This is a genomic window from Streptomyces liangshanensis, from assembly GCF_011694815.1.
GTDB classification, from domain to species: domain Bacteria; phylum Actinomycetota; class Actinomycetes; order Streptomycetales; family Streptomycetaceae; genus Streptomyces; species Streptomyces liangshanensis.
The window spans coordinates 3,930,238-3,987,908 of record NZ_CP050177.1; the positions used below are offsets into that span (position 1 = coordinate 3,930,238).

Sequence of the window (57,671 nt, forward strand, 5' to 3'; positions counted from 1 at the left end):
GCCAGAACCAGCCGTACATGCTGTCCCTTCCGTTCGGTACCGCACCGTCCGGTACAGCAACAGACTAGAGGGCGCCGGGGACACATGGGCGGCGCACCGGCGAGCCGTACGGAGGTTCGGGTTTGCCGTTCGTCACAGCGGCCGCCCCACGGCCTGTCCACCGGACAGGACCTAGCCGGTGGATCCGGCCGATCCTGCGGGCTTCGCGTAGTGGAGGTCCACCGTGCCGGTGTAGCCCGGGAGCGTCTGCCGCTTGTGCTCGTCGACCTGCCAGCCCAGGCCGTACGCCTTCACGTACAGCTGGTAGTTCTGGATGGCCGGGGAGTCCGCGAGCGCCTTGGACAGCTTCTCCCGGTCGCCCACGGCGGTGATCCGGTACGGCGGCGAGTAGACGCGTCCTTGGAGGATGAGCGTGTTGCCCACGCAGCGCACGGCGCTGGTGGAGATCAGCCGCTGGTCCATGACGCGGATGCCGCGCGCCCCGCCCTGCCACAGGGCGTTGACGACGGCCTGGAGGTCCTGCTGGTGGATGACCAGGTCGTTGGGCTGCGGCTCGGGGTAGCCGGGGTTGGCCCTGGCGTCCGGCGGGGCGTCGTCGAGCGTGACCGTGAGGGCGGCGCCGGTGAGCTCCTCGGTGCCCGCGGCCTTCTCCAGAGCGCGCAGCCGGGCGTCCTCGGCCTCGGTCGATCCGTCGTCGCGGCTGGCGAGGGCGTCGACCTCGCGGCGGACCCGCGCGGCGGACCTCCCCAGGTCCGCGTTCTTGCGGTCCCGCTCGTGGATCAGGTCGGAGAGCTTGAGCAGCGACGCGTCCGTACGGATGTTGGTGCCCTTGGCGGTGTTGAAGCTGGTCACGAAGATCAGGCCGGCGAGGGCGAAGACGGCGGCCGTGAGCAGCCTGACCGGCCGGGGGACCAGGCGGCGGCGCGGTCCTTCTGGCGCGCCCGGCGGGGTGCCCTCGGGGGCACCTGCCGGAGAGTCGGCGGAATTGCTCAACGTACCCTTATCTCCTTAGACGCCATGGAAGCACTACGCTAACGGACGCCTGGGGAGGCAGCGTTCCCCCTGTTCCCCGCCCGGCACCCCGTTTCAGTCCCCTGCGCGGTCACGCAGCGCATCGACAGGAGAGTTCCTCGTGCCGAAGTCACGTATCCGCAAGAAGGCCGACTTCACGCCGCCGCCGGTCGCGAATCAGGCGACCAACATAAGGCTGACGAACCGCAGCTGGGTGGCCCCGGTCATGCTGGCCATGTTCCTGATCGGCCTGGTCTGGATCGTCCTCTTCTATGTGACCGACGGCAGCCTGCCGCTGGAGAGCTTCCGGAACTGGAACATCGTGGTCGGCTTCGGCTTCATCGCCATCGGCTTCGGTGTCTCCACGCAGTGGAAGTAGCCGCTCGGCGGTCGGAGTAGCCGCTCCCCACCCCGGGCGTCAAGCTCTCCCCAGGCTTATCCACAGCGTTGTCCACAGCAGGGGAAAAGGTCAGAAGATCTGTGGATAACTCCACGGAATGTTGACGCCGGTGTGACTGCGTCCCCCGCTCCCGTTCCGCGGTTGCCCCTTGTCGTTGCTGGTCAGACCCACATCAGCGACAAGGGGCACTGGTGTTCCCCACGGCGTGCACAAGATCCGACACGTTCTGTGGACAACCCGACCGGGTGTGGCCTCAGGTGATCGCGGCCGTGCGGAGCACGACGACGGCGACCGTCGCCGCCAGCACGAGCGCCGCCGTCCCGTACTGCACGAGGGCCCGGCGTTCCCGGGGCGCGTGGACGAGGCCGACGGCCACGAGCGTGCCCGCCACGAGGCCGCCGATGTGGGCCTGCCAGGCGATGTCCGGGATGCTGAACGTGAAGATGAGGTTCACGACGAGCAGGCCGATGACCGGCCGCAGGTCGTACTTGAGCTTCCGCATCAGGACGGCCGTGGCGCCGAAGAGCCCGAAGATGGCGCCCGAGGCGCCCAGCGAGGGCGCGTTCTCCGCGGCGAGCAGGTAGGTGAGGGCGCTGCCCGCGAGTCCGGAGATCAGGTAGAGCGCGAGGTAGCGGGCGCGGCCGAGCGCGGCTTCGAGCGGTCCGCCGATCCACCAGAGGCTCAGCATGTTGAAGCCGATGTGCCAGATCTGCTCGTGCAGGAACATCGCGGTGACCAGCCGGTACCACTGCCCGTCCGCGACGCCGACCAGGTGGCCGAGCTCCGGGTCGAAGGCCTGCCCGACGAGGTCGAAGCGGTTGACGAAGGTCTCGCTCTGCGTGGCGATGACGAACACCACGACGTTGAGGGCGATCAGGATCTTGGTGAGCAGCCGGGGGTCGCGGGCGACGGTCCCGCCGACGATCGTCCGCGGCCGGTTCGCCGCCGGCGGATGCCCCGTACCGGAACCCTGTCGTACACAGTCCGGGCACTGGAATCCCACCGAGGCGCTGACCATGCACGCGGGGCAGATGGGCCGCTCGCAGCGGGTGCACCGTATGCCGGTCTCCCGTCCCGGGTGCTGGTAGCAGCTGGGCAGGCCTTCGGCCGGCTGGTCCATCTGTCCCTCCCGCCTGGTGGCGGCGGCCGGCGCGGGGTGCGCCGGCCGCCGGCCCGTCATGTAACCACTACGGACGAACAGGGCACGAAGGTTCCCGGCGCGGTCAGCGGGTCTCGATGACGACCGATTCGATGACGACGTCCTGCAACGGGCGGTTGGTCCGCGGATTCGTCTGCGTGCCGGCGATCGTGTCCACGACCTTCTTGCCCGCCTCGCCGGTGACCTCGCCGAAGATGGTGTGCTTGCGGTTCAGCCAGGTGGTCGGCGACACCGTGATGAAGAACTGCGAGCCGTTGGTGCCCGGGCCCGCGTTGGCCATGGCCAGGAGGTACGGCTTGTCGAAGGCCAGCTCCGGGTGGAACTCGTCGGCGAACTCGTACCCCGGTCCCCCGGTGCCGTTCCCCAGCGGGTCCCCGCCCTGGATCATGAATCCGCTCATGACGCGGTGGAAGACCGTGCCGTCGTACAGAGGGTCGGTCGACTTCTTGCCGGTCGCCGGATGGGTCCACTCGCGCCCGCCCTGGGCGAGCTCGACGAAGTTCTTGACCGTCTTGGGCGCGTGATGCGGCAGGAGCCGGATCTCGATGTCCCCCTGGCTGGTCCTCAAGGTGGCGTAAAGCTGCTCGGCCACGATCTGCCTTCCGTGTGTCTTCACTGACTCCCGCGATCCTCGCACGGAAGGCGCGGCGCGTACCCGACCACGGGTTCGGCTACGGACTCGACTGCGGACTCGGCTGCGGACCCAGGTGTACGGAGGGGGTTCGGCGGACAGGCGCGGAGAGGTACACGCGCAGTACACACGCCGAAAAAAGGCTCGTCCGGTCCCGCCGGGACAGGGGCGTGCCGAAGCGAAGCGTGGCATTGTCGTGCACGGGGTCCCAAAGGACCGCAATGCCCGAGCATCACCCAAGTCGCCTGCCATGACCCGGATGCCCGCATCACATGCCGAGACCGAGCCCAGCGGGCATGATCTCGAAAAGGGTGGACAGGCGATATACGGAACGCCACCGAGGAGGATGATCCTGTGACCCGCATGGACAGCGTGCGCGCCGCTACCGGTTCGGCGAAGGAGAGCGTGCAGCACGCCGCGGAAGCGGTGGCGCCTTACGCCGGTACGGCCAAGGAGCAGGCCGCTCTGTACGCGCACGAGGCGCGTGTACGACTGGCCCCGACCGTGTCGAAGGCCGCTCAGCAAGCTCGTATTCAGTACGGCGCCTATGTGGCGCCCCATGTGCCTCCGAAGTTCGACGACGCCGCTCACCAGGCCGCGGCGGCCACCAGGAAGGCCGCCCGTCAGGCGGCGGACTACACGGTGCCGCGGGTCGAGCAGGCGGTGGCCACCGCACAGCCCGTGGCCCAGGAGGCCGCGGCGCGTTCGGCGGCGGCGCTGGCCGCTCTGCGCGGACAGATCACCGCCAAGGAAGTACGGAAGCTGGTGAAGAAGCACCAGCGGCGGGCCAGGGCCGGACGTGCCGCCAAGGGCCTGTTGGTCCTGGGCGCGGTGGCCGGTGGGGCCTTCGCCGCCTGGAAGTGGTGGGACAAGCAGGCCAACCCGGACTGGCTGGTGGAACCGCCGGCCGCTACGGAGATGTCCGACCGCGCGCCGCTGACGTCCGTGGACGGCAGCCACCCGGTGGATCCGCTGGATCCCGAGGTCCAGGCGAAGCAGGCCGAGGCGGAGGCCGCTGACCGGGACAAGCGTGACGACCGGGACGACCGGCCCTGATCACGTGGTCCGACCTGATCACGTGCTCCGACCTGATCACATGGTCCGACCTGATCACGTGCTCCGACCGTAGCGGGAGTGGGCGCCGGACGGCCGAAAGGCTTCCGGCGCCTCACGCTGCGACGAGCGCCGCGTCGGCGGCGTGGGCGTCCGACTCCGCCTGCGGGCCGTCCGGCAGGTCGGCGGGCAGGTGACGGACCGACGGGGACGAACCGTGCGCCTCGGCGGTGATCCGCTGCTTGATCGTGGGCGGCAGGGCCCGTCCCCGCGGCGGTGCGAGCGACGGCACCGCCCTCGTGGGTGCGGGTTCGGTGAGCCGGTGCGGTGGGACGGCGGCGGGAGCCGGCGCGGGCGCGGGCTTCTCGGCCGGCTGCGCCGACACGGCGCTGCCGGCGGCCGTCGCGGGGGACGTGAGTCCCAGGGAGGCGAGCACCGCGAAGAACGCGGTGATGAAGACGGCCCACAACGTCTTGACCTTGATGGCGGCCATGACCCCTTCTTTCTGTTCTCTGATGGTGCGATGTCGGGTTGGTCGATCTACATACCTTCCTCATGATGTGTACGCATCTCGGGAATCCAGGGAGCGACGCCGCAGCTGCGCAGTTCTTCGGATGAACACCACTCGTACGGTCCAACCGGCCCGGGCGGCCCGGGACTCCGTACCCCTCCCCGTACGCCCGGAAGACCCGCTCCGACCTGCCACAACGCCCCGCAGCACCCTTCACCGCACCCGGCAAGTCGGGCGGCCCTGATCCGGGAGCCGGCAATTCGGCCGGGGGTTATCCGGCGGCCGTGAGCGGGTCGGGCGTGGGCGGGCCGGGCATGGGCGGGTGTGCCGGGACCCGTCCCACCGCGCGCAGCGCCGCCGTCACCAGCAGGGACAGCGCCGCCATGGTGGCCATCGCCCAGGCGACCTCGTGCGTCCCGTACAGCTGGGCGAGGCCGCCCGCCAGCACGGCGCCCAGTGCCTGGCCCACCATCAGGCCCGTGCCGGCCAGGCCGAACGCCTGGCCGCGTACGTCCTCGCGGGTCAGCAGGACCAGCCGCTCCTGGAGGGGCAGCGAGGCCGAGAAGCCGAAGGCGGAGAGCCCGGCCAGGGCCGCCGCGACCACTACCGGCGGCGACAGGGGGAAGGCGAGGAACGGCAGCGCGAGCAGGGCGCGCAGGGGCAGGACCAGCCGGTCGCGCAGGGCCTCGGGGACGAACCGGCCGACGACGATGTCCCCCAGGAGCATGCCGACCGCGCCGGCCGCCAGCAGGAACCCGGCCTCGCCCCCTGCGTACGGGATGAACAGCGCCTCGCACCCCACGACCAGGCCGTTGGGCACCCACATCATCAGGAGGAGCGGCCGTACGTCGCGAGAGGTGAGGAGTTCGTGGTTGACGCGGCGGCTGCGTTCGACGACGTTGCCCCGGGCCCGCGGCGGACGGTCCGACAGGCCGGTCCGCGCCAGGACCCCAGCGGTGACGCTGACGCACGCGGCGATCGCGAACAGCCAGGACGTCGACATCACGGCGAGCAGCAGGGCGCCGACGGCGTTGCCGATGATCTGCATGCCGCCGACGGTGATGTTCATGGTCGAGCGGGCCAGGACGTACGCGTCCTTCGGCACGATGTCCGACAGCAGGGCGATGACGGTGCCGGCGGTGGCGGCCAGGGCGACGTAGCCGCCGGCGAGGATCACGAAGCGCATCCACCAGGTGAGGCCGGGGAGCGCCTGGAGGGACGCGGTGAGGGTCGCGACGCACGCCATGAAGATCATCGCGGTGCGGGGGCGCAGCAGGTCCGAGGTCGCCGACAGGTAGCGCGCGGTGACGAGCTGGACGAGCGGTCCGCCGAACAGCGCGACGGAGGTGAGGAGGGGCGATCCTGTCTCGCCGTACATGACCGTGCCGAGGGCCAGCCCGGAGAGGACGACCGCCGTCATCGTGAACAGGCGGACCACGAACAGGGCTCGGAACTCCCGGACGGCGAAGAGCTCGCGGTAGGTGGTCATGTCGCCTGCAGGGCTTCCACGCGGGTCCGCCACTGCTCGACCTCGTGGGCGACGCGCTCCGGGGAGGTGCCGCCGAAGCTGCGGCGGGACCGGACCGAGTCCTCGACTCCGAGCACGGTGAACACGTCGGCGGTGATACGGGGATCGACGCCGCGCAGCTGGTCCAGCGTCAGCCGCGCCAGGGTGGTGCGGTGTTCGTCCGCCAGCCGCACGAGGCGGCCGGTGAGGTGGTGGGCCTCGCGGAACGGCATGCCGAGTTCCCGGGTCAGCCAGTCCGCGAGGTCGGTGGCCGTCGCGTGGGCGGAGCCGGCCGCCGCCGCCATCGCGGCGCCGCGCGCCTCCATGTCACCGATCATGCCGATCGTCGCCTTGAGGCACAGCTCCAGGGTGTCCGCCGCGTCGAACGTCGTCTCCTTGTCCTCCTGCATGTCCTTGGAGAACGTCAGCGGCAGCGCCTTCATCACCGTCAGAAGGCCCAGGAGAGCGCCGTGCACCCGGCCGGTCTTGCCCCGGACCAGCTCGGCGGCGTCGGGATTGCGCTTCTGCGGCATGATCGACGACCCGGTCGTCCAGGCGTCGGACAGCTCGACGAAGCCGAACTGCGGCGACATCCAGAGCACGATCTCCTCGGCCAGGCGCGACAGGTGCGTCATGCACAGGGAGGCCGAGGAGAGGTATTCCAGGGCGAAGTCCCGGTCCGACACCGCGTCCATGGAGTTGCGCATCGGGCGCTCGAAGCCCAGCAGTTCGGCGGTGCGGGCCCGGTCGATGGGGAACGAGGTGCCGGCCAGCGCCGCCGCGCCGAGCGGGGACTCGTTCATCCGCGCGCGGGCGTCCCGGAAGCGGCTGTGGTCGCGGCCGAACATCTCGACGTACGCCATCAGGTGGTGGCCGAACGAGACGGGCTGCGCGCTCTGGAGGTGCGTGAAGCCGGGCATGACGGTCGCCGTGTGCGCCGCGGCCTGCTCGACCAGGACGCCGACGAGCCGGGCGAGGAGGCGCAGCGTACGGTCGTGGGCGTCGCGGACCCAGAGCCGGAAGCCGGTGGCGACCTGGTCGTTGCGGCTGCGGGCGGTGTGCAGCCGGCCCGCCGCCTCGCCGATGAGCTCGCCGAGGCGGGCCTCGACGTTCATGTGGATGTCCTCCAGCTTCACCGAGTAGGCGAAGGTCCCGGACACGATCTCGCCGCGGATCACGTCGAGTCCCCCGGTGATGGCGGTGGCGTCCGCCCCGGAGATGATGCCCTGCTCGCGCAGCATCGTGACGTGGGCGACCGAGCCGTCGATGTCCTGCGTGGCCATGCGCCGGTCGAAGCCGATGGAGGCGTTGATCTGCTCCATCACCTCGTCCAGTTCCTCTCTGAAGCGGCCCCGGATCAGGCCGCCGTTCGTGTTCGTACCGACCTGCATGGGGTGCGCCGATCTCTGGGGAGGGGACGGGGGCTCGGGGGACGGGGGCTCGGGGGACGGGGTGTCAGGGGCTGACATGGATCCGGATCCCGGACGTGACGGTCTCGCAGATCCCGATCGCCTCCTGGGCGGTGGGGGCCGTGGCCAGTACGTATCCGACGCGGGTACGGGAGTTCCGGACGGCCCCGACGGTGTCCCCGGCCCGCAGGGGGAGGTGGAGCTTCAGGACCCCGGGGAGTCCTTGCCATCGCTGCACCCCGGTGATGTCGGTGACCCGGCCGGGCGGGGGTGTGAAGAAGCGGATGGCGGCGGCGCCGGCGGCCCCGGGCGCCGGTTCCTGGGGTGCCTCGCGACCGACGGCCCACCGGGCCGCGAGGTCGAGCAGGTCGTGGCCGGTGGCCTGCCGTACCAGCGTGGCGATCTGGTCGCCGCCGACCCGGGTGTGGGTCTCGATGACCTCGGGACCCGAGGGGGTCACCCGCACCTCCGTGTGGGTGACGCCCTCGGTGATGCCCATGACGTCGAGGAAGGCGGCGACGTACGCCCTGACGGCCGACGCGACCTCCGGCCCGATCGGGGCCGGGACGACGTGCCCCACCTCGACGAAGGGATGGTCCGGGTCGTCGTCCTGGGTGAACTTGCCGGTGATCGCGACGATCAGGTGCTCGCCCGCGTGGCTGAACGCCTCGACGGAGAACTCCGGTCCCGGCAGGAAGGGCTCGGCGATGTACTCGTCGGCGCCCGCCGGGGGCATCACCACGTCGTCGGCCCGCCGGAAGCAGGCGACGTTCTCGCTGCCCTGCCCGTGCCGCGGCTTCACGATCACCGGGTAGCCGTGTTCCGCGGCGAAGGCCCGGATGCCGGCGGCGTCGCGCACGACCGCGCCGCCGACCGCGGAGAATCCCTTGTCCCGCAGCCAGGCACGCATCGCGAACTTGTCCCGCGTGCGCTCGACCACGTCCGGCGGCAGGCCGGGGATCGCGAGATCCGCGGCGATGCGCGCCGCGGGCAGCAGTCCCTGTTCCGTCAGGGAGACCACCGCGGCGAACGGGCTCTCCCGGTGGAGCGCCCGCAGGAGCGGTGGCAGCGACGGGTCGTCGTACTCGGTCAGCACCGTGCGCCGGGCGACCGGTACGAGCGCCGGCTCGTACCGCGCCGGGGTGTCGATCAGGGTGATCTCCGCACCGGCCTGACGCAGCCGGTCGCAGAGCCCCGGGCCGCCGCCCACGACGATGATCTGCTGGGGGGTGTCCATGTTCCGTACCTCTTCTCTCCGCTTCACGCCGCTTCGGCCGCTTCAGCCGCGTCCCGCCGCTTCTCGCCGCTTCTCGCCGGTCAGAGCGCCCCGATGTAGGTGGCGAGATCGTCCGCCGATTCACCGCGGAGCACGGAGTGCCCCAGCCGCCGGTTCACGGAGAAGGGCTCCGCGCCCGGCACGGTGTTGCCGTCGTCGTGGACGGCGTGGACGACCTCGACGCTCTCGGGGCTCGCCGTCTCCGTGCGTTCGGCGAAGTGGAAGCGGATGCCGTGCCGGGTGGGCCCCTGCGCGGGCTCGGGGGCCTTCCAGCCGAGGCCGAGGCGGGCGTGGAGGAACGCCTCCTCCAGGTGCAGGCCGTGCTGGAGCTCGACGATCTCCGGTACGTGGCCGCCGACGGGCCGGGCGGCGGCCTCGATCACGCTGATCCGTTCCGCGTCCATCTTGAACTCGACGTGCATGACGCCCTGCGCCATCCCCCAGGCCGAGGCGATGCGCTCGGCCGCGTCCAGCAGGTCCCGCCGGTGCCGTACCGGTATCTCGTCGCCGGAGACGTGCCCCACCTCGTGGCAGGCCGGCGGCGCCGACAGGAACTTCCTGGTCAGGGCGTGGGCGACGATCCTCTCGTCCCGTACGACACATTCGAGGCTGAACTCCGGCCCGTCCGCGAACTCCTCGACCAGTGCCCCCGCGGTGTAGGCGAGGTTGGTGAGCCGCGACTTCTTGAAGTCCAGCATCTTCGCCAGGGTGGCCTCGACCTCCGCCTGCGTGTGGCACTTGCGGACGAAGAGGCTCATGGCCATGTCGATCGGCTTCACGATCACCGGGAAGGACACGGTCTCCCAGGGGAAGGCCCGGCTCTCCTCGACCGAGCCGAGCCGGGTGATCACCCGGGGCTGCGGGATGTCGTGGCACGCGAAGGCCTCGCGCATCAGCGACTTGTCCCGCGAGGCCCGGATCCGGGTGACGTCGTTGTGGTACAGCCCCAGTTCCCGGGCCAGTACGTCCGCCGCGATCACCGCGAACTCATTGCCGGCGACCACCGCGTCGTAGCGGCGGGCCCCGATCTGCGCGAGCAGGTCCCGCGGGGAGTTCGTCAGCTCCGGCACTCTGATCCACTCGTGCAGCCCGGGGGTGCCGTCCCCGACCGTCGAACTCCCGATCGTCACGATCGTCAGCTGCCAGTCCTCGCGGGCGCAGACCGCGGCGACGCGGTCCAGCGACCAGGAGGAGACGGGGTGGAGCAGGAGAATACGCATGTCGGGCAACCTTTGGACGCGTCAGGCAGGAGGAAGAGGGGGTCAGATGGCGGCGTTGCGCTCGAAGTAGCGCTCGAAGCCGACCATTTCCTTGCAGCGCCGTACGACTTCACGCTGGTAGTACTTCCGGTACAGCCCGGAGTCGTCGGTGGCGCAGTACGAGGGCAGGAGCACGGTCCGCGGGACCTCGCCGGCGTTGCGGCCGCTGAAGTGCACGGCGAGCGAGTGGAAGACCAGGACGTCACCGGGCTCCAGCGCGGGCATGTCGATGCTCGCGGCGTCGAGTGCGGTCGGGTCGCAGTCCGCCTGGGGATCGCTCGCCGGGCCGGGCAGCAGCGCGTGGTGGGTGCCCCGGTAGAAGCCGAGCCCGCCGTTGCGCGCGTCGCTCGGGTACAGGTTGATCACCGCGGTGCACAGCTTGTCCGGGCTCTCGTCGAGCCACCGCCAGTAGAGGAAGTCCTGGTGCGGGATGTAGCCGTTGGTGCCCGGCTCCTTGCGGATCAGCTTGCACTTGAGGACCTCGGGGGAGCCGTCGAGGATGGTCCGCAGGGCACCGAGCAGCGCCGGGTGCTTCGCGGCGTCCGTCATCCCCGGCGATATGTCGAGGACGGGGTCGAGGCGGTCGAAGGCGTACCGGCCGTCGGGCCCGCGCCGGAACTCGGTGCGCAGATTGAGATCGTCGTCCAGACCGTCGAGGTGGAAGAGCCGCTCGACCTCCCTGCGGTACGACTCGGTCTCGGCCGGGGTGTACAGACCGCGCAGGACGGTGTAGCCGTCCTTCCAGTACTGCTTCTTGTACGTGTCCAGATCGTCGTCGGAAAGGAGCCGCGCCGACTTCTCCATCAGAGTGCTGGTCATGACGTCATCATTCCTACTCGCTTGATTGTTTCCTGGTCGGAGAAGTCGGCCTCGAATTCGATGAATTCGACGAGGCGCGACCGGAGCCGGGCGGCCGATTCGAGGACCCGCCGGGGCGCCGTACCGCCCTGGCTCGCCCGCGATTCCACGGATGTCTCGACGGTGATGTCCGGCCATTCCTCGAATGCCAGGCGTTCGTCGACGCCGCGTCGCGCTTCGAGCGGCAACGCGCCGAGGGAGCAGTTCTGCTCCTGGGACAGGCGTACGAGCGCCGTCACCAGGTGGTGGGCCTCACGGAAGGGGATGCCGCGTTCCCGGGTCAGCCAGTCCGCCAGGTCGCCCGAGGTCACGAAGGCGATGTCGGCGGCCCGGCGCATCGCGTCCGGGTTCGGCTCCATCAGGGTCGCGATCATGACGGCGGCGTCCAGGGAGAGTTCCAGGGTCCGCGCGGTGTCGAACAGCGGCTCCTTGTCCTCCTGGAGATCCCTGAAGTAGCTCAGGGGCAGCCCCTTGACCACGGTCTGGAGGGCGTGGAGATTGCCCAGGACCCGGCCGGTCTTGCCGCGGATGAGCTCCGCCGCGTCGGGGTTGCGCTTGTGCGGCATGGCCGAGGAGGCGCTGACCAGTTCGTCGGGGAGGGTGATCAGCCCGACGGGCTGCGACGACCAGAAGACGATCTCCGCGCCGAACCGGGAGAGGTTGAGGGCCACCGAGGCGCCCGCGCTCAGGAAGTCCAGGGCGAACGCCCGGTCCCCGACGCTCTCCAGGGAGTTCGCCGTCGGCTGCCGGAAGCCCAGGTTCCGCGCGACGGCGGAGCGGTCGACCGGGAAGCCGGTGCCGGCCAGGGCTGCGGACCCCATGGGGCACTCGTCCTGGAGGGCGAGGACGAAGGAGATCCGCTCGGCATCGCGCAGGAACGCCTCGGCGTACGCGAGACAGACGTGACCGAAGGTCATCGGCTGGGCGACCTGGAGGTGCGAGAAGCCGGGCATGACGGTCGCCGCGTGCCGCTCGGCCTGGGTGAGCATCGCCTTCGTCAGCGCGAGGATCCTCGACCGGAGCGCGATGACCTGGTCGCGGATCCACAGCCGCAGGGCCGTCACCGCCAGGTCGTTGCGGGCCCGCGCGGTGCCCAGCCACCCGGCGTCCACGCCGATCCGCGTCTCCAGGTACTGCTCGATCGCCGTGTGGACGTCCTCGGCCTCGGGGTCGAGCGGTTCGTCCCCGGCGAGGAGCCGCCGCTCCAGGTCGTCCAGCTCGCGCAGCACCCGCGCGGCCGCGTCCGGCGGGACGACCCCCTGGTCCAGCAGCATCGCGACGTGCGCCCGCGAGACGGTGATGTCGTACGGCGCGAGAATTCCGTCGTAATGCCCGCTGGAGCCGATGGCCGCCATGATTCTCGCGGCATCGGACTTCTCATAGGTCTTCATGTGGAAACCCGTGTGCTCATTGTTCGAAAGCCTCCTTGGTTCTCCCGCCGCGCTATCGGGAATTCATTTCCCGGACCGCGGCTGTGCCCATCGTGCCGTACGTTTCCGGGGCGCCACAGGGATCTGCGACCAACGGCCCAAGGAGGGTGCAGAGGAGGCGTACACCCGTACACCGATGGTTGTATAGAAGCGCGCCCGACAGCGCTCCTAAGCTGCGGCCATGAGCAATTCCGGTGCTTTTCCGAGGGTTTTCGGTCCGGTTCGCGCACCGGACGTTCGGTGGCACACCGTGACGGAGACGGCGCGCCTTTGCTGGGCGGAGGCACGCCCGCTGGTGCAGACGATGTTCGTGCTGCGGTTCGCGGTGGGCGCGTTGTCGGTCGTACGGCTGCCGCAGCCCGGGTGGCGGACCCTGCTCGGCATGACGGCGTGGTGGTGCGCCGTGTCCTGCGCGTATCTGCTCAACGGCGTGACGGACGTGCGCGAGGACCGGGCCAACGGCTCGATGCGCCCGATCGCCCGGGGGGCTCTGCCGGTCCGCCGGGCCGCGGCCGTCACGGTCCTGCTCGCCGGCGCCGCCCTGGCGCTCGGCGCGGCGGCCGGCGGTGGCGTGCTCGGGTGGGTCGTGGTGTTCCTGCTGCTCGGCTGGGCCTACTCGGCCGCCCCGGTGCGGGCGAAGGAGTCGAGCGGGCGCTGCGCGGCCGTCGTCTTCGCCATGGGGATGGCCTCGTACGCGGCGGGTGCGGCGGCGGCCGGTTCGGCCCTGTCCACGACGGGCCTGGTCTTCGGCTGCGTCATGTCCGCCTGGATGGCCGTGGTCGGCGCCGTGGTCAAGGACCTGGGGGACGCGGGCGGCGACGCGGCCGGCGGCCGCCGTACCGTCGCGGTCGTCCACGGCATGGCGGCGGCGCGCGCGCTCGCGGTGGCCGGCGCCGTCCTGGTCGGGGTGGCCGGTCCGGTGGCGGCGCTGCTGTGGGCCCCGCTCGACCTCGTGGGTACGGTGCCGGTGGCGGCCGGAGCGGTGTGGGTCGTCACCCGGGTGGTGCGCGACGCCCGGCGGACGCACGCCGACCGGCGGCAACGGCGGCTCGCCTACCGGGCCTTCATGGTCACGCAGTACGCGGCGAACCTGCTCGTACTGGCCGCACTGGCCGCACTCGCCGCCCTGTGACCCGGCCCCTGATATGTCGACACCGGGCAGGCCCCGGCAATCAGAGGGCCCGACGGCACGTCAGCTCGGCAAGAGAAAAGCCCTGTTGACCGCCTGCACGCGGGAGTTCGCCCCGAGCTTGCGGTAGGCGTTGTGCAGATGCCGCTTCACGGTCGCCTCGCTGATGTCGAGCCGGCGGGCTATCAGCCGGTTCGTCAGCCCGTCGCGCACCGCTTCCAGGATCTGCCGCTCGCGCAGCGTCAGCAGGTCGAGCACCGGCTCTTCCGCCGGCGCCTCCGCGGAGGCCGCCGCGGAGACCTCCTCCCGCACCTCGGCCCCGAGCGGCAGCCGCGCCTCCTCGCTCCCCCGGATCCCCTGGTAGAGACGGCTGCCGGTGGACGTCCGGAACGCGGTGCTCACCATCTGCGCCGCCGCGAGGCGCTCCTCCGGCCCCACCCGCCCGACGGCCTCCTCGACCACCAGGTGCATGGCCTGCCAGAGCACCTCCACCGCACGCACCGACTCGGACACCGGAACCTGCTGCACCACCCGGTGCGCGCCGAGCAGCCGGGTGTACTCCCCGACGCCCGGCGACTCCGCGTACGTATCGGTCTCCAGGGCCTGCGCGCACTCGGCCACGATGTTCTGTGCCTGGTGACGGCACTGCCGCCAGATGTCCTCGCGGGACACCAGGGGGCTGCCGAGGCGCCCCAACGCCACCCGGTACGCCTCGATGATGTCCGGAGTGGCATCACGGAGCTGCTGAGCTGCCGCCTTACGACTCACTGGTGTCCCCCTCCGAGCGCGGAGCCACGCCGCCGCTCCCGCCGGACGGCACTCCGTGCAGATCGCCGGGGAGGCTAACACCCAGCCCGCGCCCCGGAAAGGAAGATCCACTGGGTGGGACGGCGCGGGCACGCAGAAATGCCCTCCTGAACTGCGTTTCCGCAGTTCAGGAGGGCATTTCGGAAGTGGAGCCTAGGGGAGTCGAACCCCTGACATCTGCCATGCAAAGACAGCGCTCTACCAACTGAGCTAAGGCCCCGCGAACGGGTCGGTCACGACCGAGCCGCACAGAAGCCGTCGGCCGTCACCGGGGAACAGCGTACCGGGTGTACCCCGTGATCCTCCAAAATAATGGGGGCTCCCCGCGCCCGACCACGCTCCGTAAGATGCCCCACGAGGTTCGCAGCAGCGAAGCTGCCGCGTTTGGGGAAGCGATGGGGAGACGCGCATGGATGCCGCACAGCAGGAATCGACGGCCAGAGCCAGAGAACTCCAACGAAGCTGGTACGGGGAGCCTCTGGGAGCGCTCTTCCGCCGGCTCATCGACGACCTCGGCCTGAACCAGGCCAGGCTCGCCGCCGTTCTCGGCCTGTCGGCGCCGATGCTCTCCCAGCTGATGAGCGGCCAGCGCGCGAAGATCGGCAACCCCGCCGTCGTCCAGCGCGTCCAGTCCCTCCAGGACCTGGCGGCGCAGGTCTGCGACGGCAGCGTCAGCGCCGGGGAGGCCACGGACCGTATGGACGAGATCAAGAAGTCGCAGGGCGGCTCCGTCCTCACCGGCACCGGCCAGACGACCAACTCCTCGGGCGCCCCCACGGTCCGCCGGGTCGTCCGCGAGATCCAGTCGCTGCTGCGGTCCGTCGCCGCGGCCGGCGACATCATCGACGCGGCCGCCGCCCTCGCCCCGACCCAGCCCGAACTGGCAGAGTTCCTCCGGGTGTACGGCGCCGGGCGCACCTCCGAGGCGGTCGCCCACTACGAGGCGCACCAGAACTGACGACGGGCCCGGCCGCGCCAGGGGGGGCGAGGCGGCCGGGCGGACGGCGGATCAGCAGACCGGCAGACGGGGAGCGGACGCGGCGCCATGGGTGAGGTCTTCGCGGGGCGGTACGAACTGGTCGACCCGATCGGGCGCGGGGGCGCCGGAGCCGTCTGGCGCGCCTGGGACCACCGGCGCCGCCGCTACGTGGCGGCGAAGGTCCTCCAGCAGAGCGACGCGCACGCGCTGCTGCGGTTCGTCAGGGAACAGGCCCTCAGGATCGACCACCCGCACGTCCTCGCCCCGGCCAGCTGGTCCGCGGACGACGACAAGGTGCTGTTCACCATGGCCCTGGTCAGCGGTGGTTCGCTGGCACACGTCATAGGGGACTACGGCCCCCTCCCTCCCCCCTTCGTCTGCACCCTCCTCGACCAGCTGCTGTCCGGTCTCGCCGCGGTGCACGCGGAAGGCGTCGTCCACCGCGACATCAAGCCGGCGAACATCCTGATGGAGGCGACCGGCAAGGCCCGGCCCCACCTGCGCCTCTCCGACTTCGGCATCGCCATGCGCAAGGGCGAGCCGCGCCTGACCGAGACGGACTACGTGCTCGGCACCCCCGGCTACTTCGCCCCCGAGCAGATGATGGGCGCCGAACCCGACTTCCCCGCCGACCTGTTCGCGGCCGGCCTGGTCGCGCTCTACCTGTTGCAGGGGCGGAAGCCGGACGCCAGGGCGCTGATCGAGTACTTCGCCGCCCACGGCACCCCCGGGGCGCCGCAGGGCATTCCCGAGCCGTTGTGGCAGGTGCTGGCGGGGCTGCTCCAGCCCGATCCGCGGGCCCGGTTCCGTACGGCCACGGGCGCGCGCAAGGCGCTGGCGGCGGCGCTGGAACTGCTGCCCGAGCCCGACACCGACGACGAGCCCGTCGAGATCTTCGACCAGATCGGGCCGCTCCCGGTCGGCTTCGGCCCCTCGGGCCCGCTCCCGGCCCCGCCCCCGGAGCCCGCGCCGACCACAGGGGGCGGCGGGCGGCGGGCAGACTACGGCCCGGGGCACGACTCCGGCCACGGCTCGGGTCACGACCCCGGCCACGGCTCGATGTCGGACACCGGCAGCTTCCACCTCCCGCCTCCGCCGGTACGGGCCGAGCCGCAGCAGTCACCCACGCCCCTCCCGCCACCCCATCAGCCCCAGCCCCAGCCCCAGCCCCGGCCCGAGGGGCAACCCCTCCCTCCCCCTCCCCTCCAGCCCTACGGCCCGGCGCCCGCCCCCTCCCACGCCCCGACCGTCGCCGTACAGCCGTACGAACCGGCCCCCACAGCCCCGTACACCACCCGCACACCGGAGGTCCCGCCGCCTCACACCCCTCCGGGACACACCCGTCCGGGACCGCCCCCGAAGGTGACGATCCCGGTCCTGCTGCTCGCGCTGGCCTGCTTCGCCGTGGGCATCTGGGCCCTGACCCACGGCTGAGCCGCCCGCAACAGCCCGCCCCGCCACAGCCGGCTACCGCCCGGCCGGCATCCGCGCCGCACGCCGCCGCGCGAGCAGCGTCCACGCCCCCAGCCAGAGCACCAGCAGCGTGCCCGTCCCGATCCCGGCCGCGGCCACCAGCGCCATCGTGCCGCTGTCCGCCGCGCCGCCCGGCCCGCCGGCCGCCTCGTCCCGCTTCCCCTCGTCCACGGCGAAGTCGCCCGCGGGACCGGCGTACCGCGGCCCGCTCTTCGCCGCGCCCTCCACGTTCACCCGCAGCGTCAGTCCGTACGGCTTCGCGCCGAACGTCCTGCCGACCTCCGGATTCAGGCTGACCCGCAGGTAGTACCAGCCCGCGAAGCGCATCTCCTTGGCACCGGAGCGCGAGCCGAAGCGGTTCTCGTACGCGACCGGCGGCAGCGGGTCGAGCGCGGTTGTCTTCTGTCTCCCGTCGTACGACACCGAGCCGGAGTCACCGACGAGCCCGCGCGCCGGGTTGTAGAGGGACATCGCCAGCGCGCCGCTCACGAAGCCCGTGCCGGGGGAGCTGCCGAGGTCGGCGCTGACGAAGAGCTGCTGGCCCCAGTCGACCGGCACCCGGTAGAAGAGGGAGGCGCCCGGCTCGATCCTCGCCGTCCACTCGCCGCGCGTGAGCCCCTCGGCGTCGTAGAAGCCCGCGCCGCCCGCCCGCGCCCTCGGCCCTTCCTCGGCGGGTACGGGGGAGGCGCTGGGCCACACGGACGGCGCCGTGGTGGGACCGCCGGGCGCCGTGACGGCCGGCTCCCGGACGTGCCGGATCTCCAGGTCCCACGGGGTGGCCGTGGTGGCGTCGTCGCTGACGCGCTCGACGACGACGAAGTAGGGGCCGGCCTCCTGGCAGGCGTACGCGCCCTTCTCGATCGTCCGGTAGGCGTAGGCGGCGAGGGGGCGGGGGAATCGCGCCGAGGCCCCGAACCGCGCGTCGTTGGAACTGCAGTCGTTGCCCTGGCGGTTCTGCAACGACACCTTGATCCTGTCGCCGTAGGCCACCTCCGAGGTGGCGGGCGGGACGGCGACGGCGGAGACGTACGCGTCGCTCGTCGCGTCCAGGTCCACGCGGTACGTGAGCCGGTCACCGGGCCGTATGGAGTCCCGGTAGGTGGCCCCGGCGTCGAGCCGCCGCGCGTCGCTGGTCGTGGCGGCGCCGGTGACCGCCCGGGCGCCGGGCTGGAAGGTGTACGGCGCGGGCCCTCCGACCAGGGAGGTCTCCCGTACGGACCCCACCGCGGCGCCCGCGGACACCCCCGCCCGAGCCTGCCCGGCCAAGGCCACCACCAGCACGCCCGCCAGCGCGCCCGCCGAAGCTCCGCGGCCGCCCGCGCCACCCCACCACTTCACGCGCGCTCCCCCCGCCACCCGTACCGCACCCCGCACCACCCACGCACCCGGCTCACTCACTCGCCGGACCATCCTGCCCCGCGCCCCTCACCGCTGTCCGCCCACCGCCCGAATCACCGGCCGGGCCGCGCTTTGCCATGGCAACCGGGCGGCGGAGCGGCCGGGCAGCACGAAGCCCCGGCCGCTCGGCGACCGGGGCTCGCATTCAGGACTGCTGCCTGCGTTCAGGACTGCTCAGTTCAGAACTGCTGCGTTCAGGACTGCTGCGTCTCACACACCCGAACCTGCGGGCACGGAGTCGGTCGCCTCCGTCCACAGATCCTGCTCGGCGCGGTCCGCCTGGATCTGGCGGTACACGAGGAGCCCGCCGATGGCAGCCAGTGCGACCAAGAGAAGCTTCTTCACCGCGCGACCTCGTCTTTCCTTGACGTAGGGGACTTCTGGCGCCCGACTATACACACCGACCGATACCGATCGGTGACCTCCCCGCACGCCAACTCCCCCCTACCGAACGACGAACAACCCCACCCAAAAGTGCCCCGGCGGCGCCGTTCCTCCCCCCGGCCGCGCCGTCAGGGTTTACGGCCCCACGCCTGCACCAGCAGGCTTTCGCGGACGGTCGTGCCGGGCCGGGCGAGGTGGTCGCCGAGCGCGCCCGTGAGGGCGTCCAGCTCCCGCGGGGTGAGCGGGGTGTGCTCCAGGAGGCGTTCGCGGAAGAGACCGGCGAAGGAGAGGAGCAGCGTCTGGTACCGGTCGCCCGGCTGCCAGTAGTACGCGTGGGCGGCGGCCCGTACGTCGGTGAGACCCGCCTCGGCCAGCAGGCCGGGCAGCCGGGCGCCGATGTGGACGTCGCCGCCGAAGATCCCGGTGAGGAGGGTCTTGAGGCGGCTCCACGCGGGGTGGGGCGGGTCGCACTGCCAGGTCGCCCAGTCGAACTCCTGGACCGCGACCCACCCGCCGGGCCGGACGGCGGCGGCCATCGCGCCCAGGATCAGGCGGGGGTGGGTCGTGTTGATCAGCAGGAGCCGGCAGTGGGCGAGGTCGTACGTTTCGCCGGCGGCCGTGTCCGGCGACAGCGCCTCGTGGCGGACCTCGACGTTGCCGAGGGCGAGTGCGGCGGCGGACTCCCGGGCCCAGCCGATCATCCGGTCATCGGTGTCGAGGCCGGTGACCGATCCGGCGGGGCCGACCCGTTCGCTGAGGAGGTCGAGGACGCCCAGCGGCCCGCACCCCAGGTCCAGCGCGTTCGCGCCCGGGGGCAGGGGGATCGTGTCCAGCAGGGCGACGGCGGCCGGCCGCAGCAGCTCGCACTGCGCGAGGAGACGTTCCTGCTCGGCACCCGAGGACCCGAGCCGGTAGTCGACAACCGTCGAAGCGCCCGCTTCGCGCACGGGGGCCGGGGCGTTGCTCACTTGGTCCTCGATTCGACTCGTACGGCCGGAACACGTCGCGACACAAAGCGACATCATCATCACGCACAGTAGTACCCCACCGCCGCACACCCCGGCAAACCCACCCACCTCACCCCGCGCACCCCCGCCCAACGACCTCGAACACCCTTCTCCCACCGGGCACTTTCGAGTGAGCGCGAGCGGGAACGCCGACCGCCCCCGCGACCCCCGCCGCCCCGCTCCACCGCGGGAACAGGCCCCGAACGGCGAACGACCGCACCGGCCGCACCTCGGCGGGCGCCCGCGGCAGCCCGCGACAGATCCATCCCTACCGCCCCAAAACGTCTAACCTGTCACAGGCGCCACAACAGGGGGCTTGCAGGATCGTTGCTGCTGCCTTCTTTGGGCTGCCGATGTACGGCTGTCGACCAGACCGAGGATGTCGTGTCCCCCCATACTCTTCAGCCTGGCCCGGACCCCGCCCTGCGCGGCCTGGATCCGGCCGCGATGGCCTTCTCCTCCGCCGCGACCCGCATACTCCTGAACAGCGACGGCCTGACCACCCCGCTCCTCCAGGCCCTCGTACGCGGCCCCCTGCGGGCCCGGGCCCGTGACGTACGCACCGTCAGCCCGCAGGCCCTCCCGCCCGACATCCGCGAAGCCCTGCGCCCCGGCAGCACCGACCACTGCCTGCTCCGCCGGGCCCGCCTGCTGACCGTCACCGGACGCGCGGTCTCGGACAACACGGTCGCGGCGCTCTCCGGAGTGGACCCCCGGGTCGACCAGGCGGTCGCCGACCCCGCGCACCCGGTCGGCTTCGCCCTCGCCGAGGCCGGCGTCACCCTCCGCCGCCGCATCGTCCACGTCGGCCGCGCCACCTGGCCGGACGGCGCCACCTGCGCGGTCAAGACGTACACCCTGGACACCAAGGACCGCCCCCTCCTCTGCATCCGGGAACTGTTCAACCCGTACATCGTCGAAGCAGCCGTCCACCCGGAGCCCTGAACCACCCCAAGTCCCTTTGCCCGCAAGGAAGTCACCGGGGAATGCAGAAGACCCCCAGGCACGAATGCCTGGGGGTCTTCACGCGGGTGGGGCTAACAGGATTTGAACCTGTGGCCTCATCCTTATCAGGGATGCGCTCTAACCAACTGAGCTATAGCCCCGCGCTGCCCCTGAAGATTAGCGCACTCCGGGGCCAGCCCCAAAATCGATAGCCGCTGCTCACTCGTCCTCGGCGAGCGTGAGCTCGACACCGCCCACGAAGCCCGCCGACAGGTTGTAGATGAAGGCGCCCAGCGTCGACAGCGCGGTGGCCAGCACCACGTCGATCACCGCGATGACCGACGTGAAGACGAGCACCCGCGGCAGCGACAGGAACGACTGGAGATCGAAGCCGTTGGACTCGTTGGAGCCCGTGGCCTCACTGATCGTGCCGCCCACCGTCGTGAAGACGCCCATGGCGTCCATGACCATCCACAGCACCGCCGCCGCGACGACCGTGCACACGCCCAGCGCGATGGAGAGCAGGAAGCTGACCTTCATCACCGACCACGGATCGGCCTTGGCCACCCGCAGTCGCGCCTTGCGTGTACGAGGGGTCGTACGGGCCCCTGTCCTCGGCAGACGCACCGCCGAGGCCGGCGCCCCGGCGGAAGCCCCCGCGACGCCCTGGGAGGCGCCCGCGAGGCCCTGCTGCCCGCCCTGCGTCCCACCCGCAGGCGAGGGATACGCCTGCGGCGGGTGATAAGGCTGCGCGGCCGACTTCGACTGCTCAGCGCCGTACGTATCGAACGGGGGCTGCTGCCCCCGGGTGTCCGTCACCGCAACCCCCTGGGAGTCCGTGGCAGGGCCACGAGCACCGTTCCCTCCGGAAGCGGCCGATCCGGCGCCCGTGGCTCCACTCACGCTTTACTCCTCGTGCTCCCCTGCCGAAGGCTGAGTGCCCTCGGCGACCTCGGCCGTACGCGGCACCTCGCCCGTACCGGCCTCTGCCGTGCCCGCCTCGGCGGCCTCCGGGTCACCCACCCCGTCGACCTCCTCGGCCTCACGGCCCGCCTCGGCGTTGCGGGCGACGCCGACGACGGCGTCCCGCTTGCCCAGGTTGATCAGTTGAACGCCCATGGTGTCACGGCCGGTCTCCCTGACTTCGTTGACTCGCGTGCGAATCACACCGCCGCCCAGGGTGATGGCAAGGATCTCATCCGTCTCCTCGACCACCAACGCGCCCACCAGGGAACCTCGGTCCTCGACAATCTTGGCAGCCTTGATGCCGAGACCACCACGTCCTTGGACGCGATATTCACCCACCGCGGTTCGCTTCGCGTACCCACCATCTGTGGCGGTGAAGACGAACGTACCCGGCCTGACGACATTCATCGACAGCAGTTCGTCGCCTTCGCGGAAGCTCATCCCCTTAACTCCCGATGTGGCGCGCCCCATCGGCCGCAACGCCTCGTCGGTCGCCGTGAACCGGATCGACTGCGCCTTCCTACTGATGAGCAGCAGATCGTCCTCCGCCGACACCAGCTCCGCGCCGATCAGTTCGTCGTCCGCGCCCGACTCCGTCTCCCGGAGGTTGATCGCGATGACACCGCCCGACCGCGGGGAGTCGTAGTCCTTGAGCGGCGTCTTCTTCACCAGGCCGCCCTTGGTCGCCAGGACCAGGTACGGCACCGCGTCGTAGTCGCGGATCGCCAGGATCTCCGCGATCTGCTCGTCCGGCTGGAACGCCAGCAGGTTCGCCACGTGCTGGCCGCGCGCGTCCCGCCCGGCGTCCGGCAGTTCGTACGCCTTGGCCCGGTACACCCGGCCCTTGTTGGTGAAGAACAGCAGCCAGTGGTGCGTCGTCGAGACGAAGAAGTGGTCGACGATGTCGTCTTCCTTGAGCTTCGTCCCCCGCACGCCCTTCCCGCCGCGCCGCTGCGAGCGGTAGTCGTCCGTCTTCGTGCGCTTCACATAGCCGCCGCGGGAGATCGTGACGACGATGTCCTCCTCGGCGATGAGGTCCTCGATGGACATGTCACCGTCGAAGGGCACCAGCTTGGAGCGCCGGTCGTCGCCGAACTTCTCGACGATGACGGCCAGTTCCTCACTGACGATCTGGCGCTGCTTCTGCGGCGACGCCAGGATCGCGTTGTACTCGTTGATCTTCAGCTGGAGTTCGTCGTGCTCCGCGACGATCTTCTGCCGCTCCAGGGCCGCCAGGCGGCGCAGCTGCATCTCCAGGATCGCGTTCGCCTGGATCTCGTCGATCTCCAGCAGGCCCATCAGGCCCGTACGCGCGATCTCGACCGTGTCACTGCGCCGGATCAGGGCGATCACGTCGTCGATCGCGTCCAGCGCCTTGAGCAGGCCGCGCAGGATGTGCGCCCGCTCCTCGGCCTTGCGCAGCCGGTACTTCGTGCGCCGGACGATGACCTCGATCTGGTGCGTCACCCAGTGGCGGATGAACGCGTCCAGGGACAGCGTGCGCGGCACCCCGTCGACCAGGGCCAGCATGTTCGCGCCGAAGTTGTTCTGCAACTCGGTGTGCTTGTACAGGTTGTTCAGTACGACCTTGGCGACCGCGTCCCGCTTGAGGACGATCACCAGGCGTTGGCCCGTACGCGAGGACGTCTCGTCACGGACATCGGCGATCCCGCCGACCTTGCCGTCCTTGACCAGGTCCGCGATCTTCTGCGCGAGGTTGTCCGGGTTGGTCTGGTACGGAAGCTCCGTGACGACCAGGCACTGGCGGTTCTGGATCTCCTCGACCGCCACCACCGCGCGCATCGTGATCGAGCCACGACCCGTGCGGTACGCCTCCTCGATGCCCTTGCGGCCCACCACCAGCGCGCCCGACGGGAAGTCGGGGCCCTTGATGCGCTCGATCAGCGCGTCGAGCAGCTCTTCGTGCGAGGCGTCCGGGTGCTCCAGCGCCCACTGCGCGCCGGCCGCGACCTCCCGCAGGTTGTGCGGCGGGATGTTGGTGGCCATGCCGACCGCGATCCCGGCGGAGCCGTTGATCAGCAGGTTCGGGAACCGCGCCGGCAGGACCGTCGGCTCCTGGTTGCGGCCGTCGTAGTTGTCCTTGAAGTCGACGGTCTCCTCGTCGATGTCGCGGAGCATCTCCATGGACAGCGGCATCAGCTTGCACTCGGTGTACCGCATCGCGGCCGCCGGGTCGTTGCCGGGAGAACCGAAGTTGCCGTTCGAGTCCACCAGCGGCATCCGCATCGACCACGGCTGCGCGAGGCGGACCAGCGCGTCGTAGATCGAGGAGTCGCCGTGCGGGTGGTACGTACCCATGACGTCACCGACGACGCGGGCGCACTTGTAGAAGCCCTTCTCGGGCCGGTAGCCGCCGTCGTACATCGCGTACAGCACCCGGCGGTGCACGGGCTTCAGACCGTCCCGTACGTCCGGCAGCGCGCGCGACACGATGACGGACATCGCGTAGTCGAGGTACGAGCGCTGCATCTCCGTCTCGAGCCCGACCGGCTCGACGCGCATCGCCAGGCCCTCCACCGGGGTGACGGACTCGACGATGAGGGGGGCGTCGGGGGCGCCCGCTCCGTCCCCGTTCTCGGGGGTGTCGGCGTTCTGGGGGGTGTTCTCGTCGGCCATTGCTGGTCAGTGTTCCTTTCGGCCTTTTCGAATCCGTCAGCTGAGACCGACTCAGATGTCGAGGAAGCGGACGTCCTTGGCGTTGCGCTGGATGAAGGAGCGCCGGGCCTCGACGTCCTCGCCCATCAGGACCGAGAACAGGTCGTCGGCCTGGGCCGCGTCGTCCAGGGTGACCTGGCCGAGGACGCGGTGGTCCTGGTCCATGGTCGTGATGCGCAGCTCTTCGGCGTTCATCTCGCCCAGCCCCTTGAAGCGCTGGATCGAGTCCTCGCGGGCCCGCTTGCCGTTCTGCTTGCCCAGTTCCACCAGGGCGTCGCGCTCACGGTCGGAGTACGCGTACTCGAAGTCGTCCTTGCCCCACTTGATCTTGTAGAGGGGCGGGCGGGAGAGGTACACGTGCCCGGCCTCGACCAGCGGCCGCATGAAGCGGAACAGGAAGGTCAGCAGCAGCGTGTTGATGTGCTGTCCGTCGACGTCGGCGTCCGCCATCAGAATGATCTTGTGATAGCGGAGCTTCTCGATGTCGAAGTCCTCGTGCACACCCGTGCCGAACGCCGAGATCAGCGCCTGCACCTCGGTGTTCTGGAGGATCTTGTCGATCCGCGCCTTCTCGACGTTCAGGATCTTGCCGCGGATCGGCAGGATCGCCTGGTACATCGGGTTACGGCCCGACTTCGCCGAACCGCCGGCGGAGTCACCCTCGACGATGAAGATCTCGCACTTCGACGGGTCGTTCGACTGGCAGTCGGACAGCTTGCCCGGCAGGGACGCCGACTCCAGCAGGCCCTTGCGGCGGGTCAGGTCACGCGCCTTGCGGGCCGCGACCCGGGCCGTGGCGGCCTGGATCGACTTGCGGATGATGTCCGCGGCCTCGGTCGGGTTACGGTCGAACCAGTCCGTCAGGTGCTCGTGCACGATCTTCTGCACGAACGTCTTCGCCTCGGTGTTGCCCAGCTTCGTCTTCGTCTGGCCCTCGAACTGCGGCTCGCCCAGCTTCACCGAGATGATCGCCGTCAAGCCCTCGCGGATGTCCTCGCCGGCGAGGTTGTCGTCCTTCTCGCGCAGGAACTTCTTCTCCCGCGCGTACCGGTTGACCAGGCCCGTCATGGCCGCACGGAAACCCTCCTCGTGCGTACCGCCCTCGTGCGTGTGGATCGTGTTCGCGAAGGAGTACACACCCTCGCTGTACTGCGCGTTCCACTGCATCGCGATCTCGACCGACAGCAGCCGTTCCTTGTCCTCGGCCTCGATGTCGATGACCGTGGGGTGGATCAGCTCGCCCTTGCGCGAGTTCAGGTACTTCACGAAGTCGACGATGCCGCCCTCGTAGAAGTACGTGACCGTACGGACCTTCTCTTCCTCGGTCTTCTCCGCGGCGTCCGTACCCGCCACGTCCGCGCCCGCGACGGCCTTCGCCGACTCGCGCTCGTCCGTCAGCGTCAGGGTGAGCCCCTTGTTCAGGAACGCCATCTCCTGGAACCGCCGCGACAGCGTCTCGAACGAGTACTCGGTCGTCTCGAAGATGTCCGGGTCGGCCCAGAACGTCACCGACGTACCGGTCTCGGCCGTCTCCTCGTTCTGCGCCAGCGGGGCGGTCGGCACACCGAGCTTGTAGTCCTGCGTCCAGCGATGACCGTCGGTCCTGACCTCCACGGCGACCTTCGTCGACAGGGCGTTCACGACCGAGACGCCGACGCCGTGCAGACCGCCGGAGACGGCGTAACCGCCACCGCCGAACTTGCCGCCCGCGTGCAGCACCGTCAGCACGACCTCGACGGCCGGCTTGCCCTCGGACGGGACGATGCCCACCGGGATACCGCGCCCGTTGTCGATCACACGCACCCCGCCGTCGGCGAGGATCGTGACGTCGATGGTGTCCGCGTGACCCGCCAGGGCCTCGTCGACGGAGTTGTCGACGACCTCGTACACCAAGTGATGCAGACCACGCTCGCCGGTCGACCCGATGTACATCCCGGGGCGCTTGCGGACCGCGTCGAGGCCCTCCAGCACGGTGATGGCACTGGCGTTGTACGAGGAGGTCACCTCACCGTGCTCGCCAGTGGTCGAGGCGGACGGAGTCTTCTCTTTGGGGTTGCCGGAATCGGCCACGAAGCGCCCTTTCTGGCACAGCACAGGCCGTTCACCGGCACGCGGGAGCGGCTGCGTCGTTCGGCTTGTAGCGACGTCTCCCGCAAGCACAGCGGGATTTTCCATCAGTCTACCGGTAGCGCCGACCCGAATGGGGGTTTGCCGGTACCTGAGTCCGCATGTGCCGCCCTGAATGAGCGCCGACCGACTCCCCATATTCGGGAAGGGGCTCCAAGAGGCTCACACGGGCATTGAGCGCTTCTGCCTGTCAACCTTCCGCTACGGTGAGGGACGCCTCACTCTCCCCGCACGCTTTCCCAGGTCACAGCGCTGCCGGAGCCGAACGTGAGGACGAACGGAGAGAAACGCGCGGAGGAACGCACCACACCGCGCACCCGGCGCCGCACGGCGACCGCCCCCGTACCCCCTCGGGACCGCCCCGGCGCACGCGCACACCGCTGACCTGCGCGGATCAGGAATGGCCGGGAATCGGACGCGGACCGGCTCAATCAGACACGTACGAGGGGCTCCCGGGGCGCGCACCGAACCGCCACGGACCCCACACCTCATCCGTACGTGTCGCCGGGACCCTTGCTCCCCGGCGCCCGCAGCCGGCCGTACCGCTGCGGCGGACCCGTCGGCCCCAACACCTTGATCACCCGTACGGTGCCGTGCCCCAGGTCCTCGTTCAACCGCGCCACCAGACGCGGCGCCAGCAACCGCAGCTGCGTCGCCCACGCCGTCGAGTCGCACTGCACCGTGAGGACCCGCTCGTCCTCCTCGTACTTCTGCGGCACACAGTGCTTCGCCACGTCGTCCCCGACGATCTGCGGCCACCGGCCCATCACCCCGCCCACGGCCGCCGGCGCCTCCCAGCCCCGCTCCGTGATCAGCCGGCTGATCGCCGCGCCCAGCGGCAACGGATCACGCCCGTCCGCCCGCGCCCCCGACCGCAGCCCCCCACCCCGCCTGGCCTGCTTCTTCTGCTGCGCGGCATCCCCACGCGCCCGCGCCTGCTCCTTCGCCGCCCGCAACGCCACCCGCGCCAGGTCCACCCCCGACGACTCCGGCGGCGCCGGCACACCCGCCGCCCCGCCCCCGTCGGCCACCGGCAGCTCAGGAGGCCTCTCCGACCCCCCGGCCCCGCCACCCCGCCGCACGCCGCTCACGCCCGCTCCACCGCGCCGCCGGCCACCACGAACCGCGTCCCCGCCAGCACCCCCGGAACGTCGTCGCCCACCGCCGCCGTCACCAGCACCTGCTCACCCGGCGCCACCAGCTCCGCCAGCCGCTCCCGCCGCCGCGCGTCCAACTCCGCGAACACGTCGTCCAGCACCAGCACCGGCTCGTTGCCCTCGGCCCTCAGCAAGTCGTACGAAGCCAGCCGCAGCGCCAACGCGAACGACCACGACTCCCCATGACTGGCGTACCCCTTCGCGGGCAACTGGCCCAGCTTCAGCACCAGATCGTCACGGTGCGGCCCGACCAGCGTCACCCCGCGCTCGATCTCCTGCTTCCGCACCTCCGCCAGCGCCGCGAGCAACCGCTCGTACAGCGCCTCACGCCCGTGACCCAGCCCCGCGCCACCCCCGCCGTCCGCTCCGTCTGCGGACCCATCCGCCTCGACGGCCGACGAGCGGTACTCCAGCCCCACCGGACCGCCCCCGGGCGCCACCTGCTCGTACGCCTTGTCCGTCAGCGGACGCAACGTCTCCACCAGGTCCACCCGCTGCGCCAGCAACTCCGCGCCCACCCGCGCCAGATGCTGGTCCCACACGTCCAGCGTCGACAGGTCCATGCCCCGCCCGCCGTGCCGCCGCGCCATCGCCGCCGACTTCAACAACGTGTTGCGCTGCCTCAGCACCCGGTCGTAGTCCGACCGCACCCCCGCCATCCGCGGCGACCGCGCCGTCACCAGCTCGTCGAGGAACCGCCGGCGCTCACCCGGATCGCCCTTCACCAGCGCCAGATCCTCCGGCGCGAACAGGACCGTCCGTACGATCCCCAGCACATCCCGCGGCCTGACCTGCGACGACCGGTTGATCCGCGCCCGGTTCGCCCGGCCCGGATTCAGCTCCAGCTCCACCAGCTGCGACCGCTCGCCCTGCGTCACCGCCGCCCGGATCACCGCCCGCTCCGCGCCCGCCCGCACCAACGGCGCGTCGGACGACACCCGGTGACTGCCGAGCGAGGCCAGATACCCGACCGCCTCGACCAGATTCGTCTTCCCCTGCCCGTTCGCCCCCACGAACACGGTGACGCCCGGGTCGAGCGGAACCTCGACCCGGGCGTACGACCGGAAGTCGGCCAGCGACAGATGCGTGACGTGCATGGATGTGCGCCGGCCTCCCCGGTGGAGCTACTGCGGTGGAGCTACTTCGCCTGCTTCGACTCGACGGAGTGCCCGCCGAACTGGTTACGCAGCGCCGCGACCATCTTCATCTGCGGCGAATCGTCCTGACGCGACGCGAACCGCGCGAACAGCGACGCCGTGATCGCGGGCAGCGGCACCGCGTGGTCGATGGCCGCCTCGACCGTCCACCGGCCCTCGCCCGAGTCCTCCGCGAAGCCCTTCAGCTGGTCCAGGTGCTCGTCGTCGTCCAGCGCCTTGACCGCTAGGTCCAGCAGCCAGGAACGGATGACCGTGCCCTCCTGCCACGACCGGAAGACCTCACGGACGTCCGTGACCGAGCCGACCTTCTCCAGCAGCTCCCAGCCCTCGGCGTAGGCCTGCATCATCGCGTACTCGATGCCGTTGTGAACCATCTTCGCGAAGTGGCCCGCCCCGACCTTGCCCGCGTGCACCGAGCCGAAGTCACCCTCCGGCTTGAGCGCGTCGAAGATCGGCTGCGCCTTCGCGACGTCCTCCGGCTTGCCGCCGTACATCAGCGCGTAGCCGTTCTCCAGGCCCCAGACCCCGCCCGAGACACCGCAGTCGACGAAGCCGACGCCCTTGATGCCCAGCTCCACGGCGTGCTTCTCATCGTCCGTCCAGCGGGAGTTCCCGCCGTCCACCACGACGTCGCCGGGCGACAGCAGGCCGGCCAGCTCGTCGATCGTGGACTGCGTCGCCGCACCGGACGGGACCATCACCCACACGACCCGGGGGCCCTTGAGCGTGCTGACCAGCTCTTCGATGCTGTGTACATCGGAGACGTCCGGGTTGCGGTCATATCCGACGACGGTGTGGCCCGCGCGGCGAATGCGCTCGCGCATGTTGCCGCCCATCTTGCCGAGACCGATGAGACCGAGCTCCATCAGTGGTTCCTTAAGCGTCGAGGCGATTCGTACCCGCGCCCGAGCCTACGCCCGGACGCCTCCACTCACCTGTGGGGTCAGCCGCTCAGGCGAACCGGCATGATGAGGTACTTGTACGCTTCGTCCGCCTCGGCCTTGACATCCGCCTTGCCGCTGAGCAGCGCCGGCTTCGTGGACGTCGTGAAGGACAGCTGCGCCACCGGCGAGTCGATCGCGCTCAGGCCGTCCAGCAGGAACGTCGGGTTGAAGGCGATCGAGATGTCGTCGCCGTCCAGCTGCGCGTCCACCCTTTCCACAGCCTGTGCGTCGTCGCTGGAGCCCGCCTCCAGGATCAGCACGCCCTGCTCGAAGCTCAGCCGCACCGGCGTGTTCCGCTCGGCGACCAGGGCCACGCGCTTGACGGCCTCCACGAACGGGGCCGTCTCGATCACCGCGATGGAGTTGAACTCCGTCGGGAACAGCGTCCGGTACTTCGGCAGGTCGCCTTCGAGCAGCCGGGTCGTCGTCCGCCGTCCCGCGCCCTCGAAACCGATCAGCCCCTCGCCCGCGCCCGCCCCGGAGAGCGCCAGGGTGACCGTGTCACCGCTGGTGAGCGCCTTGGCGGTGTCCAGGAGCGTCTTGGCGGGCACCAGCGCGACCGCGGAGATGTCCGCCGCCTCCGGCTTCCACAGGAACTCCCGGACCGCGAAGCGGTAGCGGTCCGTCGAGGCCAGCGTGACCGTGTCGCCCTCGATCTCGATCCGCACACCGGTCAGCACCGGGAGCGTGTCGTCGCGGCCCGCGGCGATGGCGACCTGGGAGGCGGCCGAGGCGAAGATCTCGCCGGGGACGGTGCCGGTGGCCGTCGGCATCTGCGGCAGCGCCGGGTACTCGTCCACCGGCAGGGTGTGGAGGGTGAACCGGGACGAGCCGCAGACCACGGTGGCCCGTACGCCGTCCGTGGAGATCTCCACGGGGCGGTTGGGCAGGGCGCGGCAGATGTCCGCGAGCAGCCGGCCCGAGACGAGGACCGTGCCGTCCTCCTCGACCTCGGCGTCCACCGAGACGCGGGCCGAGACCTCGTAGTCGAAGCTGGAGAAGCTGAGGGCGCCTTCCTCGGCCTTCAGCAGCAGGCCTGCGAGTACCGGCGCCGGGGGCCGTGCCGGGAGGCTCCGGGCCACCCAGGCCACCGCCTCGGCGAGTACGTCGCGCTCCACCCGGATCTTCACCGGAACCGCCTCCTGCTGTTGCTCGCTCGTCCTGCCGGCCTTCGTCGTCGGCCCTGATGCCGGGGACCAGTCTGACGTACGGCACCGACAGTCCGTGCTGCTGCGGGTCAAGTCGGGGCGAGGGCGGCGGAGAGCTTCCTCGCCGACTTGTGCACAGGCCCCACTTCGAACCGGATCCCTCGAGAACTCTTAGTGGGAGTAGTAGTAGGGCCTGTGGAAACCGTGGATAACGTCGTTTGCGCAGGTCAGCCCCGCTTTTTTGTCCACCGACCCTGTGGGCGGTATCCGTGGACAACCGGGTCTCTCTGTGGACGGGCGAAAGTTGTGCACACCCCATGCACAGGACAGGGGGACTTCTCCCCAGCGCCGTCCCCAGCTTTACCCACGTTCCCCACAGCCCAACCGACCTCCTCGGTGTGACGCCTTTCACTCGACTCAGCGATCCCGGGCGTTTTGTTGCCGAACAGTGGACAGGCCTGTGGGGAAGTTGTGGGTAAGAGGGCCTGCCCTGTGGGCCGCCGGTGGACAACGTCTTCCCGCCCCTGTGGACAGAAATTTCGTCCACAGGCTGTGGAGAACTGTCACGCACAATTCCACAGGCGCCTGACCAGCCACGATAATCCCGCACCCGCCTTGCCTGTGGAAGCGTTCTGGACAACTTCCGGGGTCCCCAGGCTGTGGACGGAAGATCACCCCCAGGTCTGTGGAGAAGTCGCCCGAAGCGCCCGGTGTTCGAACAGCGGGCCCCGGCGGCGACGCGCCGGGAACGGCGAAGGGCGTCCGGGAAGTGCTCCCCGGACGCCCTCGGAGGGGGTCTGGCCGCCCCTGTCAGCCGTTCTTGATGCGGTTCGTGAGCTCCGTGACCTGGTTGTAGATGGACCGCCGCTCGGCCATCAGCGCCCGGATCTTCCGGTCCGCGTGCATCACGGTCGTATGGTCCCGCCCGCCGAACTGCGCCCCGATCTTCGGCAGCGAGAGATCCGTCAGCTCCCGGCAGAGGTACATCGCGATCTGGCGGGCCGTCACCAGGACCCGGCTGCGGGACGACCCGCAGAGGTCCTCCACGGTCAGCCCGAAGTAGTCCGCGGTCGCCGCCATGATGGCGCTCGCCGTGATCTCCGGGGCCGCGTCCTCGCCCCCCGGGATCAGGTCCTTGAGGACGATCTCCGTCAGGCCGAGGTCCACCGGCTGCCGGTTGAGCGAGGCGAACGCGGTCACCCGGATCAGCGCGCCCTCCAGCTCCCGGATGTTGCGCGAGATCCGGGACGCGATGAACTCCAGCACCTCCGGCGGCGCGTTCAGCTGCTCCTGCACCGCCTTCTTACGGAGGATCGCGATACGCGTCTCCAGCTCGGGCGGCTGCACATCGGTGGTCAGCCCCCACTCGAAGCGGTTGCGCAGCCGGTCCTCCAGGGTGATCAGCTGCTTGGGCGGCCGGTCCGAGGACAGCACGATCTGCTTGTTCGCGTTGTGGAGCGTGTTGAACGTGTGGAAGAACTCCTCCTGCGTCGACTCCTTGCTCGCCAGGAACTGGATGTCGTCGACCAGGAGGATGTCGACATCCCGGTACCGCTTCCGGAAGGTGTCGCCCTTGCCGTCCCGGATCGAGTTGATGAACTCGTTCGTGAACTCCTCCGAGCTCACGTACCGCACCCGCGTCCCCGGATAGAGGCTGCGCGCGTAGTGCCCGATCGCGTGGAGCAGGTGGGTCTTGCCGAGCCCGGACTCCCCGTAGATGAAGAGGGGGTTGTACGCCTTCGCGGGCGCCTCGGCCACCGCGACCGCCGCCGCGTGCGCGAACCGGTTGGAGGCGCCGATGACGAAGGTGTCGAAGAGGTACTTCGGGTTGAGCCGGGCATGCGGCTCCCCGGGCCGCGGCGCCGGCGCGGACTGCGGGCCCACCGGTCCCGGCGCCCCCCGGTGCCGGCCCCCGCTCGGCCCGCCGCCGTGCTGGGGCGACTGCGGGTCCTGGAGGTCGTGCCGCTCGTGCTGCTGCTCGTACTGCGAGCGGTCGGGGCCCTGCGGCTGCCGGTAGTCGTGCTGCGGCTGCTGGGGGTGGGTGGTGGCGTACGGATCGCGGTCCTGGTAGCCGCCGAGCCGGGGCTGCCAGGACAGGTCGTCCTGGGTCTGCGGCCAGACACCGGGATCGGGGCGCTGGCGCTGCTGGTAGTCCGGGTAGGCCGGGCGCGCCGACGGCATCCCGTCGTCCGGCGGGCGGTGACCGTAGTTGTCGTATGTATCTGTCTGCCGCTGCTCGTCGTGGAGCGAGGACTGGTAGCGGTGCTGCTGCGGTACGGCGGGGGCGGGCGCGGGCTCGCCGGCCGTCTCGTCCACGGTGATCGCGATCCGGATGGGCCGGCCGCACTCGTGGCTCAGGGTCTCGCTGATCAACGGGGCGAGGCGGCCCTCCAGGACCCGCTTGCCCCATTCGTTGGGGACGGCGAGCAGCGCCGTGTCGGCGACCAGCGCGAGGGGCTGGCAGCGCTCGATCCACTGCTTGTCCTTGGGCTCCACCCCCTGCTGGCCCTCCCTGAGGAGCTGCTCCAGCACTCGTGGCCACACTGCGGCAAGATCGGCAGGTACATCAGCCACAAGGCACGCTCTCTCACAGGTCCCACGAAGACGGGGCTCTCGGGACGGGGTGGGAAGACCGGCGGAAACGAAACCGGAGTTCAGCCACGGTAGTCAGGCCGGGGTCCGACGTTCAAGTTGTTGTCCACAGGCTGTGCACAATGGGAGGTGGCAGCTCACTGGTTTGACCGGATGGCGTAGCCGCGCGTACCGTGACCAGGTCGAGTTGTCGATGGCTGCTGCCGCCTGCCTCCGATGGGCAAAGATCACGATCTGTGGTTGTGAAGCGGTGCACTCGGGCGTGGACGCGAGCTTCTCGTGGGCGCACGGTGACAGCCAGGCGACGCCCCGCCATCACCTTTCACTTTCTGGAGCCCTCGAGTGAGCAAGCGCACCTTCCAGCCGAACAACCGTCGTCGTGCGAAGACCCACGGCTTCCGTCTGCGCATGCGTACCCGTGCCGGTCGTGCGATCCTCGCGACCCGCCGTGGCAAGGGTCGCGCCCGTCTGTCCGCCTGATCACCTACAGGTCATGACGTGCTGCCTACCGAGAATCGGCTGAGGCGGCGCGAGGACTTCGCGACCGCGGTACGCCGGGGACGCCGGGCCGGACGCCCGCTTCTTGTCGTCCATCTACACAGCGGTGCAACGGACCCGCACGCGCCTGGGGAGAGCGCTTCCCCGGCACGTGCGGGTTTCGTCGTGAGCAAAGCTGTGGGCGGCGCGGTGGTACGGACCCGGGTGAAGCGAAGACTTCGCCATCTCATACGCGACCGACTGCTTGAGCTGCCCCCCGGTAGCCTGGTTGTCGTACGGGCGCTACCCGAAGCGGGTGGCGCCGAATATGAACGACTGGCCCGAGACCTGGACGCCGCTCTTCAGCGGCTGCTGGGAGGGGGCACGCGATGAAGTACCCGCTGCTGGCTCTGATCAAGCTGTACCAGTGGACGATCAGCCCGCTTCTGGGCCCTGTCTGCCGGTACTACCCGTCGTGTTCGCACTACGGGTACACGGCCATCGACCGGCATGGCGCGGTGAAAGGCACGGCGCTGACCGCCTGGCGCATTCTGCGGTGCAATCCGTGGTCGCCGGGTGGTGTGGACCATGTCCCACCGCGCAAGCGCCCGCGTTGGCACGAGCTGCTGCGCACCGCGTGGCGCGGCGACAAGGGCGGGCACTCCGTCGCCGGCGTGCCTTCCGGGGCGTCGGCCCCCGAACCTCCCAGTCCGGCCGCAGAGACCTCGCCCAAAGCTCAAGGAGCCTGATTAGTGGACACGATTGCCGGATTCTTCAGTTTCATCACCACGCCAGTCTCGTGGGTCATTGTCCAGTTCCACAGTCTGTACGGCGCGATCTTCGGGCCCGACACGGGCTGGGCCTGGGGCCTGTCCATCGTGTCCCTGGTGGTACTGATCCGGATCTGTCTGATCCCGCTTTTCGTGAAGCAGATCAAGTCGACCCGGAACATGCAGGTCCTTCAGCCCAAGATGAAGGCGATCCAGGAGCGCTACAAGAACGACAAGCAGCGCCAGTCCGAGGAAATGATGAAGCTGTACAAGGAGACGGGTACCAACCCGCTCTCCTCGTGTCTTCCGATCCTGGCGCAGTCCCCGTTCTTCTTCGCGCTCTACCACGTGCTGTCGAGCATCGCCAACGGCAAGACGATGGGCGTGATCGACCAGGGCTTGCTGGACAGTGCCCGTAAGGCGCACATCTTCGGCGCCCCGCTGGCGTCGAAGTTCCTGGAGAGCAGCGCGAAGGTCGACGCGCTGGGCGCTTCGCTGACCAACGTGCGGATCGTCACAGCGATCATGATCCTTCTGATGTCGGCGTCGCAGTTCTACACGCAGCGCCAGCTGATGACGAAGAACGTCGACCTGACGGTCAAGACGCCGTACATGCAGCAGCAGAAGATGTTGATGTACATCTTCCCGGTCATCTTCGCCGTCACGGGCATCAACTTCCCCGTCGGTGTCCTCGTCTACTGGCTGACCACCAACGTGTGGACCATGGGCCAGCAGATGTACGTGATCAACCAGAACCCGACACCGGGCAGCAAGGCGCAGGACGCGTACCTCGGGCGTCTGCTGAAGAACATCACGACGCACGAGCAGGTCACGTCCAAGCGGAAGCGCACCATCGTCGGGGCGATCGTGGCCAAGGGGCCCGACCGCAACGACAACGAGCGTAAGTTCTTCCTGAACCTCGCGAAGGCGGGTCTGGTGCCCCAGGCCGACGGCACGGTCGCCAAGAGCGACACGGTGGCTGCCGAGGCCGAGGTGGGTGCCGCGGCGGCCAGGCGGCAGCAGCCGAAGCGTCTGACCAAGGCGCAGCGCCAGGCGGCGGCCGCCCAGGCGACGGCGGACCAGAAGCCTGCCGGTTCCGCGCCGGAGCACAAGGCGGCGGACGACGCCGCTCCCGCGGCGAAGACCTCGCTGGAGAAGCAGGACGAGCCGCGGGACTCCACGTCCAAGCCGTCGGGCAAGCCCGCCGCCGGTTCCTCCCCACGCCAAGCCAAGGCGGGACAGCGCAAGGGCCAGCAGCGGCCCAAGCACCCCTCCAAGAAGTAACGAAGGAGTCCATCCGTGACGGAAGGCACCATCTCCGCCGCCGCCGAGGGGGGCGACACCCTGACCCGCCTGGAGCAGGAAGGGGAGATCGCGGCCGACTACCTCGAAGGCCTGCTCGACATCGCCGACCTCGACGGTGACATCGACATGGACGTCGAGGCCGACCGGGCCGCGGTTTCGATCATCAGCGACAGCGGCCGGGACCTCCAGAAGCTCGTGGGGCGTGACGGCGAGGTCCTGGAGGCGCTCCAGGAGCTGACGCGGCTCGCGGTGCACCGGGAGACCGGGGACCGCAGCCGGCTGATGCTCGACATCGCCGGTTTCCGGGCGAAGAAGCGCACCGAGCTCGCCGAGCTGGGTGCGAAGGCCGCGGACGAGGTCAAGTCCACCGGTGCCCCGGTGAAGCTCGATCCCATGACGCCTTTCGAGCGCAAGGTCGTGCACGACGCGGTCGCGGCCGCGGGTCTGCGCAGTGAGTCCGAGGGCGAGGAGCCGCAGCGCTTCGTCGTGGTCCTCCCTGCCTGATCGCCCCTCTCTTTTCGGCCCCGCCCTGTTCGCAGGCGGGGCCGAATTTTGTCAGCCTGTTAGTCAGCCGCCCTCGGGGTGGTTCGGTACGGAAGGACGGTCCCCGTGACAGAGGCAGCAGAGCTTTCCCCTCCGCCGGACGAGGCGCGGACGCTTTTCGGCGCGTCCTTCGCCTCGGCGGTCCGCTACGCGGAGCTGCTGGCGGACGCGGGGGTCAAGCGCGGCCTGATCGGCCCCCGGGAGGTCCCGCGCCTCTGGGAGCGGCATCTGCTGAACTGCGCGGTGCTGTCCGAGGTCGTTCCCGAAGGCGTGACGGTCTGCGACGTCGGCTCGGGCGCGGGGCTGCCGGGCATACCGCTGGCGCTGGTACGGCCCGATCTCAAGATCACGCTCCTGGAGCCGCTGCTGCGGCGCACCAACTTTCTCCAGGAGGTGGTGGAGCTGCTGGGGCTGGACCACGTCACGGTGGTGCGTGGGCGGGCCGAGGAGGTCCTGGGCACCCTCCCGCCGGTCCACGTGGTGACGGCGCGCGCGGTGGCCCCGCTGGACCGCCTGGCGGGCTGGGGAGTGCCGCTGCTGCGTCCCTACGGGGAGATGCTGCTCCTGAAGGGCGACACCGCCGAGGAGGAGGTCAAGGGGGCCAGGGCCGCGCTCAGCAAGCTCGGTGTGCTGGAGGCCTCGGTGCTGCGGGTCGGGGAAGGGGTGGTCGATCCGCTGGCCACGGTGGTGCGGGTGGAGGTCGGGGAGAGCCCCGGTGGCGTACGGTTCGCAGCGAAGCGGGCCAAGGCCGCGCGGACCAGCCGTACGCGACGGCGCCGCTGAGCCGTACAGTCCGTAGTGCCTATCAGTGATCTGCCTATCAGTGATGCTCCATACAAGCTGCCATACCTACGCATTGCGGAGTGTCGTGACGGCGTGACCCTGCGGCGGATGCATCGTGTTTCACGTGAAACACCGTTCATTGCTTCAGGGAATCATCGGCCGTGGCCGCGCGGCAGCGACGCCGCGTGGTCGAAAGTCCCTCGTTCGAGGCATGGGGTTGTCCACACAGGTGGATTCATCCACAGAACCACCGGCCTCACTGGTTCACGACCCCGAAAGCATGGCAGGCTCTATTCATTGCGAGTCTGAAGTCGAGGAGAGTGAATCCTTGCGGTCCGACGCCAACATCGCGGGACCGATGACCGATCCGGTCCCCGGTCCCCGCACTGAGTCGGCGGGGGAGGATGTTTCACGTGAAACACCGCCCCCGATGGACGACACCCCCATTGGCCGTGCCGCTCAGCTGGCGGTGGAGGCTCTCGGCCGCGCCGGCGAGGGCTTGCCCCGCCCGGAGCAGACGCGTGTCATGGTCGTCGCCAATCAGAAGGGCGGAGTAGGGAAGACCACCACCACGGTCAACCTGGCCGCCTCGCTCGCGCTGCACGGCGCGCGCGTTCTGGTGATCGACCTCGATCCACAGGGCAACGCCTCCACGGCGCTCGGGATCGACCATCACGCCGAAGTCCCCTCGATCTATGACGTCCTGGTGGAGAGCAGGCCACTGTCCGAAGTGGTCCAGCCCGTGCCTGACGTCGAAGGCCTCTTCTGTGCCCCGGCCACCATCGATCTCGCCGGTGCGGAGATCGAACTGGTATCGCTGGTGGCGCGGGAGAGTCGGCTCCAGCGGGCGATCGACGCGTACGAGCAGCCGTTGGACTACATCCTCATCGACTGCCCGCCCTCGCTCGGCCTGCTGACCGTCAACGCGATGGTCGCCGGTGCGGAGGTGCTGATCCCCATCCAGTGCGAGTACTACGCGCTGGAGGGGCTGGGACAGCTCCTCCGCAACGTCGATCTGGTCCGTGGGCATCTCAACCCGACCCTGCATGTGTCCACGATCCTGCTCACCATGTATGACGGCAGGACGCGTCTTGCCTCGCAGGTGGCGGAGGAAGTACGCAGTCACTTCGGGAAGGAGGTGCTGCGGACGAGCATCCCTCGGTCCGTACGCATCTCCGAGGCGCCCAGTTACGGCCAGACGGTGTTGACCTACGATCCGGGATCCAGTGGGTCCCTGTCCTACCTCGAAGCCGCCCGTGAGATCGCTCTCCGGGGGGTCGGGGTGCACTATGACGCCCAGCAGGTCCATGTGGGCAGCCAGAACAACCAGCAGATGTCGGAGGGGATCCAGTGAGTGAGCGACGTAGAGGGTTGGGGCGTGGGCTTGGTGCGCTGATCCCTGCCGCTCCCCCGGAGAAGCAGGTGCCCTCCACCGGAGTGGCCACGGCGTCCCCGGGAGCAACACCGGTGTTGACCGCGGATCGGGGTGTGGCCGCCGCGAAGGTGACCTCCCTTCCCTCGGCGGCATCGGTGCCGGACGCGGAGAGGATCACCCCGGAGTACGAGGAGACGCCCGAGCCCGCCCCGGCGGCCGGTGCGCACTTCGCCGAGCTGCCGATCGACTCCATCACCCCGAACCCGCGGCAGCCCCGCGAGGTGTTCGACGAGGACGCCCTCGCCGAACTGGTCACCTCCATCAAGGAGGTGGGGCTCCTCCAGCCCGTCGTCGTACGGCAGGTGGGGCCGGAGCGCTACGAGCTCATCATGGGCGAGCGGCGCTGGCGGGCCTGCCGGGAGGCCGGCGTGGAGCGCATCCCCTCGATCGTCCGCGCCACGGACGACGAGAAGCTCCTGCTCGACGCGCTGCTGGAGAACCTGCACCGCGCCCAGCTGAACCCGCTGGAAGAGGCCGCTGCCTACGACCAGTTGCTCAAGGACTTCAACTGCACGCACGACCAGCTGGCGGACCGGATCGGACGCTCCCGTCCGCAGGTCTCCAACACGCTGCGGCTGCTGCGGTTGTCTCCTTCGGTCCAACGCCGTGTCGCCGCCGGGGTGCTGTCGGCGGGTCACGCCCGTGCCCTCCTCGCCGTGGAGGACTCGGGGGAGCAGGACCGGCTGGCCCGCCGCATCGTGGCGGAGGGGCTTTCGGTGCGGTCCATCGAGGAGATCGTGAAGCTCATGGAATCGGGCCCGCAGCCCGGTCCCAAGGCCAAGGGACCGCGGGCCGGCGCCCGGCTGTCCCCGGCGCTGGGCGACCTCGCCTCGCGTCTGTCGGACCGCTTCGAGACCCGGGTGAAGGTCGACCTGGGGCAGAAGAAGGGGAAGATCGTCGTCGAGTTCGCCTCGATGGACGACCTGGACCGGATCCTCGGCACGCTGGCCCCCGGCGAGGGCCGGATCCTGGACCAGGTCCTCACCGAGGACGACGGGGAGGACAACGAGAGCTGACGCTCTCGAACTGCCCGAAGGGCGGGCTGTGTTCCCCGGTTACCGGAACACAGCCCGCCCTTTGCTGTCTCTCGGTGTGCGAAGAACCCTGAGGTGGATACGATTCGTTAGCCTGCTCAGGGAACGGGGTGCGCGGACGGACGCCCGTGTCGCGACGGGCGAGGGAAGTGAGGAACAGCCTCTATGGGGCGTCGGCTTGTACCGCTCACGCTGGACAACCTTCCGGACATTCCCCCACGCTGCCGTGCGTGTGTCTTCTGGGAGCTCGATCCGGTCAGCGGAGAAGCCGCGGTCAAGGCGGGCACACCCGAGGCGGAGAAGGAGGCGTGGATCTCCGCCGTGCTGCTGGAGTGGGGATCGTGCGGCCGCCTCGCCTACGTCGACGACGTACCGGTGGGCTATGTGCTGTACGCGCCTCCCGCCTACGTCCCCCGGGCCACGGCCTTTCCGACGAGCCCGGTCTCCCCTGACGCCGTCCAGCTGATGACGGGCTGGATCCTGCCGGAGTACCAGGGGCAGGGGTTGGGCCGCGCGATGGTGCAGACCGTGGCGAAGGATCTGCTGCGGCGGGAGTTCAAGGCTGTCGAGGCGTTCGGCAACGCGCGGTGGAAGGAGCCGGCGTGTGTGCTGCCGGCCGATCACCTGCTCGCGGTCGGCTTCAAGACCGTCCGGCCGCACCCGACGTACCCCCGCCTGAGGCTGGAGCTGCGCACGATGCTCTCGTGGAAGGAAGACGTGGAGCTGGCGCTCGACCGGCTGCTCGGCAAGGTCCACAAGGAGCCGGTGCTCCGGCCACTGTGAGCCGCGCTCCGGCCGGCGCCTGAACACGGAACGGGCCCACCCCGGCGGGGGTGGGCCCGTTTCACGTGAAACATCGCCAGGCGTCAGGCCTTGGTGGTCTCACCGATGAAGCTCTCCAAGTCGCGCACGAGCGCGGCCTTGGGCTTCGCACCGACGATGGTCTTGGCGACCTCGCCGTTCTGGTAGACGTTCAGCGTCGGGATGGACATCACGCCGTACTTGGCCGCGGTGTTCGGGTTCTCGTCGATGTTGAGCTTGACGATCTCGATCTTGTCCCCGTACTCGGCCGCGATGGCCTCCAGCGACGGGGCGATCTGGCGGCAGGGTCCGCACCAGGCGGCCCAGAAGTCCACCAGAACGGGCTTGTCGCTCTTGAGGACGTCCTCTTCGAATGAATCGTCGGTCACGTGCTTCAGGTCGCCGGCCACGGCGGCCTCCTTCGGGTTGTGGGTGAGGCAGGGGGAAGTGGATCGTGCTGGTCAGAAGGTGGCGGTCTTCTCGGGCTCGGCGGTGTGCGCGTTGTCCACGTCGCTCAGCGCCGCGAGGAAGCGCTCGGCGTCGAGGGCGGCGGAGCAACCGGTGCCCGCCGCGGTGATCGCCTGGCGGTAGGTGTGGTCCACGACGTCACCGGCGCCGAACACACCGGACAGGTTCGTACGCGTCGACGGGGCGGCCACCTTCAGGTAGCCCTCGTCGTCGAGGTCGAGCTGGCCCTTGAAGAGCTCGGTCCGCGGGTCATGGCCCACCGCGATGAACAGGCCCGTCGCCGCGAGCGCGGACGTCTCGCCCGTGGTGGTGTTGCGCAAGGTCAGGCCCGCGAGCTTCTGGTCGCCGTGGATCTCCGCGACCTCGCTGTCCCAGGCGAACTTGATCTTGGGGTCGGCGAACGCGCGGTCCTGCATGGCCTTGGAGGCCCGCAGGGTGTCCCGGCGGTGGACGATCGTCACGGACTTGGCGAACCGCGACAGGAAGGTCGCTTCCTCCATCGCGGTGTCGCCGCCGCCGATCACGGCGATGTCCTGGTCCTTGAAGAAGAACCCGTCACAGGTGGCACACCAGGAGACGCCACGTCCGGAGAGCGCGTCCTCGTTGGGCAGGCCGAGCTTGCGGTGCTGGGACCCGGTCGTGACGATGACCGCCTTGGCGCGGTGCACGGTGCCGGCGGTGTCCGTCACGGTCTTGATGTCACCGGTGAGGTCGACGGCGATGACATCGTCGGGAACGAGCTCGGCGCCGAAGCGCTCGGCCTGTGCCCTCATGTTGTCCATCAGATCCGGGCCCATGATGCCGTCCCGGAAGCCGGGGAAGTTCTCCACATCGGTGGTGTTCATCAGCGCACCGCCTGCGGTCACCGCTCCCTCGAAGACCAGCGGCCGCAGTGCCGCACGCGCCGTGTACAGCGCTGCGGTGTAGCCGGCGGGCCCGGAACCGATGATGATCACATTACGGACGTCGCTCACGGGATTCTTCCTCGTCTCTGCAGACTGCTTACTGCCTACTGGGGCCAGATCCACGACCTACACCCACGCAACGGATCCTACGGGTCTTACATTCCCGTGGGCCCGCGGCGGCGCGGAGGGTGGTCAGCGGCGCGGGTAGGAGTGCGTCAGCAGAACGTCGCCCTTGCCCGTGGGGGCCGTGTCGACGCAGGCCGCGTCGATCACGTACGCCTGGACCTTGGTGCTGTCCGCCGGGTCGGGCAGGACGACGAGGTAGGCGTGGGTGCCCTGGTAGAGGACCTGGTCGACGGCGAGGGCGGGGTCGGTGCGGCCGGTGCCCCGCTGGACGCAGGCCGGGACCGCGGGCGCGGACCGCATGAGGGGCGTGTTGACCGTCCCCTCGTCGGCGCCCGGGTTCTCCTGCTGCGGCTGGAAGCTCTTCTGGTCCGGGGCCGCGGGGGAAGCGCCGAGAAGCGTGTCCACCTGGTTCTGGAGGGTGTCCTTCGAGAGGGTCTTGGCGCTGCTCGTGGCCGGTCCCGAATCCGCGGCGGAGAGGTTGTCCGCGTCCGACGATCGGAGTGTCTGGAGCAGGAACACGCTCACGCCGACGGCCGCTGTGCCGAGCACGGCACCGAGCACGGTGGTACGAAGACGGCGGCGGCGCTTCCGGGCGTCCCGGCCGGGTCCGGTGGCGGCCCGGGGACGGCCGGCAGGGCGGTCTGCGGGCTGGTCTGCGGGCTGGTCGACGGGCTGGTCGACGGGGCGGTCCGCGGGCTGGTCGGCGGAGTGGTCGGTCCGTGCGGCAGCGTCGGACGTCGTGGGGGAGGTGTCGGACGACGGTTCGGAGGGTGTTGTTTCACGTGAAACATCCACCGGCTGGTCCGGCGCTGTCGCGGACAGGAGGGCTTCCGCCGCCAGCGCCGCGTCGATGCGCCCGGCGATGTCCGCCGGCATCCTCGGGGGGCCGGGCAGGGTGCCGAGCAGTCCCCTGATCTCCTCCAGCGAGGCGTGCACGTCGGCACACAGCGCACAGCCGTCGAGGTGCTCCTGCACCTCGGCGGCGCGGGACGGTGTGAGCAGCCCCTCGTTCAGGTCGGAGATCTCCGAGACGTCCGGGTGCTGAGTTGTGTCGGTCGTCGATGTCACGCGCGCCCACCTCCGCCCTTCACTACAGGATCACTCGGCGCTGAGTCCTTCGGCGCCGATGCCGATGGGACGGATGTCCCCGGCGTCCGGTTCCTTCCCCTGGCCGGCTGGGGGTTATCCCCGGTGTCCGCCCGCAGATGGGTGAGGAGGGGGAGGAGTCTGGCCCGGCCGCGGGCGCAGCGGCTCTTCACCGTGCCGGTGGGCACTCCCAGCACCCGTGCGGCCTCCGCCACGGGGTATCCCTGCATGTCCACCAGCACCAGGGCGGACCGCTGGTCGGCGGGGAGCTTGGCCAGCGCGGCCAGCAGCTCACGGTGGAGATCCCGCCGCTCGGCGGGCGCCTCCGCGGACTCGTGCGGTTCGAGGAGCTGCTCCAGCCGCTCGGTGTCCTCCATGGGGGAGGTCTTGCGGGAGGCGGCCTTGCGGGCCCGGTCGAGGCAGGCGTTCACCGTGATGCGGTGCAGCCAGGTCGTCACCGCGGACTGGCCGCGGAACGTGTGGGCGGCCCGGAAGGCGGAGACCAGCGCGTCCTGGACGGCGTCGGCGGCCTCCTCGCGGTCCCCCAGGGTCCGCAGGGCGACCGCCCAGAGGCGGTCACGGTGGCGCCGTACCAGCTCACCGAAGGCATCGGGGTCACCTGCGACGTGTGCCGCCAGGAGGTCCTGGTCGTTCGTGTCGCCGAGTGCGGCATCGTCCAACGTGAGCCCCCTCCCCTGGTCCGGTCGGCCGGTATCGGTCGCGTCGGCCGATACCGGTCCGGTCAGCCGCTGATCTTGATTTCGGAGACCTTGCCCCGGAAGTAGCCGTCGTCGGACGGCGGGAGCTTGGTCAGCCAGACCAGAACGTACCGCGTCTTGAAGGGCTTGCCGGGCTTGAGGTCGACATCCGTGCCGGATCCCTCGGTGACCTTCCCGAAACCGGCCAGTTCGGTGGGCTGCACCGCTGTCCCGGCGGACGCGGCGCGCAGCTCCACCGACGTGTCCCCGCCGAGGAAGGAGACCTTCACGTCCTGGACCTCCCGGGAGCTGCCGAGGTCCAGGATGACGCCGACCCCGGGCTTCAGGTTCCCCAGCGTGGCACTCCGGTAGCCGTCGGTGTTCCAGTACGTGCTGGTGTCACCGTCGTAGCTGTTCTTTATCCCGGCGGGCTTCTCGGACCGGTCGGCGCCGTACGGGTCGAAGTCGTGGGCGTCGGCGACGGCGATCGGCTTGGCGGGGCGCGGTGCCTTGTCCCCGGTGTCGTTCGTCGTACGGGTGATCCCGGGATCGTCCTGGTTGTTCTCGTCTCCCAGGACCCGGTCCGCGATCTGCCAGCTGCCCAGGCCGAGGGCCGCGATGAGCAGCGCGCCGACGGTCCATTTCAGCGCCTTGCCGGTGCGGCTCTGGAGCGGCGGCGGCAGGACCGGCACGGGATGCGTGGGGACGGGGCCGAGGCCGCCCGGCTGCTGGCCGTACGTGCCCTGCTGGTACGTGGTCCGCTGGTAGTCCGGCGGCGCCACGAACGACGGCTCGGGGGGCCGGATGCGCGGCATCTCCGCGACGGCGGCGGCCAGTTCGTCGGGGGTGGTGCAGGGCGGCTCCTGGCGGGAGGCGGTGGCCCCGTCGTTGACCAGGGCGCGCATCGCCAGCTCGGACAGACCGCGGTGGACGCCCGCGCGCACCTGGTCCGGAGGGATCAGGCCGACCCCCCTCGGCAGCCCGGAGAGCCCGTAGGCGTCGGTGTCGTACGGCCAGCGCTGGGTCAGCGCGGCGTAGAGGAGCGCGCCGATCGCCTCGGTGTCGGTGCGCTGGGGCCGGTCGGCGCGGATGCCGCGCAGCGCGGCGTTCACGGCGAGTCCCCGGATGCGGTACTGGCCGGTGGAGGTGCGCAGGACCGCTCCAGGGGTCAGCCGCAGGTGCGCGAGGCCTTCCCGGTGGGCGGCCGCCATGGCCTGGGAGAGCTGGCTGACGAGCTGGTAGGCGTCGTGGGGCTCCAGGGGGCCCGCGGCGAGCAGCGCGGTCAGCTCGACGGCGTCGGGCAGCCACTCGTGGACGACGTAGACGAGGTCGTTCTCCTCGACGGCGTCGAGGACCTGGACGAAGCGGGGGTCGCCGAGCAGTGCGGCGGACCGGGCCGCGGCGAGCACGGAACGGGCCCGGGGGTGGTCCGCGGGCAGGAGGTGCACGCCGACGGCGCGGCGCAGCTTCTCGTCCACGGCACGCCAGCTGCTGAAACCGTCCAGACGGGTGACGCACTCCTCCAGGCGGTAGCGTCTCGCGAGCTTGTGACCGCTGTGCAGTTCCGGTGCCGCGACGGCCGGGTCGGTGCCCTGCCGTTCGCCGTCCGTCCTCGCGGCGGACGCGTCCGCCGCGAGCTGGGTCTTCGACAACCCGTCGGCCGTGGCCTTGTCCGCCTTGGCGGTCGGCGGCTCGTCGCCGCCGTTGTCGGCCACGTCGACGGCAGCCGTGCTACGTTCCGCCACCGTCGCTCCTGCCTCCCCATCCGTTGCGTGCTGTCCAACAGCCAAGCCAATTGTGCCCACAGTCGGACGCTATGCACGACACGCGGCGGCCGGTGATGGTTGTGCCCGGCCCGCCCCGGCCTAGCGTCCCAGGCGTCCGCGCACCATGCCCACCATGGAGTTGAGTTCTTCGATCCGCATCTTCTTCGCCGCGACGAAGAAGACCGCCAACAGGACGATCCCCCCGCCGACGAGCGCCACCAGCGACGCCCCGGCGCTGCTGCCGAGCGTCTGGAGCAGGAAGTAGGCCGCCGCGCCCGCGACCAGGGCCGCCGGGACGGAGGCCAGGCACAGGCGGGCGTACGTCCGCATGACGCGGCCGCCGTCCAGGTCCCCGCCGAGGCGCTTCTTGAGCCGGCGCCAGGCGATGCCGACGCCGACCGCGTAGGCCAGCCCGTACGAGGCGGCCATACCGACGACGGCCCACTGCGCGGGCAGTACGACGTAGCAGAGGGCGGAGGCGCCGGCGTTGACGGCCGCGACGATCACCGTGTTGTAGAAGGGGGTGCGGGTGTCCTCGTACGCGTAGAAGCCACGCAGCACGACGTACTGCACCGAGTACGGAATCAGGCCCAGGCCGAACGCCATCAGGATGAAGCCCATGGACCGCGCCGCTTCCAGGCCGCTCGACGAGAACAGCAGCGTGGCCATCGGGACGCCCAGCGCCAGGAACGCGAAGGCGATGGGGACGATCGCGACCGCCGAGTTGCGCAGCCCCTGGGAGATGTCGTCGCGCACCGCGCCCGGGTCGTCGTCCTGGGCGGCGCGGGAGATCCGCGGCAGCAGGGCGGCCATGACGGACACGGTGATGATGGCCTGCGGCATGCCCCAGATCAGCTGGGCGTTGGAGTAGGCCAGGATGCCCGTCCCGTCCTTGCCGGAGGCGTGCCCCGCCGCGGTCGCCAGCTGGGTGACGACCACGACACCGAGCTGGTTGGCGAGCACGAACAGGACCGTCCACTTGGCGAGCTTGACGGTCTTGCCGAGGCCGTGGCCCTTCCAGTCGAACCGGGGGCGGAAGCGGAAGCCGGCCTCACGCAGGTACGGAATCATCGCGAGGGCCTGCACGGTGAGCCCCAGCAGGGTGCCGACGCCGAGCAGGCGCACCCCGTCCGGCGGGATGGTCCGTACGGTCATCTCCGAGGCGTCGGCGGTGCCGTACACCCAGATGAACAGGCCGAACGTGGCGATCACGACGATGTTGTTGAGGACCGGGGTCCACATCATCGCGCCGAACTTCCCTCGCGCGTTGAGGATCTGACCCATGACCACGTGCACACCCATGAAGAAGATCGTGGGCAGGCAGTAGCGGGCGAAGGTGACGGCCACGTTGTTCGCGGCCGGGTTGCCCGAGATCGTGTCCGACATCAGCTGGATCAGCAGCGGAGCGGCGAAGACCGCCACGGCCACGATGACGCCCAGCGCCACCACGACCAGCGTCAGGAGGCGGTTGGCATAGGCCACCCCGCCGTCGTCGTCGTTCTTCATCGACCGTACGAGCTGCGGGACGAACACGGAGTTCAGGCCGCCGCCGACGGTCAGGATGTAGATCATCGTCGGCAGGGTCGCCGCGACCGTGTACGAGTCACCGAGCAGCGCGGCGCCCAGCGCGGCGGTGATCACCAGGCTGCGTACGAACCCGGTGAGGCGTGACACCAGGGTGCCCGCGGCCATCAGCGCGCTCGACTTCAGCAGACCCGAGGCCCGCCCGCCCGACTTCGCGGGCGGCGCCGGTACCGGGACCGGCTCGGGCTCCGCCGCGACCGGCGACCGGCCCGCGACCTGCTGGTCCCGGTACAGGTGCGCGAACGCGTCCGGGGGCGGCGCCTCCGCGCCGGCCTGCGAGACCAGCTCGTCGACCCCCGTGAACTGGGTGGTGCGCGGATCGTCCCCGTACGGCAGATGACGCGACACCCCCGCCGGCTCCGGCGGCGGGGTCTGCGCCCAGATCCGCGGATCCGGCGCGTACTGCTGCACGGGCGGCTGCTGGTACAGCTGTGTCGTCTCCTGGAACGTGCCGGGAGGCGGCGGCGGGTGCGACGCGCGGTCGTACAACGCCTCGTTCACCGGATCCTGCGCGGTCACGTCGTGCGCCCAGTACGGATCCTGCTGGTAGGCGTCCTGCACATAGGGGTCAGGGGCAGCATAGGGGTCCTGGGCGGGCCTGCCAGAGGGCGGAACCTGGCCCGCCGGATCGCCGGCCGCACCCTGCCCGCGGTCACCGTCGTACGGCGCGTTCATGGTTACCCCACCTCATCGTCCCCGGCCGACCGGCCACGACATCGCTCAACGGTCCACTTTCTCACCCGTGTCCGACGGGCTTGCGCTTTCCGGTCCGGTGTCCGGTGTCGGGTCACTCCGCTGCCCGGGATCCACGCCCCGGTCGTCGTCGCCGGGCACGGACTCGCCGTCCCCGGCCACGGCCGCCGCCCTGCGCGCGGCGGCCCGCTTGCGCCGGCTGTACATCTTGACCCCCGCGAGCGCCAGCAGCAGCACGCCCCCGGCCATCACGAGCAGCACCGTCGGGGTGACCTCGGAGACCTTCACCTCGAACCGCATGCTCTTGCCGTACGGCTTGCCGTCCGCGGTGTAGAGCTGAGCGGTCACCTCGACCGGGCCGTTGGCATTGCCCGCGGCGGAGAACCGTACCGACTGACTGTGCCCGCCGTCGATCTTGATGCGCTGTTCCGCCACGTCCCGGCTGCCGTCGATCTTCAAACGCGTCGGATTGTCCGACTCCAGGCGCAGCATCAGATGCTCCACACCCTGGAGCAGGTTGTTCTGCACGGTCACCGGGATGGTCGCGCTGCGCCCCGAGAGCGTCAGGTCGGACTTGGGGACCAGCTGCACCTCGGCCGTCAGGGTCCGCAGGTACGAGTCCACGGCCTCCCGGTACTCCCGGCCGCCGGCCCGGTTCCCGCGCCACGACGTCGACAGCGCGCGGTTGATCGCGTTGCTGAAGGGGGCGTCGACCCGGTCCGGCAGGCTCAGGACGGTCTTGAACTTGTCGAGCCCGTCCTGTGTGGTCCTGATCTCCTGGAACGCCTTGGTCGACAGCTCCTGGGAGCGCAGCTTCTTCGGGTAGCGCGAAGCGCTCGGCACCTTCGTGTTCGCGTCGGCGTCGGGCTTGGCCGCGGCGGCCGCCGGCAGGTCCGAGGGCTGCGTCCAGCGCTCGGGGTCCAGGGCGTGCAGCGCCTTCGCCATCGACTGCGCCTGCGCGATCGAGGGCATCCGCTGGGGGGCGACCACGATGCTGCGCTGGTTCTCCGGCTGCTGGAGCGTCACGGCGAGGGATTGGGCGAGGAACTTCTGCACCGCGAGGATCGAGTCGTCCGCCGACGTCATGGCGTGGTCGAAGGCGGTGGAGAGCCGCGCGTCGGCCACGACCGCCGTGGTGCCGCCGCCGATCGGCCGGGCCGCGGTGGGCGTGTAGGACAGGTTGTCCTGGAGGCTGTCGCTCCGGGTGATGATCTTGTTCGCGCCCGCCGAGGTCGCGACGTCGACGATCGACGGATCGATCGCCCCGTTCACCGGCCAGGCGAAGTCGACCGACGGCGTCACGTGCAGGACGGTGTCGACGGTGCTGACCGCCGCCTCCGTGGCCGGCTGGAGCTGACTGAGCGAACCGGAGACGTCCTTGCCGCGGTGCGCCAGCGACGCCAGGTCCGGGTCGGCGAACGGCAGCGCCACGACCTTGCGGTCCTGCACGGCCTTCTCCAGGGAGTTCAGCCACTGCCTGGCCACCGCCTGGTTCTTCCCGGGGACTGTGGTGTCCCCGCTCCTGACCCGGTAGTTGCCGGCCATCGCGTCGGCGCTGGCGAGCAGGTCGGGGTCGATGACCCAGGTGACGGGGAGTTGGCTGCCGAGCGAGACCATCTGGTCCAGCCGCCCGCCGGGCGCCAGTTCCTTCGCCAGGTCGTCGTTCTCGAAGACCGGCGTCTGCTGGTCGTCCGAGCCCGTCTGCGCGGACAGGTGCGTCGTCGAGATCAGCGGCCACAGGTAGGTGATCTGCGTCCTCTTGCCCGTCGCGTCGGGCTGCCAGGGCAGGAACGTCCGCTGGATGCCCACCACGTGCTCGTACGGGGCGTCCTTCGTGTCCCCGCTCACCGACACCCCGAGCTGGTACACCCCGTCCTCGTCCAGGCCGAGCTTCCCGACCGGTACGGACAGGGAGAAGGTGTACGGCACGCCCGGAGCGAGCTTCTTGAGGTCGACCTTGTACTTGCCGCCCAGCGGCGGCACGTCGGCGGCCGTCTCGGGGGAGCGCTCAGCCGCGTCGTCGATGGCGGTCCGCCCCGACAGCGGCGGGCCCACCCGCAGGTCCACCCGCGCGTCGGTGACCGTGCTCCTGCTCTTGTTGGTCACCGTGCCGGAGACGACCAGGGTGTCGCCCTTCACCGGAGCACTCGGCGTCAGTGTGTCGAGCGACACGGCGACCGTACGCGCCCCGGTGGCCTTCGGCGCGGCCTGCGCGGCGGGAGCCCCCGTACTGGCCAGCAGGGCGCCCAGGAGCGGCGCACCCGCCATCAGTGAGGCTGCGCGCCACAGCCACCGGCGGGCAGGAGAGTGACCCATCCCCTGGAAGTCTGCCGCCTCGGCCACGCGCTCGCCCGTCCCTCGTCATCGTCTGCTGCCGTTGGTGGTTGTCGACTGCTGCGTCCACGCATGGTAACGATGTGCGCTGTGGCGAAGTGCTGGGCACTGCCCCACATGATCGGAAGAATCTCATGCCCCGCCCGAAACCCGTGCATCGGAGGCCGGGCCGCCGGAAACGGGGGAGCCCGCACCGGCCAGGACACGTAATCTTTTCTGTTGTGCCGAACGCCAATGAAGACAATCCCAGCGCACTGAACCAGGTGCAGCGCCGTGCGGTCAGCGAACTGCTCCGGGTGTCCCCCGTCGCGGACGACCTCGCACGCCGATTCCAGGATGCCGGATTCACGCTCGCCCTGGTCGGCGGTTCCGTCAGGGACGCGCTGCTCGGCCGGCTCGGCAACGACCTGGACTTCACCACCGACGCCCGCCCCGAGGACGTCCTGAGAATCGTCAGGCCCTGGGCGGACTCGGTCTGGGAGGTCGGTATCGCCTTCGGCACGGTCGGCAGCCAGAAGGACGGCTACCAGATCGAGATCACCACGTACCGCTCCGAGGCCTACGACCGGACCTCACGCAAACCCGAGGTGTCCTACGGGCGGACCATCGAGGAAGACCTCGTGCGCCGCGACTTCACGGTCAACGCGATGGCCGTCGCCCTGCCGCAGAACGACTTCATCGACCCGCACGGCGGCCGGGACGACCTCGCCGCCCGCGTGCTGCGCACCCCCGGCACCCCCGAGGACTCGTTCTCCGACGACCCGCTGCGCATGCTCCGGGCCGCGCGCTTCGCCGCCCAGCTCGACTTCGAGGTCGCCCCCGACGTGATCGCCGCCATGACGGCGATGGCGGACCGGATCGAGATCGTCTCCGCCGAGCGGATCCGCGACGAACTCAACAAGCTGCTCCTCTCCACATACCCCCGCAAGGGCCTCGCCCTGCTCGTGGACACCGGGCTCGCCGAGCGGATCCTGCCCGAGCTGCCGGCCCTGCGCCTGGAGAGCGACGAGCACCACCGGCACAAGGATGTGTACGAGCACTCACTCACCGTGCTGGAGCAGGCGATCGACCTGGAGGAGGACGGCCCCGACCTCATCCTCCGGCTGGCCGCGCTGCTCCACGACATCGGCAAGCCCCGGACGCGGCGCTTCGAGAAGGACGGCCGGGTCTCGTTCCACCACCACGAGGTGGTCGGCGCCAAGCTCACCAAGAAGCGCATGACCGCGCTCAAGTACTCCAACGACCTGATCCGCGACGTGTCCCGGCTGGTGGAACTCCACCTGCGGTTCCACGGGTACGGCACCGGCGAGTGGACCGACTCGGCGGTCCGCCGCTACGTCCGCGACGCAGGCCCCCTGCTCGGACGGCTCCACAAGCTGACCCGCTCGGACTGCACCACCCGGAACAAGCGCAAGGCGAACGCCCTCTCCCAGGCCTACGACGGCCTGGAGGACCGCATCGCCCAGCTCCAGGAACAGGAAGAGCTGGACTCCATCCGGCCCGACCTCGACGGTAACCAGATCATGGAGATCCTCGGCGTCGGCCCCGGCCCCGTGATCGGCGCCGCCTACACGTTCCTGCTGGAACTGCGGCTGGAGAACGGACCGATGGAACGCGACGCGGCGATCACCGCCCTCAAGGAGTGGTGGGCCACCCAGGAGTAACGGCACCGGGGTCATGTTTCACGTGAAACATGACCCCCGTCGAGACGTTCCCAGGGCGATGTTTCACGTGAAACATCGCCCTTGCGCGTCATCGCCACCGCGACAGCCGCGTAGAGGAGCGCCACCGCCACCACCAGCGGCGCCGACCGGCCGTCCTGCGGCAGCACCAGCGCCGCCACCGCGGCGGCCCCGACGAAGGCGACGTTGAACAGCACGTCGTACAGCGAGAAGACCCGGCCCCGGAACGCGTCGTCGACCGCCGTCTGCACCACCGTGTCCGTCGCGATCTTCGCCCCCTGCGTCACCAGCCCCAGGACAAACGCGGCCACCAGCAGCGGTGCGGGCGCGAAGGGCAGCCCCAGCAGAGGCAGCAGCACCGCCGCGGAACCCGCGCACAGCGCCGTCCAGGCGGCCGTGCCGAGCCGCCCGGCCGCCCAGGGGGTGATCACCGCGGCGGCGAAGAACCCCGCCCCGGACACCCCGAGAGCAAGGCCGAGCAGCGCCAGCCCGTCCGACTCCCGGTCCGTCCACGCGTACCGGCAGAGCATCAGCAGCATCACCGTCAGCGCCCCGTAGCAGAAGCGCATCACCGCCATCGCCACCAGCGCACGCGCCGCCGCCGGGCGCCGCCCCAGGTGCCGCAGCCCGTCCCCGAGCCCCCGCGCGGTGGACGCCACCGCCGCACCGAACCGCGGCCGGTCCGGCGCCCTCTCCGGGCCCAGCAGGTCACGCGCCATCAGGAGCGAGGCCAGTGCGGCACAGAGATAGAGGACAGCGCCCAGCAGCACCACGGCGGCGGCGGAGTCCGCGACCGTCAGCCGCACGAGGAAGGCGAGCCCGCCCCCGGCGGTCGCCGCGAGCGTCCCGGCCGTCGGGGAGAGGGAGTTGGCGACCACCAGGCGCTCCGCGTCCACCACCCGCGGCAGGGCGGCCGACAGCCCCGCGAGGACGAACCGGTTGACCGCCGTCACCGACAGCGCCGAGACGTAGAACAGCCAGTCGGGCACCTGCGCCAGGATCAGCAGCGCCGTACAGCCGGACAGGACGGCCCGCAGCAGGTTCCCGTACAGGAAGACCTGCCGGCGCCGCCAGCGGTCCAGGAGCACGCCCGCGAACGGTCCGATCAGGGAGTACGGCAGCAGCAGCACCGCCATCGTCGAGGCGATCGCGGCCGGCGAGGTCTGTTTCTCGGGGGAGAAGACCACATAGGTGGCGAGCGCGACCTGGAACACACCGTCGGCCGCCTGGGAGAGCAGACGGACGGTCAGCAGGCGGCGGAAATCACCGAGGCGCAGCAGGACGCGCAGATCACCTACGACGGGCATGGAGCCAGCGTCACACACCCGCGGGTGACACAGAAGGGACAGGCGGCACGGAAGAGGAGGGTCACCGGGCCGGCGGCCTGGTGACCCTCCTCGGGCGGAGCGTTAGTTGCTCCTCAAGCGGAGCTTTAGTTGTCGACCTCGCCGCGGATGAACTTCTCGACGTTCTCCCGGGCCTCGTCGTCGAAGTACTGCACCGGCGGGGACTTCATGAAGTACGACGACGCGGAGAGGATCGGGCCACCGATCCCGCGGTCCTTCGCGATCTTCGCGGCGCGCACGGCGTCGATGATGACACCCGCCGAGTTCGGGGAGTCCCAGACCTCGAGCTTGTACTCCAGGTTCAGCGGGACGTCACCGAAGGCGCGGCCTTCGAGGCGGACGTAGGCCCACTTGCGGTCGTCGAGCCACGCCACGTAGTCCGACGGGCCGATGTGCACGTTGTCGGCGCCCAGGTCGCGGTCGCGGATCTGGGAGGTGACGGCCTGCGTCTTGGAGATCTTCTTGGACTCCAGGCGCTCACGCTCGAGCATGTTCTTGAAGTCCATGTTGCCGCCGACGTTCAGCTGCATCGTGCGGTCCAGGACAACGCCCCGGTCCTCGAAGAGCTTCGCCATCACGCGGTGTGTGATGGTCGCGCCGACCTGGGACTTGATGTCGTCGCCGACGATCGGGACCCCGGCCTCGGTGAACTTGTCCGCCCACTCCTTCGTACCGGCGATGAAGACCGGGAGGGCGTTGACGAAGGCGACCTTGGCGTCGATGGCGCACTGCGCGTAGAACTTCGCGGCGGCCTCGGAACCGACGGGCAGGTAGCAGACGAGAACGTCCACCTGCCGGTCCTTGAGGGTCTGGACGATGTCGGCCGGCTCCTCGGCGGACTCCTCGATCGTCTCGCGGTAGTACTTGCCCAGGCCGTCCAGCGTGTGGCCACGCTGCACGGTGATGCCGCTGGAGGGCACGTCACAGATCTTGATGGTGTTGTTCTCGCTGGCGCCGATGGCATCCGCGAGGTCGAGGCCGACCTTCTTCGCGTCGACATCGAAGGCGGCGACGAACTCGACGTCCCGCACGTGGTAGTCGCCGAACTGGACGTGCATCAGACCCGGGACCTTGCCCGCCGGGTCGGCATCCTTGTAGAACTCGACGCCCTGCACCAGCGAGGCGGCGCAGTTGCCCACGCCGACGATGGCTACGCGAACCGAACCCATTCCGCTTGCTCCCTGTGATCTCAGTGTTCTGATGAGGCCCGCGAGATGCGGGCACTCACGTGGCCGTGTCGGCGGACGGATCCGGCGACGGGCCGCCGCGACCCGGGGGCGTACCCCCGGGAGACGCGGCGTCCCGGTGCCGGGGCAGGCCGTCCACCTCCACGGATGTCTCTTCCTGCTCGGCGGGGTCCCCGGGGCCGGACCGTCGCCGGTCCCGCCCCGCCCGCTCGCTCTCGATGAGCTCGTTCAGCCAGCGCACCTCGCGCTCCACGGACTCCATGCCGTGCCGCTGGAGCTCCAGCGTGTAGTCGTCGAGGCGCTCGCGCGTACGGGACAGGGAGGCGCTCATCTTCTCCAGGCGCTCCTCCAGCCGGCTGCGGCGGCCTTCCAGCACGCGCATCCGCACCTCGCGCTCCGTCTGACCGAAGAAGGCGAACCGAGCCGCGAAGTGCTCGTCCTCCCACGCGTCGGGACCGGTGTGCGACAGGAGCTCCTCGAAGTGCTCCTTGCCGGCCGCCGTGAGGCGGTAGACGATCTTCGCCCGGCGCCCCGCGAGGGACGCGGCGAGAGCGTCCTCCGGCGCGCTCCCCGGTTCCTCGATCAACCAGCCGCTCGCGACCAGCGTCTTGAGGCACGGATAGAGCGTCCCGTAACTGAACGCCCGGAAGATCCCCAGCGACGTGTTGAGCCGTTTCCGCAGCTCATAGCCGTGCATGGGGGACTCGCGGAGGAGACCGAGGACGGCGAACTCAAGGATGCCCGAGCGTCTGCTCACCCTTCGCCTCCTCCGTCGTTCAGGACCCTTATGCCGTACTGATGTATCGACTCGATACATCACGACGATAGAGGGGAGATGCTCCTGCGACAAGAGGGGACATGGTGAACGGCGTCACATCCTTAATTCTCATAAAGCAACTTGCCTGGTTTGGCATGAACTTCAGCTCTCGGAGGGGTTTGACCGTGCGTAGTCTGTGCGGCATGCAGACCACCGGGGACCCTGGGGCGCGAGTGGACGACAAGCCGCTCAACCCACCGGATGCATGGCGGATGAGCCCGACACCGGGCCCGTCCGTACTGAGGTTGGGGGTACCGGAACTCAACTGCCGCTTCCAGGCGTATGCGCCTGCCCGAGGAGTAGTCGTTCGATGAGCGAGCACCGTCGCAAATCGCCACAGTCGCAGAGTGGCGGACGTGCCGCGGCCAGGCGTGCGGCCCAGCAGCCGTCCGGCCGTCGCGCGGATCATTCCCGTGAGGCCGATCCGGCCGCGCCCTCCGACTCCTACGAGGAGGAGCGCCCCGCAGGCGGCCGCGCCGAGGCCAGACGCGCCTCGCAGCGCGGCGGCCGGCGTGCCGGACATCCGGAGGGACCACCCGGTCGCGGCGGTCCGCCGCGCAAGAAGCGCATCATCGACTACCCGCGCCACGACAAGTACGGCTGGCGGCGCTGGACCCCCTCCTGGAAGCTGACCACGGGTCTCTTCCTGGCCTTCTGCGGCTCGCTCATGGGGGCCGCGTCGATCGCGTACGCCATGGTGGAGACGCCGAGCGTCGTCGACACCGCGGTCGCCCAGAACAACGTGTACTACTGGGCGGACGGCACGGAGATGGCGGCCACCGGTGGTGAGGTCAACCGGCAGATCCTCGAGTACGCCGCGATCCCGAAGTCGATGCAGAACGCGGTGGTCGCCGCCGAGAACAAGACGTTCTGGACCGACTCCGGCGTCGACCCCAGGGGCATCGCCCGCGCCTTCGTGAACATGGCCAAGGGCGGCGAGACGCAGGGTGGCTCCACGATCACCCAGCAGTTCGTCAAGAACGCGGTCCTCAACGACCAGAACCAGACCCTGGGCCGCAAGGTCAAGGAGTTGTTCATCTCCATCAAGGTGGGCAACACGTGGGACAAGCACGAGATCATGGCGGGGTACCTGAACTCCTCCTACTACGGACGCGGCGCCTTCGGGATCCAGGCCGCCGCCCGTACGTACTACGGAGTGGACGCGGACAAGCTGAACGTCAGCCAGTGCGCGGTCCTCGCCACGCTCCTCAAGGGCGCCACTTACTACGACCCGGCCGGTGCCACCGAGTACGACCCCGCTGCCACCGCCAAGGACAACCTCCGGCGCGCCACCGTGCGGTGGTCGGGCATCCTCGACGAGCTGGTGATCGAGGGCAAGCTCAGCAAGGCGGATCGCGCCACGTACACCAAGTTCCCGATGCCGGACGCGCCCAAGAAGAACGACAAGCTGGGCGGGCAGACCGGATACCTGGTCGACCTCGCCAAGTCGTACGTCCTCAACAACACCGGCCTCGGCATCGACGAGAAGACGCTGTCCGCGGGCGGCTACGAGATCCACACGACCTTCCAGAAGGACAAGGTCCTGGCCCTCGAGAAGGCCGTCAGCAAGGTCTACGACGCGAAGATCAACCCCAAGAAGCGCCCGGACACCGACACACACGTCCAGTTCGGCGGCGCCTCCGTCGACAACGCGACGGGCGCGATCCTCGCCATCTACGGCGGGCAGGACGCCACCAAGCACTTCACCAACAACGCCAACGAGACGGGCGCGCAGGTCGGATCGACCTTCAAGCCGTTCGTCCTGGCCGCCGCGCTGCGGGACGGGGTGCAGGATCCCAAGGGAACCGGGGACCGCATCCTCATCTCGCCGGACAAGGCCATCTACAACGGCGACAACGAACTCAAGATCAAGAGATTCGACGGCTCCATCTGGACCGACAAAGAAGGCAACGGGTGGCGCCAGACCAACGACGGTGACGAGTCGTTCGGCCCCATCGACCTGCGTGAGGCCATGCGGGAGTCCGCCAACTCCCCCTACGTCCAGCTGGGCATGGACGTCGGCATCCCGCAGGTGCGGCAGGCCGCCGTCGACGCGGGTCTGCTCAACAACGGGTCCATGAACCACAACGACGTCCCGTCGTTCTCCATCGGCATCTCCACGCCGAGCGCGATCCGCATGGCGGGCGCCTACTCGACCTTCGCGTCCAGCGGCAAGCAGCGGGACCCGTACTCCGTGCAGAAGGTGGTCCAGAAGGGCCGGGCCGTCTACACCCACGAGGCCACCGTCAAGTCCCCCTTCTCCAAGGTGGTCGCGGACAACGTCACCGACGTCCTCAAGACCGTCGTGGAGGACGGCACCGGAACCAACGCACAGCTCCCGGGCCGCGACGTCGCCGGCAAGACCGGCACCACCGACGGCAACAAGTCCGCCTGGTTCGTCGGCTACACCAAGCAGATCTCCACCGCGGTCGACATGT

General features: G+C 70.0%; 50 protein-coding genes and 2 tRNA genes (2 of these 52 only partly in view). 17 read left to right on the forward strand and 35 right to left on the reverse strand.

The features are described 5' to 3' along the window. Both HA039_RS16915 and HA039_RS16920 read right to left on the reverse strand, forming a co-directional pair. Positions 1-19: the beginning of a hypothetical protein gene (locus HA039_RS16915; protein WP_167030325.1), read on the reverse strand. The gene continues 155 nt to the left of window position 1, outside the view; only the first 19 of its 174 coding nucleotides appear in the window; it begins with the start codon at positions 17-19; its stop codon lies off the left edge, out of view. Between the two features lie 152 nt (positions 20-171). Then, on the reverse strand, positions 172-993 hold the full coding sequence (locus HA039_RS16920; protein ID WP_425086352.1) for a DUF881 domain-containing protein: 822 nt from the start codon (positions 991-993) through the stop codon (positions 172-174). Positions 994-1,132: 139 nt separating this feature from the next. Here HA039_RS16920 and crgA point away from each other — a divergent pair, with 139 nt between their 5' ends. Beyond that, positions 1,133-1,390 (forward strand): cell division protein CrgA, encoded by a 258-nt coding sequence (crgA, locus tag HA039_RS16925; protein ID WP_167030327.1) that lies wholly within the window; start codon positions 1,133-1,135, stop codon positions 1,388-1,390. Positions 1,391-1,664: 274 nt separating this feature from the next. Here the strand turns inward: crgA and HA039_RS16930 are convergent, their stop codons facing one another. Beyond that, positions 1,665-2,531 (reverse strand): rhomboid family intramembrane serine protease, encoded by an 867-nt coding sequence (locus HA039_RS16930; RefSeq protein ID WP_167030330.1) that lies wholly within the window; start codon positions 2,529-2,531, stop codon positions 1,665-1,667. 103 nt (positions 2,532-2,634) lie between these two features. Then, positions 2,635-3,162 (reverse strand): peptidylprolyl isomerase, encoded by a 528-nt coding sequence (locus tag HA039_RS16935; RefSeq protein ID WP_167030333.1) that lies wholly within the window; start codon positions 3,160-3,162, stop codon positions 2,635-2,637. Between the two features lie 393 nt (positions 3,163-3,555). Between HA039_RS16935 and HA039_RS16940 the strand changes: the two genes are divergently transcribed. Further along, entirely contained in the window at positions 3,556-4,257 is a 702-nt protein-coding gene (locus HA039_RS16940; RefSeq protein ID WP_167030336.1) for a DUF5324 family protein, read from the forward strand. Positions 4,258-4,369: 112 nt separating this feature from the next. On the opposite strand, the gene HA039_RS16945 is transcribed toward HA039_RS16940, so the two are convergent. The 7 genes from HA039_RS16945 to argH (HA039_RS16975) all read right to left on the reverse strand — a co-directional run bounded on the left by HA039_RS16945 (position 4,370) and on the right by argH (HA039_RS16975) (position 12,465). Continuing rightward, entirely contained in the window at positions 4,370-4,747 is a 378-nt protein-coding gene (locus tag HA039_RS16945; RefSeq protein WP_167030338.1) for a DUF6344 domain-containing protein, read from the reverse strand. Between the two features lie 289 nt (positions 4,748-5,036). After that, complete coding sequence (locus tag HA039_RS16950; protein ID WP_208298634.1) at positions 5,037-6,254, reverse strand: MFS transporter; 1,218 nt, start codon at positions 6,252-6,254, stop codon at positions 5,037-5,039. Then, on the reverse strand, positions 6,251-7,663 hold the full coding sequence (argH, locus tag HA039_RS16955) for an argininosuccinate lyase (RefSeq protein WP_208298635.1): 1,413 nt from the start codon (positions 7,661-7,663) through the stop codon (positions 6,251-6,253). Before argH (HA039_RS16955) ends, HA039_RS16950 begins: the two co-directional genes overlap by 4 nt. 64 nt (positions 7,664-7,727) lie before the next feature. Continuing rightward, positions 7,728-8,918, reverse strand: coding sequence for an ATP-grasp domain-containing protein (locus HA039_RS16960; protein WP_167030344.1), 1,191 nt, complete (start codon positions 8,916-8,918; stop codon positions 7,728-7,730). Between the two features lie 80 nt (positions 8,919-8,998). Further along, complete coding sequence (locus HA039_RS16965) at positions 8,999-10,177, reverse strand: ATP-grasp domain-containing protein (protein WP_167030348.1); 1,179 nt, start codon at positions 10,175-10,177, stop codon at positions 8,999-9,001. Between the two features lie 42 nt (positions 10,178-10,219). After that, positions 10,220-11,035 (reverse strand): phytanoyl-CoA dioxygenase family protein, encoded by an 816-nt coding sequence (locus HA039_RS16970; RefSeq protein WP_167030351.1) that lies wholly within the window; start codon positions 11,033-11,035, stop codon positions 10,220-10,222. Continuing rightward, a complete protein-coding gene (gene argH / locus HA039_RS16975; protein WP_167030354.1) occupies positions 11,032-12,465 on the reverse strand; it encodes an argininosuccinate lyase in 1,434 nt (477 codons plus the stop codon). The genes HA039_RS16970 and argH (HA039_RS16975) overlap by 4 nt, the downstream gene beginning before the upstream one ends. Positions 12,466-12,754: 289 nt before the next feature. Here argH (HA039_RS16975) and HA039_RS16980 point away from each other — a divergent pair, with 289 nt between their 5' ends. After that, positions 12,755-13,636: a UbiA family prenyltransferase gene (locus tag HA039_RS16980; protein WP_167030357.1), complete on the forward strand. Its 882-nt coding sequence runs from the start codon at positions 12,755-12,757 to the stop codon at positions 13,634-13,636. A gap of 60 nt (positions 13,637-13,696) precedes the next feature. Here the strand turns inward: HA039_RS16980 and HA039_RS34040 are convergent, their stop codons facing one another. Both HA039_RS34040 and HA039_RS16990 read right to left on the reverse strand, forming a co-directional pair. Beyond that, on the reverse strand, positions 13,697-14,401 hold the full coding sequence (locus HA039_RS34040; protein WP_243869515.1) for a helix-turn-helix transcriptional regulator: 705 nt from the start codon (positions 14,399-14,401) through the stop codon (positions 13,697-13,699). 186 nt (positions 14,402-14,587) lie between these two features. Continuing rightward, positions 14,588-14,660: transfer RNA gene (locus tag HA039_RS16990), tRNA-Ala, on the reverse strand. Positions 14,661-14,849: 189 nt separating this feature from the next. On the opposite strand from HA039_RS16990, the gene HA039_RS16995 reads away from it, so the two are divergent. Both HA039_RS16995 and HA039_RS17000 read left to right on the forward strand, forming a co-directional pair. After that, positions 14,850-15,398, forward strand: a complete 549-nt coding sequence (locus tag HA039_RS16995; RefSeq protein ID WP_167030360.1) for a helix-turn-helix domain-containing protein — start codon at positions 14,850-14,852, stop codon at positions 15,396-15,398. A gap of 87 nt (positions 15,399-15,485) precedes the next feature. Continuing rightward, positions 15,486-16,853: a serine/threonine-protein kinase gene (locus HA039_RS17000; protein WP_167030363.1), complete on the forward strand. Its 1,368-nt coding sequence runs from the start codon at positions 15,486-15,488 to the stop codon at positions 16,851-16,853. A gap of 33 nt (positions 16,854-16,886) precedes the next feature. Here HA039_RS17000 and HA039_RS17005 read toward each other — a convergent pair whose 3' ends face one another. From HA039_RS17005 to HA039_RS17015, 3 genes are all read right to left on the reverse strand, one after another. After that, positions 16,887-18,290, reverse strand: a complete 1,404-nt coding sequence (locus tag HA039_RS17005) for a hypothetical protein (protein WP_243869517.1) — start codon at positions 18,288-18,290, stop codon at positions 16,887-16,889. A 210-nt stretch (positions 18,291-18,500) separates the two neighbouring features. After that, positions 18,501-18,635 carry a DLW-39 family protein gene (locus HA039_RS34045; protein ID WP_003958712.1) on the reverse strand — a complete coding sequence of 45 codons (135 nt, stop codon included), beginning with the start codon at positions 18,633-18,635 and terminating at the stop codon, positions 18,501-18,503. 167 nt (positions 18,636-18,802) lie between these two features. Next, complete coding sequence (locus tag HA039_RS17015) at positions 18,803-19,642, reverse strand: methyltransferase domain-containing protein (protein ID WP_167030366.1); 840 nt, start codon at positions 19,640-19,642, stop codon at positions 18,803-18,805. A 423-nt stretch (positions 19,643-20,065) separates the two neighbouring features. On the opposite strand from HA039_RS17015, the gene HA039_RS17020 reads away from it, so the two are divergent. Next, complete coding sequence (locus tag HA039_RS17020) at positions 20,066-20,626, forward strand: hypothetical protein (protein ID WP_167030369.1); 561 nt, start codon at positions 20,066-20,068, stop codon at positions 20,624-20,626. An 87-nt stretch (positions 20,627-20,713) separates the two neighbouring features. Here the strand turns inward: HA039_RS17020 and HA039_RS17025 are convergent. The 9 genes from HA039_RS17025 to dnaA all read right to left on the reverse strand — a co-directional run bounded on the left by HA039_RS17025 (position 20,714) and on the right by dnaA (position 33,375). Next, a tRNA-Ile gene (locus HA039_RS17025) sits at positions 20,714-20,787 on the reverse strand. 58 nt (positions 20,788-20,845) lie between these two features. Further along, positions 20,846-21,445: a DUF3566 domain-containing protein gene (locus HA039_RS17030; protein ID WP_167030372.1), complete on the reverse strand. Its 600-nt coding sequence runs from the start codon at positions 21,443-21,445 to the stop codon at positions 20,846-20,848. An 87-nt stretch (positions 21,446-21,532) separates the two neighbouring features. Further along, positions 21,533-24,229 (reverse strand): DNA gyrase subunit A, encoded by a 2,697-nt coding sequence (gyrA, locus tag HA039_RS17035; protein WP_425086353.1) that lies wholly within the window; start codon positions 24,227-24,229, stop codon positions 21,533-21,535. A 51-nt stretch (positions 24,230-24,280) separates the two neighbouring features. Next, positions 24,281-26,362, reverse strand: coding sequence for a DNA topoisomerase (ATP-hydrolyzing) subunit B (gene gyrB / locus HA039_RS17040; RefSeq protein ID WP_167030375.1), 2,082 nt, complete (start codon positions 26,360-26,362; stop codon positions 24,281-24,283). A gap of 521 nt (positions 26,363-26,883) precedes the next feature. After that, positions 26,884-27,432 (reverse strand): DciA family protein, encoded by a 549-nt coding sequence (locus HA039_RS17045; RefSeq protein ID WP_208298812.1) that lies wholly within the window; start codon positions 27,430-27,432, stop codon positions 26,884-26,886. 50 nt (positions 27,433-27,482) lie between these two features. Continuing rightward, entirely contained in the window at positions 27,483-28,649 is a 1,167-nt protein-coding gene (gene recF / locus HA039_RS17050) for a DNA replication/repair protein RecF (RefSeq protein ID WP_167030378.1), read from the reverse strand. Positions 28,650-28,690: 41 nt separating this feature from the next. Beyond that, entirely contained in the window at positions 28,691-29,575 is an 885-nt protein-coding gene (gene gnd / locus HA039_RS17055) for a phosphogluconate dehydrogenase (NAD(+)-dependent, decarboxylating) (RefSeq protein WP_167030381.1), read from the reverse strand. Between the two features lie 77 nt (positions 29,576-29,652). Further along, positions 29,653-30,783 carry a DNA polymerase III subunit beta gene (gene dnaN, locus HA039_RS17060; RefSeq protein WP_161310319.1) on the reverse strand — a complete coding sequence of 377 codons (1,131 nt, stop codon included), beginning with the start codon at positions 30,781-30,783 and terminating at the stop codon, positions 29,653-29,655. Positions 30,784-31,611: 828 nt separating this feature from the next. Next, complete coding sequence (dnaA, locus tag HA039_RS17065; RefSeq protein WP_167030383.1) at positions 31,612-33,375, reverse strand: chromosomal replication initiator protein DnaA; 1,764 nt, start codon at positions 33,373-33,375, stop codon at positions 31,612-31,614. 360 nt (positions 33,376-33,735) lie between these two features. On the opposite strand from dnaA, the gene rpmH reads away from it, so the two are divergent. The 9 genes from rpmH (at position 33,736) to HA039_RS17110 (ending at position 40,523) form a co-directional block, all read left to right on the forward strand. Further along, complete coding sequence (gene rpmH / locus HA039_RS17070) at positions 33,736-33,873, forward strand: 50S ribosomal protein L34 (RefSeq protein ID WP_030354375.1); 138 nt, start codon at positions 33,736-33,738, stop codon at positions 33,871-33,873. 18 nt (positions 33,874-33,891) lie between these two features. Then, a complete protein-coding gene (gene rnpA, locus HA039_RS17075; RefSeq protein ID WP_167030385.1) occupies positions 33,892-34,263 on the forward strand; it encodes a ribonuclease P protein component in 372 nt (123 codons plus the stop codon). Next, positions 34,260-34,619, forward strand: coding sequence for a membrane protein insertion efficiency factor YidD (gene yidD, locus HA039_RS17080; protein WP_167030387.1), 360 nt, complete (start codon positions 34,260-34,262; stop codon positions 34,617-34,619). Before rnpA ends, yidD begins: the two co-directional genes overlap by 4 nt. Before the next feature lie 3 nt (positions 34,620-34,622). Then, the gene (yidC, locus tag HA039_RS17085; protein WP_167030389.1) at positions 34,623-35,924 is read left to right on the forward strand and encodes a membrane protein insertase YidC; all 1,302 of its coding nucleotides are present in this window, start codon (positions 34,623-34,625) and stop codon (positions 35,922-35,924) included. Positions 35,925-35,939: 15 nt separating this feature from the next. After that, complete coding sequence (locus HA039_RS17090; protein WP_161311682.1) at positions 35,940-36,449, forward strand: Jag family protein; 510 nt, start codon at positions 35,940-35,942, stop codon at positions 36,447-36,449. Positions 36,450-36,554: 105 nt separating this feature from the next. After that, on the forward strand, positions 36,555-37,271 hold the full coding sequence (gene rsmG / locus HA039_RS17095; RefSeq protein WP_167030391.1) for a 16S rRNA (guanine(527)-N(7))-methyltransferase RsmG: 717 nt from the start codon (positions 36,555-36,557) through the stop codon (positions 37,269-37,271). Between the two features lie 280 nt (positions 37,272-37,551). Continuing rightward, positions 37,552-38,625 (forward strand): ParA family protein, encoded by a 1,074-nt coding sequence (locus tag HA039_RS17100; protein WP_161311684.1) that lies wholly within the window; start codon positions 37,552-37,554, stop codon positions 38,623-38,625. Continuing rightward, a complete protein-coding gene (locus tag HA039_RS17105; protein ID WP_167030394.1) occupies positions 38,622-39,722 on the forward strand; it encodes a ParB/RepB/Spo0J family partition protein in 1,101 nt (366 codons plus the stop codon). The genes HA039_RS17100 and HA039_RS17105 overlap by 4 nt, the downstream gene beginning before the upstream one ends. Positions 39,723-39,905: 183 nt before the next feature. Beyond that, on the forward strand, positions 39,906-40,523 hold the full coding sequence (locus HA039_RS17110; protein ID WP_167030397.1) for a GNAT family N-acetyltransferase: 618 nt from the start codon (positions 39,906-39,908) through the stop codon (positions 40,521-40,523). Positions 40,524-40,606: 83 nt separating this feature from the next. Here HA039_RS17110 and trxA read toward each other — a convergent pair whose 3' ends face one another. The 7 genes from trxA to HA039_RS17145 form a co-directional block, all read right to left on the reverse strand. Next, positions 40,607-40,951: a thioredoxin gene (gene trxA, locus HA039_RS17115; RefSeq protein WP_167030400.1), complete on the reverse strand. Its 345-nt coding sequence runs from the start codon at positions 40,949-40,951 to the stop codon at positions 40,607-40,609. 51 nt (positions 40,952-41,002) lie between these two features. Then, on the reverse strand, positions 41,003-41,983 hold the full coding sequence (trxB, locus tag HA039_RS17120) for a thioredoxin-disulfide reductase (RefSeq protein WP_167030403.1): 981 nt from the start codon (positions 41,981-41,983) through the stop codon (positions 41,003-41,005). Positions 41,984-42,106: 123 nt separating this feature from the next. Beyond that, the gene (locus tag HA039_RS17125; protein WP_167030406.1) at positions 42,107-43,108 is read right to left on the reverse strand and encodes an anti-sigma factor family protein; all 1,002 of its coding nucleotides are present in this window, start codon (positions 43,106-43,108) and stop codon (positions 42,107-42,109) included. Continuing rightward, complete coding sequence (gene sigM / locus HA039_RS17130) at positions 43,105-43,806, reverse strand: RNA polymerase sigma factor SigM (protein ID WP_167030409.1); 702 nt, start codon at positions 43,804-43,806, stop codon at positions 43,105-43,107. The genes HA039_RS17125 and sigM overlap by 4 nt, the downstream gene beginning before the upstream one ends. A gap of 62 nt (positions 43,807-43,868) precedes the next feature. Next, positions 43,869-45,569 (reverse strand): protein kinase family protein, encoded by a 1,701-nt coding sequence (locus HA039_RS17135; RefSeq protein WP_167030413.1) that lies wholly within the window; start codon positions 45,567-45,569, stop codon positions 43,869-43,871. A 120-nt stretch (positions 45,570-45,689) separates the two neighbouring features. After that, complete coding sequence (murJ, locus tag HA039_RS17140) at positions 45,690-47,849, reverse strand: murein biosynthesis integral membrane protein MurJ (RefSeq protein WP_167030417.1); 2,160 nt, start codon at positions 47,847-47,849, stop codon at positions 45,690-45,692. A 45-nt stretch (positions 47,850-47,894) separates the two neighbouring features. After that, a complete protein-coding gene (locus HA039_RS17145) occupies positions 47,895-50,210 on the reverse strand; it encodes a DUF6049 family protein (protein ID WP_167030420.1) in 2,316 nt (771 codons plus the stop codon). 212 nt (positions 50,211-50,422) lie between these two features. Here HA039_RS17145 and HA039_RS17150 point away from each other — a divergent pair, with 212 nt between their 5' ends. Continuing rightward, a complete protein-coding gene (locus HA039_RS17150) occupies positions 50,423-51,865 on the forward strand; it encodes a CCA tRNA nucleotidyltransferase (RefSeq protein WP_167030423.1) in 1,443 nt (480 codons plus the stop codon). An 11-nt stretch (positions 51,866-51,876) separates the two neighbouring features. On the opposite strand, the gene HA039_RS17155 is transcribed toward HA039_RS17150, so the two are convergent. The 3 genes from HA039_RS17155 to HA039_RS17165 form a co-directional block, all read right to left on the reverse strand. Next, positions 51,877-53,190, reverse strand: a complete 1,314-nt coding sequence (locus tag HA039_RS17155) for an MFS transporter (RefSeq protein ID WP_167030426.1) — start codon at positions 53,188-53,190, stop codon at positions 51,877-51,879. A 125-nt stretch (positions 53,191-53,315) separates the two neighbouring features. After that, positions 53,316-54,398: an inositol-3-phosphate synthase gene (locus tag HA039_RS17160; protein WP_167030429.1), complete on the reverse strand. Its 1,083-nt coding sequence runs from the start codon at positions 54,396-54,398 to the stop codon at positions 53,316-53,318. 55 nt (positions 54,399-54,453) lie between these two features. Beyond that, a complete protein-coding gene (locus HA039_RS17165) occupies positions 54,454-55,173 on the reverse strand; it encodes a PadR family transcriptional regulator (RefSeq protein ID WP_167030432.1) in 720 nt (239 codons plus the stop codon). A 370-nt stretch (positions 55,174-55,543) separates the two neighbouring features. On the opposite strand from HA039_RS17165, the gene HA039_RS17170 reads away from it, so the two are divergent. Beyond that, on the forward strand, positions 55,544-57,671 hold the 5' portion of the coding sequence (locus HA039_RS17170; protein WP_167030435.1) for a transglycosylase domain-containing protein. The gene runs 524 nt beyond the window's last position; the window shows 2,128 of its 2,652 coding nt (coding positions 1-2,128); its start codon is at positions 55,544-55,546; its stop codon lies off the right edge, out of view.

Excerpts from the sequence above, each read along its gene's own strand:
- yidD (WP_167030387.1), top strand. The coding sequence starts at position 34,260 with ATGAAGTACCCGCTGCTGGCTCTGATCAAGCTGTACCAGTGGACGATC.
- HA039_RS16950 (WP_208298634.1), bottom strand. The coding sequence starts at position 6,254 with ATGACCACCTACCGCGAGCTCTTCGCCGTCCGGGAGTTCCGAGCCCTG.
- recF (WP_167030378.1), bottom strand. The coding sequence starts at position 28,649 with ATGCACGTCACGCATCTGTCGCTGGCCGACTTCCGGTCGTACGCCCGG.
- HA039_RS16970 (WP_167030351.1), bottom strand. The coding sequence starts at position 11,035 with ATGACCAGCACTCTGATGGAGAAGTCGGCGCGGCTCCTTTCCGACGAC.
- HA039_RS16930 (WP_167030330.1), bottom strand. The coding sequence starts at position 2,531 with ATGGACCAGCCGGCCGAAGGCCTGCCCAGCTGCTACCAGCACCCGGGA.
- argH (WP_167030354.1), bottom strand. The coding sequence starts at position 12,465 with ATGAAGACCTATGAGAAGTCCGATGCCGCGAGAATCATGGCGGCCATC.
- gyrA (WP_425086353.1), bottom strand. The coding sequence starts at position 24,229 with ATGGCCGACGAGAACACCCCCCAGAACGCCGACACCCCCGAGAACGGG.
- murJ (WP_167030417.1), bottom strand. The coding sequence starts at position 47,849 with ATGAACGCGCCGTACGACGGTGACCGCGGGCAGGGTGCGGCCGGCGAT.
- HA039_RS17100 (WP_161311684.1), top strand. The coding sequence starts at position 37,552 with ATGGCAGGCTCTATTCATTGCGAGTCTGAAGTCGAGGAGAGTGAATCC.
- HA039_RS16945 (WP_167030338.1), bottom strand. The coding sequence starts at position 4,747 with ATGGCCGCCATCAAGGTCAAGACGTTGTGGGCCGTCTTCATCACCGCG.
- HA039_RS17160 (WP_167030429.1), bottom strand. The coding sequence starts at position 54,398 with ATGGGTTCGGTTCGCGTAGCCATCGTCGGCGTGGGCAACTGCGCCGCC.
- HA039_RS17110 (WP_167030397.1), top strand. The coding sequence starts at position 39,906 with ATGGGGCGTCGGCTTGTACCGCTCACGCTGGACAACCTTCCGGACATT.
- HA039_RS17155 (WP_167030426.1), bottom strand. The coding sequence starts at position 53,190 with ATGCCCGTCGTAGGTGATCTGCGCGTCCTGCTGCGCCTCGGTGATTTC.
- HA039_RS17000 (WP_167030363.1), top strand. The coding sequence starts at position 15,486 with ATGGGTGAGGTCTTCGCGGGGCGGTACGAACTGGTCGACCCGATCGGG.
- argH (WP_208298635.1), bottom strand. The coding sequence starts at position 7,663 with ATGCAGGTCGGTACGAACACGAACGGCGGCCTGATCCGGGGCCGCTTC.
- HA039_RS16995 (WP_167030360.1), top strand. The coding sequence starts at position 14,850 with ATGGATGCCGCACAGCAGGAATCGACGGCCAGAGCCAGAGAACTCCAA.
- HA039_RS16965 (WP_167030348.1), bottom strand. The coding sequence starts at position 10,177 with ATGCGTATTCTCCTGCTCCACCCCGTCTCCTCCTGGTCGCTGGACCGC.
- HA039_RS16960 (WP_167030344.1), bottom strand. The coding sequence starts at position 8,918 with ATGGACACCCCCCAGCAGATCATCGTCGTGGGCGGCGGCCCGGGGCTC.
- gnd (WP_167030381.1), bottom strand. The coding sequence starts at position 29,575 with ATGGAGCTCGGTCTCATCGGTCTCGGCAAGATGGGCGGCAACATGCGC.